Source organism: Bradyrhizobium sp. 62B (assembly GCF_030272265.2).
In the GTDB taxonomy this organism is placed as follows: domain Bacteria; phylum Pseudomonadota; class Alphaproteobacteria; order Rhizobiales; family Xanthobacteraceae; genus Bradyrhizobium.
On sequence record NZ_CP092841.2, the window covers coordinates 5328906 to 5382659 of the forward strand.

A 53754-nucleotide genomic window follows, 5' to 3' on the forward strand; every position below is an offset into this window, starting at 1 on the left:
CGAGCCCGAACTTCTTCATGACCCCGCTTGAGAAATTCTCGACGACCACGTCCGCCTTGCGGATCAGATCCAATGCGATCTCGCGGGCTTCCGGCACGGAAAGGTCGAGCGCGATGCCGCGCTTGTTGCGGTTCAAGCTGAGATAGGCGGCGCTCTCCCCGCCGATCTCGGCGTGCTCATAGGCGCGCGTGTCGTCGCCGCCGTCGGGATTCTCGATCTTGATGACATGCGCACCAAAATCGGCGAGCGTCTGCGTGCAGGCCGGCCCGGCAACGACACGGGTGAAATCGATGACCAGGAGACCATCGAGCGCAGTCGGCCCTCCCGTCCCTCGCGAAGAACGTTGCGGCAATTGAGGCTTAGTGGGCATCGATGGCGCTCCTTACATCGGCTTATGGCCGCCGAATTTCCTGCAACAGCAAACTTAAAGCCCGGCGCCGCCGACTTCGCAAGTGTCTCGCTCCCTTCATCCGGAACGCAAAAAACGACATTTTCGAGCGTGCGAAGGCTGCGCGCTGCCTCGCAGCCATTCTGGTTCGAGAGAGCCACGTTCCGCATGACGGGAAGCCGCTCCAATTGTTCAGCGCAGCCACTTTCGCCAATAAAGCGTATGCGACCCCCCCAGGCGCCTCGGGCACCGGATTGTCCGTCGTATGGGAGACGATACTGTCCCATCCGAGGCGTCGCGCTCGCACTTCGATAGCCCGCATCAGCCTTAGTTGAAGTCCCCGCCCCCAGTGCCGCTGCAAGACTCCGACCCGGCAGAAATACCCGCTATTCCGCGCATGCGTGGACGGTACGACGCCAGCGAAGGCGACTGCATCATCATCGTGGTAGGCGATCCACCACGCCCCGAGTCGAACTGCGGCACGAGGGCCCCATCGAAGAATGTCAGCCGGTGCAAATCGCCGAGGGTTTCGGCAGTCTCGTCATCGTCCGCGTCGACGATCCGAATTTTGTACATGGGGATAGCCTATTGGCAGGGGCCATCGCGAGTGCGCGACCTGCGACTCCATGGCGATCAAGGCTCACTTGCCCAGCACGACCTTGACGCCGAGCCAGACAGCCCCCATCAAACCGGTGGCGATGACCGTGATCACAGCCTTGAAAGTATAGCTTTGCGCCTGTTCGACGCTCTTTCGCCAGCGCCGCAGGTGCTGGAAATCGGCTCTGAGTTCTTTCCGGTCATCGTCTTCGATACCGAATGAGGCCAGGACTGATGCCACCGCTTTCAATACGATCGCGTCGACGCTCTCCTGCTGAACCCTTTGCTGCTCGGCCAGTGTCTGCGCGACAATCGCCCGAATTTCTTCGTCCAGAATCTTCACCGCTTGATGATCCTCGCAACATTCTCGAAGCCGCGCTTGGCGAAGTAGAAGGAGACGACCAGATTGGCCGTGATCGCTGCAAATCCCGCCAGCGCGTCCGTGGAGCCCAAACCGAGGACCTTGTCCCAGACCAGCAGCTTTGCGAAATACAGCGTCACGCAATAGCCCATCAGCTTGCGAGATCAGATAGGCAGTCATCATCCCTCCATGCGAAGAAAATGCGCGGCAGATCGCGCCAGGCGAGGCGCGATCGTTTCGGGCGCGAACCCTATCTCCGTGTCTTCCGGAGACCGCAGCGGCGCGGGCCATCGGCCCCTGCGCCGCGGGCCGGCACGTTCGCCCGTGCGCGGCCGGCAATGGTTCGGACGGCGGCGCGCCGATCGGCGCTCCATGAACGTGACGTCGAGTGCGGGGCCGGATGCGCGGCCACCGTCCGATTCTGAAATCGAAACGAAAAAACCCGCAGCGGATGATGTCCGCGCGGGTCAAACAAACTCGTCTCGATGATGTCATGATGCCGGTGTTTTGCCCGACGTGTCAAACGAACTTACCGGCGCGGCCAAAGTTAGCCCGTCAGGAGGATCAGCCGATGACATCCAAGGCGACATCACAGCAAACCTCGCGCAACATGGCAGGTGCCGGCCCGCGCAGCGATGGCACGCCGCGCAGCGATAAGAAGCCGCGCCTCGACAAGGCGCGCGATCTGCAGGAGGCGATCATCGAAGACGCCGGTGAGCCTGCGGGCAGCGGCCGCGACCTCGTGCACGGCGACGGCGGCACCATCGAGCTTCCCACCAGGCCCGGCGATTTGTCGAAGGACGACTAGGCGAGCAGGAACTTCCCCTGCGACAGATGCGTTGTTCCCCGTCAGAAGGAACGTCTTGTGCGATGACCCACACCGTCCTGGTTGTAGACGACGATCCCGCCGTGCTCGACGTGGTCGTCGACATGCTGGAAGAGCTCGGCTGCGAGGTGGTCAGTGCCCACAGCGGCGCGGATGCGCTCGACCGTCTCAGGCACAACCAGAAAATCTCAATTCTCATCACCGACATCAACATGCCCGGCATGGACGGTCATGAGCTGGCCGAGCTCGCGCGACGGCGCAAGCCGGAGCTGAAGATCCTGCAACTCTCCGGACGCGAGCCTCGGCGCGGCGGCCTGCCGATGATCAGAAAACCGTTCTCGTTCGAGGAACTCGCCGACGTCATGCAGCGAACCACCGGCATCTGCTGAAGCTCGGCCGGCAAAACAAAACCCGCCGCGGATCGCTCCGCGCGGTCTGAACCAAACTCTTCGATGATGGCAATCTGCCGGTGTTTTGCCCGACGTGTCAACGAAGGCATCGCGGAAGAGAAATCCCCTCCTCCCAACTCAATATGTGGTGCGCAACGGGCTTGCTTCAATCCCCCGACCCTGCCGTAGAACCCGCGACCCAACACCAGGTCGAGGGGTCACGACATGCCTTCACAGCTTCCCATCTCCCGTTCGCGCGGCCGCACGCAACCAGGCCGTACCGGGAACCCGGCAACGCCCAAGCACGAAATCGTCATCGCCGGCGGCGGCCCGACCGGGCTGATGCTGGCCGCCGAGCTCGCGCTTGCCGGTGTCGATGTCGCCATCGTCGAGCGGCGCCCCGATCAGGCGATCGTCGAGACGCGCGCCGGCGGCTTGCACGCCCGCACCATCGAGATCCTCGATCAGCGCGGCATCGCGGACCGCTTCCTGCGCGAAGGCGAGATCCTCCAGCTCGCCGGCTTTGCCTGGACCCGGCTCGACATCAGCGATCTCCCCACGCGGCATCCTTACGGGCTCAAGCTGCGGCAGGCCCGCATCGAGCGCATCCTGGCCGATTGGGCCGAAGAGCTCGCCGTCCACTTCTATCGTGAGCGCGAGGTCACGGGCTTCGCGGAAGATGAGGCCGGAATCGACGTGACGCTGTCCGGCGGCGCGCGCTTGCGCGCAAAATATCTGGTCGGCTGCGATGGCGGCCGCAGCGTGGTGCGCAAGGCGGCCGGCATCGACTTCCCCGGCCTCGATCCGACGCTCAGCAACCTCATGGCCGAGGTCGAGATGCGGCAGCCACCGGCGTTCGGCCTGCGTCACGATGCGCTCGGCTTTCACGGCCTCAGCACGGCCGAAAGCGGCCGCGTGCTGGCCGTCGTCACCGAAGCGACGCTCGATCGCACCGGGCAGCCGACCTTGCGCGATCTCAGCGAGGCGCTAATTGCCGTCTACGGCACCGACTTCGGTGTGCACAATGCGGCGTGGATCTCGCGCTTCACCGACGCGGCGCGGCAGGCCGCGTGCTATCGCAAGGGCCGCGTGCTGCTCGCCGGCGATGCCGCGCATATCCATCACTCCGTCGGCGGACAGGGCCTCAACCTCGGTGTGCAGGACGCCGTCAATCTCGGCTGGAAGCTGGCGCAGATGGTCAAGGGCGTCGCGCACGCCGGCCTGCTCGACAGCTACCATGCCGAGCGCCATCCGGTGGCCGCGCGCGTGCTGAAGAACACCATGGCGCAGATCACCCTGCTCCGCCGCGGCGACGACGGCCGCAAGGCCGCGCGCGAGGCGATCACCGAGCTGCTCGCCATGGACGAGCCGCGCCGGCGCTTTGGCGCGATGATGAGCGGGCTCGACATCGCCTACGATCTCGGCGAAGGCCACGAGCTGCTCGGCCGACGCATGCCCGATCTCGATCTCGTGGTCGAAGGACGCAAGCGAAGACTGTTCTCGCTGCTGCACGGCGCGCGCGGCGCGCTGCTCAATTTCGGCAAGTGCGGCGGCGTCGACGCGGCGCGGTGGCGGGAGTGCATCGATGTCGTCGATGCGACTTGCGACGGGATGTGGAAGCTTCCGGTTATCGGGCAGGTGGCAGCGCCGGGCGCCGTGCTGGTGCGGCCCGACGGGCACGTGGCCTGGGTGGGAGACGAGAGCCAACACGGGCTCGAGGAGGCGTTAACGAGCTGGTTCAGGCCAGCGGCGGCTTCGGCCGCTCAATCCTGAATGAAGCGAAAGCCTGGCGGAAGCCTGGGTCAAAAGCTGACCTTCATAACCTGAGCGAGAAGGTCAGCTTAGGGCCAAAAGGAGACGGAAGCGCGCAAGAATTTTTCGGCTTACAGCCGTTGCGAAAGCCGTCTTCTCAGGCGCTGCTCAAGACCGCAAACGTCAACCAAGTGCTCCACGTGCTTGCTCCGCTTTTCGACTTCTACATTCTTGGAGTCGCGCAGGTTGAGATCACGTTCCAAATCCCTGGACAGCGGAATAATGAACCCGATCTGCAGCCTAGTCCCAGTTTTCACCTCGAAGCCGCCGAGCTTCGCGCCGGGGTCGCGGTCTCGGTGATTTTTTGGAAGAGAGAGCCGGTCAGTCCCACATGGACATTCTTGCTTACGAGTTGGCAAGCCGCCCTGTCGACGTGAAAGCGGATACCGTTTTGATGCTGCAGGGATGGATTAGTGGTGCTGTAAGTCAGATCGCCGGCGGCCGACAATTTATGTCCGCTCTTGGGATCTAAGGGAGAACTGTGATCTTCGCCATCATATCGGGAGCACGCGAGACCCGGAACGTGGCGTTGCTGCATTTCAGCGTCCAGACGTCGTGGTCCGGCCGGGACCGTTTGCTGTCTCTTGTCGCACCGAGCGCTTTTCCACAGGTGTAACCCTGCATGCGTACCTGAGCCGACAGCGCATCCTTCGGCATTTCAGACCCAACCGTCTGTGCTCTCGCCCCCGCGTCTAAGAGAGCGGCAACGATGGTCAAACATGGGAGTAATACAGGTAGCTTTGACATGATCGAGCTCCAATGATGCCTCGTCGAGACATGTTGAGCGAGGTCAACCATAGTGATCATATTCGGTGAGGGCAATCCGCACCTCCCGCGCAAAATCCACCAACGACACCATGAAAGCCCCGACGGCAACGACGAAGAGGATTGCCACGCCACGCTCGTGCTGGACCTGGAAGAATGCGCTCACGAACCCAACTACGATGACAACGCTGATGAAGATGCTTCCCATGATGGACCAGAAGATAGCTCGGTTGATCATTGCAGCGCGCCGAACGAGGCGCGGTAAATCCTGCTTGAGACGAGCCCTAGACTGGTCCTGATCGGTAATTTGGTTGAGATAGATCGACCTGTCGATGATCCTGTTCAGGCGAGCCATCAAGACGGCAATGAACGCCGCCAGTGCACCGAGCAGGAAGGCGGGCGCGGCCGCTTGAGAAATGACATGCGCAATCTGGGTGACTGATGGCGTATCCGGGAGCATGGTTTCACCGCATAAGTCGAGCCGACGTGAGGTAGGCAATTGACGGGACAGCGACGCGCAGAGAGCGAATTACCGAATTATAGATAGGCCATCATCGAGCTTACCCAGACCAGGATACCCATGATCAACCCTATGACTCCTGGCTTTTCAGCAAACACCGTGGCCGTCCCTGGCATGCCGAGCCGGAGCCTGTCGCGGCCGATGTCGTCTGGTATGGAGATGACCGCGGGATAGGCTTTGGCGCCGCCGATCGACCCCACTCGCGCGAGGGTCCCCGAAACAGCAATTTGGCCCTGCCCCACACCCCGGGGAATTGCGGTGATCCTGGCATCGTAGATGCGTCCGGGATCGTCGTCGAACACCAGCCTTGCCGCCGCGCCAGGCTTGATCGTCCGGAATCCGTTTGGCGAGAACATGCCAACGATGGTGATGTCGTCGCTGATGATGAAGGACATCACCGCGTTGTGTTGACCCGCCCGGTCGCCAACCGATAGCGCCATGACCGACACATAGCCGTCACCGGGCGCAGTGACCGTCGTCTGCTCGAGCTCCCAGCGCGCCTGGTCGAGCTGAGCCTGTATCTGCGCCACGGTCGTGTTGATCCCACCAATCTCGGCATCCATGGCGAGCCTGGCTCCCTGCTGCGCTGCCTCGGCCGCCTGTAGCTGGAATTGGACCGTCTCCTGCTGCACCTGTGTGTCCTGAAGGCGAAACTGGCTTTGTGCGTCGTCAGCGGTCAACTGTTCGAAATCGGCCAGCCGCTTGTTGTGGTACGCGAGCTGTTTGGCGAGGCCCTCGACGTTGGCGGTGGCTTGATCATAGCTGGACCTGAGCTGAAGGACCTGTTGCTTGGCAGCCGCCAGCGACGCCTCCAGCTGGGCGACTTTATACTGGAAAGGCGCGGGGTCGATGTGGAAGAGTTTTGTTCCAGCCTTGATCGGCACGTTCGGGTGAACAGGTATCGCGATAATCTGTCCGCTGACGTTTGGGGCTACTTCGACCACCCGGGAGACCACGACGAAACTTCCGGCCGGCGTCAGATAATTGAATAGTGCCAGGAAGACCGCCAGGATTAGCGCACCGACGAGAACCACGAGCGTGCCGGACGCCCATCCCCATCTCACTAGCTTGAGCTTCGAGAAGGCAAGCCAGACCAAAACGAGATAGAGGCCCAGGATGATGAACATGACGGATTCCAGATCCCTCTGCCATGTGGTCGAGGTCAGACGATGAGATGAGCGCCTCTATTTGGTGACCATCCGCCGCGCCGGCTGCACCGTGCTCGTCGGGGCCTGCGGAGAGAGCGAGAAGGTCAGCCAGGTATTCCAGCCGGCCGGCCGGTTTTCTGCGGCGAACTCGCCATATCCTTTTAGATTTAGATAGCCTTGCATGTCTCCGACAGGAAAAAGGAAGCCGACCTGCGGACCGACGCCCAGAACGCGAGAGCGGAAGCCACCAAGCACCGGATTCTGGCCGAAGTCATCGGTGATCTGCTGATAGGCGTAGCCGACCAGGCCGACGAAAACCTGCTTGGAGAGAAACTGGGAGGCGCCCCAGTCGACGTGGAAATCGACGCCGTTCTGATATTGGGTGTCCGTGTTCTTGAAGTTGTAGGTGAAGCCCGCCACCGCGGAAAATTCATGACCGGCCTGCGGATTGAAATAGGTGTAGCCGCCGCCGGCATCGAATGCGCCGTGACCAATCCCGAGATTGGCCAGGCGGGTAGAGCTGTAAGCGCCGACCGGGATGTCTCCCGTCACATAGGTCATGAAGTTGTGAACCCCAGCGTTCCATTTCAGGGTGGCCTGTGGGTAGAGATCGCCAACCGAGGTGATCGAGTCGCCGAAGCTGCCCGTGCTCGTCACCGCGAAAGGACCAACGGAAGTTGTCAGCGTGCCTGCAAGATTTGCGCTGGACCGGCCGAATAGTCCGGTCACGCCGATCGCGAGTTGCCCACCCAGAACGGGCGTCGCAAAGGTGTATGTGGGATTGAGAAGGATGAGGTCTGCCTGAGCATTCAGACGTAGATTCAAATCGACGTTGATCGTCGCGGGGATCCTGCCGACGTGAATCTCCCGAGCCGCAGCGGCGCTGCCGAAGGCGCTGACGCTGGTGTGATAATAGACCTCCGCCATCGACCATCCGGGGAGCTGCGGGGTGGCAGCAAGGCTGCCGAAGCGGCCGGGAAGCCAATATGACACGCCGCCTTCGTCGGCGTGGGCATCGCTGTACGCAAGCAATGTCGTCCACATCATCGAGGCGATGACCCAGCATTTCAGCAGGTCAGCGCCGACGGGCCTTGCCCGGCTTGAGTTTTCGCGTTGTTCTGTCGTCGGCGGATTGCGGTTGCTCATCTTTATCCCCCAATTGGCTCATGCCGGCCCCTTAGGACCGGCATGAGCTTCGACGTCTCACTTCAGACTTTTTTCGCGGCAGGAACCGTCCACGTTCCGTTGATGATTGAAGGGTCCGTCTCCTGCGGCCAGTACATACGCAGCATCAGGATAAAATCACCGGGAGGGGCCGGAAGCCAGTTCGATTCCTTGTCTTTCCCAGGCGAGTCCGTCTGGATGTAGAGATCGGTCGAGCCGTCCGGATTTTCCTTCAGATTCTCCCGCGCGCTGATCGAGTAGCGGTTGAGCGGATTTTTCACGAAGAAATAGCCGCTGTCGTACATGGTGAGCGACCAAAAGCCTTCGGCAGGAGGCAGGTGGCCCTTGGGAAACCGCATCACATACTTGTTCGCGCCGCTGTACTTATGGCCCTCCGCATCCTTCTGCGAGGTCGGATAGACCGCGTCCTGCGGACGATTAGCGCCGAGGCCGATCGCGGTCACCAGTGCCCGCATCAGATAGTCGGTGCCGTAGATGCCGGTTTTCGTCGTGAAGGCGAAGCCATTCTCGTCGTGAATGGCCTTGTTGATCTTGAACTGAAGCATAATCCTGTCGAAAGACGTCTCGGGGATGCGCTTGAGGAAGTCGGCCTTGAGCTTGCTCTCGTCAAAATCCTGCCCCGGAACGATGCCAATCCGGGCGAACTTGGCAAGCTGGGGCGCATCTGCGGCGTAAGGCGGATTAGTTTTCATGAGCTCGCAAAGCAGCTTGAAATACGACACCGCATCCAAGCGGTTGACCTGTTCGCGCACCGCCGTCTTCATATCGATTGACGAATCAACCTTGCCTGGAGGTGGCGTGTACGGCTTGCCGTAGGCGCTCAGCGGAACCAGCTTGCACTCGTCTTGCAGCTTGTGCACAGCCGCGTAGTCCTCCGGCGTGCCGGTGCAATAAATTCGGCCCAGCAGCCACACGATGTTAGTGGCCGATTTGTACTCCTTCATGCCGTCCGGAAGCGTGCCCTTCCAGTCGGGTCCGGTGATCGCGTAGGTTTGCGCTCCGGTGCCGGTGGTGCGCTTGCCCGGCACCTGGAAGACCGTCGTCCAGCCATCCAGCATAGGCATGAGGAAATAGCGGCCCTTCATGTCGGGGATACTGAGGACCCACGGTTCCTTCCCGAGGTCGAAAAACGACGTCGTGTAAAGGGTGTCCGCGTTCGGCGCCGTTACATCCCTGAACGAGGCGTCCGGATACTGGCGCAACTTGATGATCTGACCCATCGGCCCGCGCGTGCCCACGGGCTCGGCGACGTTCGTGATAATCCTGCGGGTCATCTCCATCGTCACCAGCGGATAGCCAAAGATGTAGGCGTCGCTGGCGAGCCAGAAATCCTCGAGACCCTGCCCGAGCCCCAGGAACGAGCCGTCCTGGGCGAGCGCCGATGGCGCGATCGCTGCTCCCGTGAGTAGTCCGACCCCACCGAGTGCAAGGTTGCGGCGCGTGATGTCCATGGTTCTCTCCTCTGTCAAAGTCGAATGAAACTGGTGCGGGCGATGTAGTCTTACGGCTCCATCCTGATTCCGAGCTTCGCCCTCATGTCCTTGAAGACAACAGCGATCGCTTCGATGATCAGCTCGTCGGGATGTGCCTCGCAGTAGAGGATGACCTCATGCTCGGCCTCCTTCGATTTCCTGATGTCGAGGAAATGCTTGCGCGCTAGGCCGTTGTACCAGCCGCTGTACCAGGCCGTCAGGCGATCCGCGTCGCCCTGCCAGGTTCCGGCCAATTGCGCGCATGTCAATTTCTGAACGTCCAGATAGCCGTTGGCGTCGGCATACGCGCTCAGATCGGTCTGGGCCCGACTAGGCTGAAATGCCGCAATAAATAGCGATGCCGCGAGGACGACTGCGCGCCTCATGCTGGTCTCCAATACGCTTGTGCTGTGAAATGGTGACGGCGTTGTCTGCCACTGCGGTACTATTCAAAGACGAAGTCGTTCTGACGCATGGGGCGTTGATTAATAGCAAGGCGGGAGAGGATAATAGCCGCAGCGAGGTGCGTAATAAGGATAGGCATAGGCCGCAGCGCCAACAGCGGCCCCGCCGGCATAAGCCGCGCCGCGATAGTAGGCGCCGCGCCAGGCTGTGCGTCGGGCGACGCCAGCAAAGGACAGCGGCGTGAACGGCCGCCCGATGATGTCGATGAAGACCGAGGCCGGTCCATCGGCGCCCGCAAGGTCACCCTCCAGCACGTCCACGTCGAAGGTCAACTTGTCGCCCTCAAGCTTCGGCGATTTGAGCACAACCACGGCATCGGCCACTGACGATCCGTCTTCCTTAAATCCCGACACGGTGGCATTTGGCGGATCCTTCGCGAAGTTGTCACTGCCATTGCCCCAATCCTCGACGATACGAGCCGTGAAATCGTGCCCGGCTGCGCGAACTGGCCGATCCGCGAACACGATCGCATTTGGAGAAATTCCCGCCAGCACGAGCTTCCCATCCTTCAGGCTTGCGCCGCGCGAGTTGAGGACAAAAAGAGAAGGCGCCACTTCCGGCTTCGCCTGGCCGATAGATTTCTCGAGCGGAACGTGGGGCTTAGGTTCGGTTGCTGATTGTGCGAAAAGCGATTGAGGGAAGCTTGCTAGGCCAGCAGCACAAACGACAATCAGAAACGAACGAAATGTCACGGGTTGTTCTCCTTTTCCAGACGCTCTTCTCTTGCGACGGCACGCGGTTTTCGGAATGGTCTCGAAATAATTCGTCGTTGGGATTTTCTTCGCTTAGCATTTCGCGCCAATTCAGATCGCGCGTCTTGCCATTTCGCGCCAATCATCGAAACGATCAGGGATGAATGGGGCCAGTTTTCTGGCATGCCAGCGCATGCTTTCTCGCGCGTTGCTGTTGCCTGTAAATGACGGGTTGAACTTTCATCAAACGCGAGAAATTGCGGCTGAAGCTGCTTGCGTTGGTATATCCAAGCGATTTTGCGATATCCGAAAGGCGCTTGCGTGAGTCCGCGAGCAGACGGCAAGCAATGCTTAAGCGAACTTCAGAAAGCATCTGGTTATAAGTCGTGCCCATGACAGCGAGACGACGCTGCAACGTTCGCGAGCTGACTCGGAGCGTACGGGCCGTACTATCAAGGGTTGCGTCACCATGTCGCAGCGACGCAACAACCGCTGCGCGAATGAACCGGGACGGAGGCGAGCGGACAGGTCTCATCGGCTGCAGCGAGGCGCGAAGCCCTTGCTCCCTCAACGAAAAAACCGACGCGTCGAGCCTAATGACATTTCTGCGACCGGTCTGGCCACCAGGCGCCAAATTGCATTTCAAATGGAATAGTGGGCCGGCGGATACGAGTGCGCCAAAAGCGGGGGGCGAGGCGTCGACGGTCTGATAGTCTGGGACTGCGCGGATCAATCGCGGAGCAAGTAGTATGGCCGTTATTCCGCTGACCCGTTGTCAGTTTATCTTGCCGTTCGCAAATCTTCACTCTAGCGTTGGCGGCCCCACGGCGTCGCTGCTCGCAAAATTTCAGCTACCAACCTCCTTGGAAGAGAAACCGCACCTTTTCGTGCCTTTGCTACCCGCCGTCCGGTTCGCGGTGGCTGCGCAGGACAAGCAGGGGCTGTCCGAACTCGCCTTTCGCGCGGCTCAACTAACGTCATTTGAGCATTTGAGCGAAGTCACGCGGACACGGATCCGCCACGCGCCAACTCTCTTGGTTGCCCTGCAGCACGCGTGCAGGTGGGCGTCGCTTGAAGACACGACGCTCCAACTGTGGATGGAGCCCTGTGGAGCGAGCATCAATGTCTGCAGCAGACTCCTCGGAACGGATGGTGTCCCCCGCCTCGAGATGTCCCAGTGGCTTCAGAACATATTTGCCATACACATCGTCCGTCAGTTCGCTGGAGCAAACTGGGCGCCGCGGGTTATTGCGTTTGAAGCAAACTATGCACCAGGCATTGAAGTGCAGCATTTTTGGCCAAATACGCGCTTTCTGTCGTGTCAGAAAGCCTCATGGATCGAAGTGCCGTTGGAGCTGGTAGGCCTCGCCAATCCCGCAAATGATACTTCGCAGGCGCCGTCTGAGAACGAGCCGCAGCCGATAGCAACAGACGTTATTAGCGTGCTCAAGCTTGCATTGCCCGCCTATCTCGACGAAGGCGGGCTCTCGATCATGCAGGCCGCCGAAATGGTTCGGCTCAGCGTTCGGAGTCTGCAGCGAAAGCTTTCATTGGCTGGAATGACCTACGCCGGCCTGCTCGAGCGAGCCCGCTTCAACAACGCGATAAGACTCCTGGGCGATACTGAAATTAAAATTATCGATATCGCTTTTTCATCGGGGTACGGCGATCCCGCCCACTTTACACGTGCCTTCCGTCGGATCTCCGGCTGTACCCCCCGAGAGTTTCGATTGAGGTCGAGGAGCCAACACGTCGAAATCAACCGCCCCGTATCATCATCAAATGATGATCGCCGCTAGGAAGCTCGCGCCTTGAACGTCGCGCATTACAGCAATGACAAGTCTTCGGCCTTCAGATCGGTCTTAAGAATCGTATCATTGACGATGTTGATGTTAGAGACTGGGGCCGCCTTCGCACAGGATGATGAGACCGCTTTTAAGGCAGTGCCGGCGATCTATCTCGACCTGCGGACAATCTACGCGCAGGTCCCGCCGGGTTCACTTGCATCCGGCTTCGGACGTCCAATGCAATTCAATGCGCTGTTGGCGAGATCGAATGGCCCGGCATTTCCCAGCATCGTTCCAGCAGCGAAATCCCTCAACTTGGATGTCCCACTGACGGTCGATGTCACCGACAGTGTCTCCCTATATGCTGGCGTCTCCGGTAATTCCACTGAGTTCGGTGGCGCCGGGTGGTCGTCCCTTCAAATCACAAGCTGGAACATCGGTTTCCAGGCGGATGTTTATCAGCAGAACGGCGGTCTCCTCCCTACTGTAACGCTACAGTCCACCCTCACACAGTCGATTCCCAATGATTCCCTGGCCACGACCTCTTTCAACAACATCATCGAGCTCGACTATGCGCTCAATTCAGACGAGACCAGAGGTTTCCTGGCCGGTTTTCAATACACAGCCACGGAAGCCAGCAACAAATTGGTTAAGATCAAACCGAACACGATCGCCTATATCGGCGCTTATTATCAATGGCCGGATAGTTGGAAATTCACCGGCCGTGTAGGCGTGCAATCCTTCGAAGGGGCTCAGCTACTGTACCTCGCGTCGATTCAGCCCTTTACACAAGCGATCGTCCGGTTCGATTTCGATCGCATGGACGACAACGACAATCGCTTGTTTGGTGTCACGGCCGAAATTATGTGGACGCCGAAGCCCACTTATCAGTTGACGGTCAGGACACCATTGTACGCAGTTTGCAATTGACCATGTGCCGATAAGATTTTCATCGGCAGGTCTCATTAGCAAATTAAGGCAGCACGCCGCGAGCTATGAGAACGCGTGCATGGGCTCACTTCAAGTTCACTCTCGGCATGACACCATCGCATCGATCCAGATCAGCGCGGCGTTCTTGGCCAAGCCGGATTGAGGGATCGATCGCTAGTTGCGCCCGGTCTAAGAGCTCTAAAGCTGAAGCAAATGTGACCGATACGCACCTAAGCAGCTCAACACGCGGGAGTCCGCTGTGGGTCAAAGGCGGCGGTTGAGCCAAGCAGCACCAACGTCCGCTTTCCGCCCAACAGCCGAAGTCACAACAGCGGTTGCGACCACCCGTATTTTTCCCAGCTGTTTACTGGTCGGGCTTCGGGTAGGCGCTTAGTCGCCATGAACCGAGCCGACAGCAACCCCCCGCCTCCTCTAGCCTGCGAGAACTGCACCCGCGAAATGCTGCCTGTCGGAGCTTTGCGCGCAATCGACGATCGGCAGGCTGTACGGGTCTACAAGTGCCTTCCATGCCAGCGGATCATCACAACGCCTGTGGGGGCCAAGTGAGTCTCGGTGGAGACGAGCAGCCCGGGCCTCATAACCTCAGCAGCCTGACACGTGTTGTTCGGCTACACGTCCAGTCTGTCCGAGATGGGAGGCTCTCACTTTGATGCTGCGCAAAGCCCCATCGGGCCAGCCTGACCCCTTGGGGCTGGAGGGGACAAGAGCGGGGCCAAGCGGTCCGACGGCTGGCGCGTGGGGACGCGCCATGCACCTCGAAACTAGTCCCGGTCAGGACATCGCAGTGTTCACTTGTGATCAGGGACAGGTATTTGTAATGTTCCGGCGCTGGAACATCGGCCGGATGTAGGACAGGCCGTCCGGAGAAGCTAAGGCGAGACGCTGCTGATCCGCCAGCCCCCGAGCCGCAACATGTGGCCGACAACTTGGCTCTAAGCGTCATCTCGCAATCGGGCATCGAATGCCTATTTTTCCCGCATGCGTTCATTTGAGTTTTGCCTGCCGACGAAGAGCACCACGGTCCCGGACGGCCCGGATTGGGTCCACGAAATAAAATATGATGGTTACCGCCTCCGCTTGGAGCGCGATGGAGATCGCGTGCGCCTGGTCACGCGCGGCGGCTACAACTGGAGCAGCCGCTATCCGTGGATCGTCGAGGCGGCGCGCAAGGTCCGTCAGAAGCAGTTCGTGCTCGATGGCGAAGCGGTCGTTCTCGGCGTAGATGGCGCCTCTGATTTCAACGCGCTGCACTCGCGCAAACATGATCAGGAAGTGCAGTTCTGCGCCTTTGATATTCTCGCCGAAGGCGGCGACGATCTCCGCATCCTCCCGTTATCGATGCGGAAGGCGAGCTTGGAGCGCCTGTTGGCGCGGCGTCCTGAAGGTGTCTTTGTCAATCCCTTCGAACGCGGTGAGCTTGGGCCTGATCTGTTTCGAGCGGCCTGCAACATCGGGCTTGAGGGACTGGTGTCCAAGCGGCGGGACCGTCCTTATGAGGGCGGTCGCTGTCGCTATTGGATCAAAGTGAAGAACCGCAAGCATCCAGCAATGGAGCGCGAGCTATGACCAGCAGTTGCCCGCGCTCGCTTCCGCGCTCCTGGAAGATCAGCATCGCCAGTCCACGCCGCCCTAAAGCGTCGGTAAGGGAGACCCGCCCGAGTGCACTAACAGCGGACCTTAACGGCCGATCTGCACTGGACTCGATGACTTCGGCTCTCCTCCCGGCTCCAGACCTGCCGCTGCACTGCGCCAACCGACGCGATGGGCCAGAGGCGGACATTGTGTTACTTTACTCGACCACCTTGTCGGCGCGGGCGAGAAGATGCGCTGGAATTTCAAGCCCCAGTGCTTTGGCTGTCTTGAGGTTGATGTAAATTTCGTATCGATCTGGTTGTTCGACCGGGAGGTCGGCAGGCTTAGCCCCCCGAATTATCCTGTCGACATATACCGCCCCTTGCTTTGCTATCGCAAAGAGATCGGGCCCCAAGCTTATCAACCCACCCGCAACTACCGCTTCCCTAAATCCATGGCAGCTAGGGAGGCGGTAGGCGAGAGAGAGTTCTGCGATGGCTCTTGAGTTGTTCGAAGTGAGCAGGCCCGCGATGACGATTAGACCTTCGATCTTCCTTTGCCGTATCTCCTCAAAAGCGGCGGGCAAATCATCTCCGGCTGTTACATAAGTCGTGGTCATTTCGAGGTGCATGCCAGAGGCAGCTTGCTCCAACGATCTCATGGCAAACGTAACGTTTGGATCGCCCTGTGCCGCTAAAACGGCGATCCTTTTGAGTGCCGGAACGACCTCCTTCAGCATCTGTAGTCGCTTCGCATAGGTGTCGATCGCGGCTTCAAAGGAAACCCCAGTCATGTTACCGCCGGGATGCGGTAGACTTTGGACTAATCCAATGTCAACGGGAGCGCCGACCGACAGAAACACGACGGGGATATTCTGGCTAAGGCGCTTTGCGACAACTCCACCGACCGTCCCCCAAATGACTAGGATATCGATTTCAGGGTGCAGTTTCGTGAGAGCCACTTCAATTGCTTTCGTCTCCGGCGGCACAACTGAGCGGGTTACAATGATATTCTTCCCTGCAACGTAGCCAAGTGCATCCAATTTTTGGGTGAACTCCTCCCACAACTGATTACCTAATCCCCCAGTACCGATATAGCCGAGCCGCCAAATCCTTTCGGATTTCTGAGCCTGCCCCTCAAGCGGCCACATCGTTAGACCACCTGCAAGCGTGATGAATTCTCGCCGTTTCATGCTCGCCTCATGATACCGTCGGAAGCTGATATCCTACACTCTGCGGGCTTCAACTTGCAGCGAAACGACGTCTGCTCTGGGTCGATATTGTTGAAAAAGGCGGCAGTTGCGACTCAAGGATAGCAGTGATTCAGTCTGTCTAATTGGCAGGACTGAAGATCATGATGGGCATCGGCAAGTCGAACAGGCTGCTTTGTTCTATGAGTTCTCGCTCGAGAAGCATATTCCCGCCGACCATCTCTTGAGATCGGTCGACAGGTTTGTCGATCTGCAAGAGATCAGGCAGGACCTGGCACCGTTCTACAGTAGCATCGGCCGACCTTCGATCGATCCTGAACTGATGATCCGGATGCTCCTGATCGGTTACTGCTTCGGCATCCGATCGGAACGGCGCCTGTGCGATGAGGTTCACCTCAATTTGGCCTACCGGTGGTTTTGCCGGCTCGGTCTGGATGGGGTGGTGCCCGATCATTCGACATTCTCCAAGAACAGGCATGGCCGCTTCCGGCAGAGCGATCTCTTCCGTCGCGTGTTCGAGAGCGTGCTGCGGCGCTGCATCGAGGAACGACTGGTCGGCGGTGAAGGATTTGCAGTCGATGCGAGCCTAATCAAGGCCGATGCCAATCGGCAGAAGGGGATCGAAGGCGATAAGGGACTTCCGCCGGAGGCTGCCGGCCGATCAATCGACGAGTATCTGGCTGTCCTCGATGATGCTGCTTTCGGAGCTGCGACCGAGGTTACCCCGAAGTTCGTATCGCCCTCCGACCCGGCGGCGCGCTGGACGGGGGCGCACGGCGGCCAAGCGTTTTTCGCCTATTCGACGAACTACCTGATCGACATCGAGAACGCGATCATCGTCGATGTTGAGGCAACGACCGCAATCCGGCAGGCGGAGGTATTGGCCGCTAAGCGCATGATCGAGCGCTCGCTGGAGCGGTTTGATCTCTATCCGAGCCGGCTCCTCGGTGACAGCGGCTATGGCTCGGCCGAGATGCTCGCCTGGCTGCTCTATGAGCGCGGCATCGAGCCGCACGTTACAGTCTTCGATAAGTCGGCCCGCACAGACGGGATCTTCTCGCGCGACGACTTCACCTATGACCATGCCGGGGACATCTATCGTTGCCCTGGTGGCAAAGTTCTTACCACGACCGGAACGTTGGTGAATGATGGTGCCACCATGCTTTACCTCGCCAGCAAGCGCGATTGTGATCGATGCGCATTGAAGGCTCGGTGTTGCCCCAAGCAGGCTTCACGGAGAGTGCCGCGCTCGATCTACGAGGGCGCTCGCGACATGGCGCGCCAGATCGCGAGATCGTGGGAGGGAGGCACCTCGCGCCGGCTCCGCAAGAAAATCGAGATGTTGTTCGCGCACCTCAAGCGCATTCTCAAGCTCGACCGTTTGCGTTTACGAGGTCCAAACGGCGCGCGTGACGAGTTCATCCTCGCAGCCACCGCCCAAAACCTTCGAAAGATGGCCAAGCTGATCCCGATGCCCAGGCCGAGGCTCGCATAGAGGCGGTTGAGCAGTTCGGCCAAGTCGCGACGGAGCTATTACAACTAAATACTGCCGGCCTTTTTCAACAGAATCGGCCATAAGCAGAAATGGACCCGAGCTATTCGATCACCTCGTCGGCGCCGACAAGAAGCGCGGGAGGAATGGTCACCCCAAGAGCTTTTGCGGTCTTGAGATTCACGGAAATTCTGTAGTGATCGGGCTGTTCAACAGGAATGTTGGCAGGCTGTTCGCCCTTGATGATCTTATCAATGATGCGCGCGCTTTGTTTTGCCAACGCGACTAAGTCGGGCCCAAGACTGATCAACCCGCCTGCAGCGACGGCTTCCCTAAAGCCGTGGCAGGAGGGCAGCGCGTTTTCGAGTGCTAAGTCCGCGATTGTTTGACTGCTATTATAGGTGAGCCCGCCTGAGACGACCAGCAACGCCTCACTGCCCGTTCGCTTCATATCCCCAAAGGCGTTTATCAGGTCATTTTTGTTGTTCAGTCCAATTGGACTAAGGACAACCTTTAGAGCGGGTGCGATTTGGTTCAATGACGTCATCGCAAATCGATAATTTGGATCGTCGTTTGCACCCAAGACAGCCACGTGCCTCAAGTTCGGGAGTATCTCCTTCAGAATTTGCAGCCGCTTCGCGTAGGTTTCCGACGCTGCCTCAAATGCCACGCCTGTCATGTTGCCGCCTGGATGAGAGAGGCTTTCGACTAGCCCAATATCAACCGGAGCACCGACTGATATAAAGACGACAGGAATACTTGTGGTAACCGACTTAGCTGCCACGCCGCTGATAGTGCCTGTGACAACCAGCACATCTACCTGATCCCGTATCTCCAGAATTGCGACTTTCACCGCGGCGACAGTTGGTTCGGCAGCCTGCTTTCTCAACAGGCTGATGTTCTTGCCATTGGTGTAACCCAAGTCGCTTAGACCGCTCAGTAATCCAGCGATCCACGGCGACGGAGTTGGTTGGGCGTCGAGGTAAACGATGCGTGGAAGCCCGGTGGACTTCTGCGCCCGGGCTGCTAGTGACCATGTTGCCATAGTGGCAAGCACACCGATGAGTTCGCGCCGTCTCATGTTCGGCTCACCTGATAAAGATCACTCTACACCGTAAGGTCAAAGCGCGAAAGGACCGTTGTCGGCTGAGAGGTCGAAGCGGGGCTCAACCGAGAGCGCAATGAAGGTCCGCAAGGGGTCAAAACACGAAGAACTCAGGTTGAGCAAATCAGGTTCGCTCTGCCGCGATAAGCGGACCTCCGTGAGACCCAGTGTCACTTCGCAGAGGGGCCAATATCAGCCCTTTCCTTTTCAGTACGGTAGAAGAACTGCAGCTTGATCGATGAGTTCGGTGCGGGGAGCGGGCCTACTCGAGCGTGCGAAAATGATCCGAGACGTAATCGGTACTTCGGCTTCGGTTCTCCCGTCTTGGCCGATTAGGATCAATCCGGCACCGCCATTCGCCACATTTAGAATAACCGGCTCGCCGCTCCACATCTTGATCGGATCCATTCCGATGATGAGAAACTCGCCAATCGGCTGGTCGAAATATTGAAGGCGCAATTGCGGCCCGACTTCGGCTGCTGCAAGTTCAAAGCCCAAGTTTCGAGCGCGCGTGTAAATGTCAGCCAAGGTCACAGTATCGGACGTGAACCCAAGCTGCGCAGGTGATACGAGTGCAAGCTCGATGTTCGTCTTGCGAGTGGCAACGACGAACGTCGGCCGAGCGAAAATTTCTGCGGCTTGCCCACCGACACTGCAGCCTATCCGGTCGAGCTCGTTGCGAAGCTTCAGTGAATCAGCAAAAGTGCCTATTGTAACCCTTCTCCAGGTCACAACATCGCGCTCGGACTTAATGAGCTGTTGAGACGCTTCGGCAGGGTGTGTCTTGAGCTTCAGCTGTCTTTTTAAAACGTCGCGAGCCGCGCACTGAGCTTGCGCCGCACAGATCGCTAAGTGAGTGATGCCAGCTGCAACTATCAAGACAGATAGAAAAAGGCCCGCCTCCGAGTCTGGGGAAGAACGGAGGGAAATGACGTCCAATAAACATTCCCCGGCCGACTTAAATGCGTCCGGAGGCGGGGCCTTATGGCTGAAGTATTCCCATTTTAAAACGCAGGCGGCAGTCCGTAAGCCTGATTACCCGCCCGCCATCAAAACCGAAAAAGGTATGATGCCGCTAGAGCATAGCAGCATGGTTGGGTCGGCTCAATAGCGGACTCTGCAGCGGGTCAGAAGTTGAAATCGCCAGGCCCTCAGAAGATGTCCGTTCTGCCCTCATCAACCGACATCGACCAAAAAGAGCCCGCGGCTTTCTGCCGGTTCTTGGCTTCAAGTGCTTGATACGCGTGTCAATACTCGAATATTGCGTCGCTCGCCGGCTTCCGATGGGGCTCCGGGTCGCGAGCCCATGGCCGCAGCTGGGTTTTCCGGCTTGTACGCAAGGGCCTTCGCGATCCATTGCTGCCATTTGGCGTCCGGCTTTGGCTCGGCACGCGCTTGAAGTAGCTCTCGAACGATATCCTCATGCCTGCTCCTGCGATTGCGGCCAGACATCTTCAGGAGAGACGTCGAAGTCGTTGGTCGCCCCGACGCTTCCGAGAACGCTGAGCGGCACCCGCCGCACGGATTCTTCAATAGTGGCATCGGTCACCGGATCATTCACGGGGTCACTGGGATGGACGATGACCCGCTCGATCCGGTGAAGGAATTCAAGCGGCGTGCCGTCTTCGCTGGCAATACGCTGCAACGACTTGCCCCAGCCCCGGTCGAGAAGCGAATTCGCCGCGCAGACGCGCGCATGCGCCGGGGCCTTTTTGTCTCGCATGATCTGCACGAGCGTGTTCACCGCTTGCAACGTCTGCGTCCGCGCCAGGGACTTGATTTCCGTCATGGTCCGCCCCTTCAAGGTCCTGCGAGCAGCCTCCCTCGCAAATGCCACTTCGGAGCGCTTGTTCTTCGACATCACGATTTCATTCATCTGCAATTTCTCTCTGTGCAATTTCAATTAAATGGATCGAGACGCAAAAAACCCGCGGCGGAAATATCCGTCGCGGGCGCAAAACAAACTCGTCTCGATGATGCTATTCTGCCGGTGTTTTGCCCGACGTGTCAAACGACAATCGTCGCGTTGGCGGAGAGACGGCCCCGGCGTCGCAGGGGATGGGGGGTATGGCCGGGGCCGCTCCGCCAGCTCGGCGGCGAGCCGGCAGTGACTCAATTCCGCCGCAAATGCTGCAGTTCCTGAGTTGCGGAGATTCTTGTTGGCGCAATCAGACCAATCTGAATCTGTCTGATGGAGCTTCGTGGACACGCTCACCATCCGCATCGGTGACTAGCACCTTGTAGCCTTTGCCTCTCAGTTCGGGCCGCACTACTGATAGCTCCTGCGCAAGGCGGTCCGCGACTTCAATGGCCATCGACTCGTCTTCGAGCAATTGTCCGCCATGATCAGCAACGGTTGTGCTATCGATCAAATCGAAATGGTAGCGAGGCATAAGACCGGCCTGAGGCTTCAATCGTCATGGAAAGATAAGCTAGGAAAAACTGTTCAATCTGGTACTTAGGAACCTCGCAACAAGGCGAGGTGATTCGATGCTGGGAATGATCTTGATCATGGCCCTCGTCGGGACGGTGTTGATCGGAGGCACCGTGATTATCTTCGAGTGGCGAGCACTGGTCGGATATTGGCACCTCAAGGCCAAACGCTGACACTCCGCCAGGTCAGCGTCCGCCTGCAAACCTTCAGCCTAAAGGCGAAGCTCAGCGCCCCTTCAGCTTCCGCTCTACTTCCTTCCGGCTGCTGCCGACCTTCTTGACCGCCTTCTTCACGGCGGATGCCGAGCGGCCCGTCTTCTTTGCCTCGTAGCTGACTTCGTATTTCTGGCCGCTCGCCACGCGCGCGCGGTCTTGCTTGCGACCGCGAGCGGTCTGCTTCTTTGCTTTAGCCATAGTGCACCTCCATGCACTGCGAAAACGACAGAGGATTCAGTTGGTTCCTAAAGGCTCTCTGTAGTGGCGGCGAGTCCCGGAACGAATCGGCGCAGAAGGATTCGAATCAAATGAGTTTGTTGCGTGGAGTTGTTAGGTGGCGTCTCAGCGTCAGCGGAAGTCCCCGGCGATCGGCGTCAAGGCGCCGTTGCCGCGCTTTATCGAACCGGCCTTGGCTTCCTCCGTCGAGAGGGTGCCCTCCGGGAAGCGGTGGATTCACGAAATCAAGTTCGACGGTTATCGCGTCCAGCTTCACATGGCCAACGAGGCGGTAACCATCTACACCCGGCGTGGCCACGATTGGACCAGGCGTTTCAAGAAAGTTGCCGATGACGCTTGGCACATCAAGGCGGGCTCGGCCGTCATCGACGGCGAAGTCGTCGTCCCCGCCGCCGATGGCACGACGGATTTCTCGGTCCTCCAAAACGAGCTCAAGGGCAGGTCGTCCAAGATCGTATTGGTCGGTTTTGACCTGCTGTACCTGAACGGCCGCGACATCCGCAGCCTGCCGCTGCTCCAGCGCAAGGCCGAGTTGAAGAAAGTCATAGCCGGCACAGACGTACAGTTCAGCGAGAGCTTTGAGCTGGAAGGGCGCGAGATGTTCGCCCATGCCTGCAAGGTCGGGCTTGAAGGCGTGGTCTCCAAGGTTCGTGACAGTGCCTACGACAGCGGCCGGGGAAACAATTGGGTCAAGACGACCTGCCGGCAGCGCGAGACCCTGACCATCGCGGGCTTCGCGCTCGACGAAGGCAAATGGGACGGCATCTATCTCGGCCGCCGGAAGGGCGATGACCTCGTCTACGCCGGCAAGGTCGACCACGGGTTCGACAAGACGTCAGCCGCCGAATTGCAGAAGCGCCTGGAGCCGCTGCGGCGCAGAACGCAGCCTTACGCAAAGCGTATCGCGCACAAGGGCATCTGGGTCGAACCGAAGCTGTTGGCCGAGGTCGAGTACCGCGCCAAGTCCGCCGAGGGTAAGGTGCGGCATCCCTTCTTCAAGGGATTGCGGGAAGACCTTTGATGCAGCATTGCGCGCAATGCGACGATCAGCGCTGGGTTTGCGAGAATCATCCGGACAGGCCCGCGTTCGGGCCGCGCGCCTGCGAGTGCGGGGCAGGAATGCCTTGCCTCGTCTGCAATCGAGCGGACGCGTCCAACCCGCCAGCCATGCTGCCTGGCTATCGACCCGATCCTTTGGATGAGGACCTTGGAGATGACTGAGAGGCGCGCCGCCCTGGTCGCACGGATGCGGGTTTTCTGCGCCAGTAATTGCGACACCAATGCCGCAGCGGACGTCTGGGATCTCGGATGCGGGGCCGGCGAGATGCGCTGCCTCGAATGCGTGGGCGACGGCAACTGGGGAAAGTTCGCACCAGAGATTGTCGGACCAGATTGCGCTTGCGTTATTGCAAAGGGACAGGTCGACAGTTGGTGAGCATCTGACGATCTTCTTTTCCACAGCCACGATGGGCAGTGGCTGGCCGCCCTGCCCGCCTACCAGGAATCGATAATTTGCCAACGCAGTTGGCTCATGGCCTTGATGATCGGATGTCCACGAAGTCGCGCCAATACCTCTTCGGCACTCAGATCAAGATGTCGGCCGAGCGGGCGAGGGACGCGCGCAAAGAGGCCGATAAGCTCGCCTGCGAGGCGTGGAATTACCGCATGCTCGGCTACAAAGGTCCAGCGCAACCATCGCCGACGATTGGCGATGCGATCAATGGAGGATATCCCTACCTTGAGGTCCGCTGCCTTGGCTGCGACACCAATCAGACTGTCGCGCTGGATATCATTCGACGTGTGAAGACGGCCCCGATCCATGAACTCGAACGCTACATGCGCTGCAAGGACTGTACGCAATTGCGTGGGTACCCATATAAGCGCAGCGCACTGGTGGCGCTGAGACCGACGAAGATTTCTGCCGAAAATCCGGCTTCTTATTGGTGGCCCGGCGAGCGCTAGGATATTCCTCCACATGTGCAATCTCTATTCGATCACGACCAATCAGGCCGCCATCGCCGAACTCTTCCGCGTCGTCCGCCGTTACGAAGGCAACTTGCCGCCAATGCCCGGGGTGTTTCCGGATTACCCTGCCCCAGTCATTCGCGACGCAGGTGGCGAGCGCGAGCTGGTCATGATGCGCTGGGGCATGCCGCCGCCCCCGCGAACCGGCGGCCCGCCGGTGACGAACATCCGCAACACTGCCTCGCCGCACTGGCGTGCCTGGCTCAAGCCGGAGCACCGCTGCCTCGTGCCCGTCAACAGCTTTGCCGAGTACGCACCCGAGCCGAACCCGGAGACGAAGAAGAAGGACGTGGTGTGGTTCGCGCTCGCGGAGGCACGCCCGCTGTTTGCATTCGCCGGCATCTGGACGACGTTCAACGGCGATCGCGGGACGAAGTCGAAGCCCGTGCCGGGGCCGCATCAGGTGTATGGGTTTCTTACGACTGCGCCAAATGCGGTCGTTGAGCCAATTCATCCCAAGGCGATGCCGGTGATCCTGACCACCGCCGAAGAATGGGACGTGTGGATGCGAGCACCGTGGGACGAAGCGAAGGCCCTGCAAAAGCCATTGCCTGACGAGGGGTTGAAGATCGTCAGGCGAGGTTCTGACAAGGAAGATATTCTTACGCTTGCGTAAAGGGTGAGACTGCGAACTCGCAGAATTCAGGCCCTACCTACGTGGCAAGCATATCGTCAATTGAACCGGCTCACGTCCGCCCGACGTGTCAACGAGCACCGACCATAGCAAGATTTCTCCGCGAATGATTCTAAGATCGGCGACCGAAGCGCACGGCGTCAATACTTCGTCGTATCGGTGAATCCAATGCCCCTGACGCCCGCCTCCTTGCACGCATCCTTCAGCACTTGGTCGCATATGACCAGGGGATAGAAGAGAAGCCTGAAGATATGAGCCTCCCCGACACTATCCTCCTTGAAAATGAGGCTGCTTCTTCTTCTCAGATTGTGAACCTTGCGACCGGGCGTCGGATACTCGATCTCAAGAACCGCCTTTTCTTATCGACGGCATCGAGAACCCTGATGACATCACAAAGCCAGTAGGTCGGCGCCGCGCGGCCATCCTGGTACCGGGTCTCGCATCTGACGAAACGAACTCCTTCTGAATCCAATGTCTCGAGAAGGCTCTTCATCCGGTCGGAAACAAGCCGATAGTCGTGAAACAGCTCCCAATCCGCGGGAGCACGGCCGAGAGACCTGTCGATGCAAGCCGCGGAGTTTCAGGGAAAGCCACGAAGCCCCGCTCCCGCGGCGGAATGAGCACCTGGCGTCCGCCTGTGAGAGCTGCGAGATTTTCCATCTCCCACCCCGGCGCCGTGTGGAACCCGCCAATGCCGGCGACATAGAACTTTCGATCCTTTGCCTTGACCCGGCGCTTCTTTGGTGGAGAACCAACCATCAATCTTCTCATTTACGAAAGTCTGTCGTGCGCCGGCGCAGTGTGCCGATGCTGCTCATCTACACGGAAGCATCGGTACAGTAAAACACCGGCAGCCCGCCAAACGCATCGGAATTCCTGTAACGAACCTGGATGCGCTCGCTCGCACTTGCCCCGATCGTGTCGCCGTCCTTCACCACGCTGCCATGCTCGATCAGATACGCGGACAGCCCGGCGACCTTGTCGAACAACCCCGAGAGCGTGAGCTTGGCCGTCACGAACTCGATCTCACGATCGACGAACGCGGACAGGCCGATCGTGACCGCGCCGATCTTCGCTCCTGACCGGAAACGGAAGAATGTCGAGCCACAGCCTGAAGGGATAGTCGGGATAAGGTGCGAATGCATCGCGGGAGGTTTCGAGCCAGAGCTCGGCGGGCCGCGCGACCCGGCCGGCCCATACCACGCCGCAAAGCTTCCGGCATCGCCGCAATCAACGCGCCGATGACCGCCGTCGTGCCGCGCGCGGCAACCAGCGGCTGCTCACCCTTTCCGAGCATCGATACGATCAGATGGCCGCGATGCCGGGCCGCCACCGCCTTGCTCTCCGGCCAGGTCGTGGCCGCGCGCGCCCACAGTACAGGCCCTGGTCGTGCGGAATGGATGCCGGCGTCGACATGACCGCAACAAGCGCGTTGCCGCAGCGAATGAGCGGAGAGTTTGCCTGAGCCTGCGCAGCTCCGTCTCCCAAAGTCTCGGTCGTCAATTCCGGATGTCGGCCGCGAAGGACCTTGGTGACCGCAGACATGTCCGGTGTCGCCGGATTGTCCAACAAGATGAAAGAAAGAAGCGAGCTACTCATTCAACTGCCCCGCAAAAAATCATCTGGATTGCAACCGATACTTCGGCACTTCGCCCAGAGGTTGAAAGCACACGCCTTAGAACAAAAAGGGAACGATGTCAATCGATGCTCGCTCTGGAGCCTTTTGGCGTAGGACCGGGACCAAAGCACACGGGGCCGCCCGGCGCGGGCATCGCCCGGCATCGCCTTCCGACCGTCGAACGGCCTCCTCCCTTGTCCTGCCTGCGCGAAACGTACCGGATGAGGGCAGCTTCAACAGCGCGCGCGCCTCGCGCTCGAACTTGCGCATGTATTTCCATGCTCATTCACGAGCCGACGGCTCACGCGTGGAGAAAGTGATCGCTGGCGGCTTCAAGATGGAACGTCGCTTTAGCGGATGTGATGGGCAGCACATATTTCAGACGTGCGGCACGCCATTGTTTCTGTGCGATTACCCAGGCACAAGGAAATACGCCATGACCGTCTCCCGCGCTGCTCTCTTCGCCATCGTCGGAATCAGTTCGTTCGTTGCCTCCATCCAGATGTCTTACGCTGGCGGCCTCGGACTCGATTGGCTCTCGAACAAACCTTACGTCGAGTGTCTCAAGCAAGCACGGATGCTCGCTGATGTGAGCAGCGTCATGAAAGGACCGGCCTACCGGGAGGCGAGCTATGAGCGAGGCCGTCACCAGTGCAACCGACAATACTACGGTCACGAATAGGCCTGCAGCTGCCAGTACGGGATCTGCCAGCGGCTCGAGCGTTCCTTGAAAACATCATCGAAGTCGTCCCGCTCGTTGCGGCATGACTTCGGTCTGCATCGATGAAGATTGGCGTCAGGGTTGGCGGGTCGCTCCCGGTGCTCCCGGTATCTGGCCGCCGAACTTGGACGAGCCCGTGCCACTCACGCTGGTGGGGCCGGCGGCCGTGCCGTTCGGATCACTGCGGGCGGCCGAGCGTCCGGGTCCGGGCATCATGTTCATCGACTTGGACCAGCCGTGATGATGATGGCGCTTTGGCGTGTGGGCCGAGGCATAGGACGAGGCGGCCAATAAAATCGCTAGACCGAGTGCTGCTGCTTTCATGAACGTATCCTCCTCCGAGGAAAACTTTACCTCCCCGCGCGTGTTCCTTTTCGCCCCAGCTTGCTCCTGAACTTTCTTCCGGCTGCTGCCGACCTTCTCAAGAAGCGTATCGGATGCCGGCTCCGTCGACAGCTCCCGCTTCGCGCTCGAGCCGGCGCATGATTTCCGTGTGCGCATGGCCCGCGAGGCAACGGCCGTTACACCGGAATCCCGCCCCGCACTCAAATTGAGTAAGTCGCTCAACATGCTCATCCTGCACGCGAAAATTTAATCTGCGCACGTATCAAAAGATACAGACTCTCCGCCGCGGCAGGACTAGGCTTAATCCATCACCGCAAGGCCCGTGGCACGAGACCGGTGATGAGAACGCCAATCGCGCTCCCGCCCTTCTGTTTCGCGAGGAGAGTACGCCATGCTGAAACGGCGTCGTTTCAAACAAATCAAGACACTCAACGAACGACTGGCCGACGAGGCCATCCGCTGCCGCGAAGAGGCGCGCGCGCTGTCGCCGGGGCGCCGCCGCGAGATGCTGCTGCGCCGGGCGCGGCAGGACGAGACCGCCATGCAGATCGACGCGTGGCTGCGCTCGCCCGGCCTGAGGGCGCCGACATGAGCCAGCAATATCGCGCTTACCTCGTCGGCGAGAACGGCGTCTTCCGCTCGGCGGAAGCCTTCGAGGCCGCGTCCGACGAGACCGCCCTCGCCTTCGCGCGGCAGTTCACACGGCACGGCAAGGTCGAGGTCTGGCAGCTCGGGCGCAAGATCGCCGTGCTCGAGTCCGGGCAATCCTGGCCGTTGCCGCCGCAACCATCGCGGCCGACGCTGACGCGTCAATGATCGCCGGATGGCGTTCGTGGGTTGAACGTCTCGATCGCGAAGCTGAATGTCACCTGCATGACGGGCCCGCCGGCGTCGCGAACGTCGATCGCCATCCTCCGCCGTCCGCCGGTCGCCGGCGCGGAAATGATGGCGTCGCGCGCCATGTCGCCGACCGACTTGGCGGCCTCGGCCTGGACCGCGCGCATGTTGGACAGCTCCAGCCCCTCTTCGTCGAGCGCGGCTCCGTGCTCGTCGGTCAAGTCGAAGTAATATCGCGCCATATGCGTATTCCTTTGTCCCTAAGAGGCCCGGGAGGGGACAAAGGTTGCTAGCCCACCGAAAAAACTATTGGAGCCAAGAGGTTCCGGGAACTGACTTCACCTCTCGGCGCAGCTCTTACTCTTCAGCGAGCTTGCACGCGATATAGGCGTCCACCGTCTCGGCGAAGGAGCGCTGCACGCCGACCGCGACATCATGCTGGTCGAGCGCGTCGCGCTGGAGCACGCGCAAGCCGCGGCCGCGGCAGCTCACGGGCGCCGTGTTCAGATATTGATCGATGGCGCCCTTGGCGAGCGGGATGGCCTTGGGATCGCCCCTGGCGATCAGGAGCCTGAGCAGGCTCTGGCATTCGGCCAAACCTGGCATGGATCTAAGCCTCTCAGCCTTGCCGCGATTTCGGCTTCGGCCGCTTCACGGGCTGGGTGTGGGTGCCGAACAGCGCCAGCAAGAACGCGACTTCTTCCTTCGAACCGATCTGGATCATGATTGTCTCTCCTGTTCGCTCCGTTGGTCGGGCCGCGGGCGCGCGCAGTTCAGGACAATCGGGTTTCAGCACTGTTTCAGGCGTGTTTCGTCGCGGCCTGACGGCCTGGCCGGCCTGCTTGTGTCCACAATTGAACATGGGAAACGCCCTTGACGCCGCCCTCGTCGCGCTTCGCTATTCCTTAACGCCCGCCCCATAAATTCCCACGCAGATGATGGGCCTGCGGGGAGTTTTGAGAGATGGCCGTGAAGTGCGCCGGATGTGCCGACGGGACGGAGTTGCCGTTCGAATTCAAGATGGCGTTCCAGCCGATCGTGGACGTCAGCGAGAACAGGATCTGGGGCTATGAGGCGCTGGTGCGCGGCCCGAACGGCGAGAGCGCGCACAGCGTGCTCAGCCAGCTCACCGACAATCAGCTCTACCGCTTCGACCAGGCCGCTCGCGTCATGGCGATCGAAACCGCCGGCCGGCTGTTCGCCGATCCGCGCACGCGGCTCTCGATCAACTTCATGCCGAACGCCGTGTACGAGCCGCGCGCCTGCATCCAGAAATCGCTGGAAGCCGCGCGCCGCGCCAATTTTCCGGCTTCCAATCTGATGTTCGAGTTCACCGAGAACGAGCGGATGAGCGATCCGGCGCATGTCGAGAACATCGTGCGCGCCTACAAGGCGCTCGGCTTCTGGACCGCGCTGGACGATTTCGGCGCCGGCTATGCCGGCCTCGGCCTGCTCGCCCGGCTGCAGCCGAACCTGATCAAGATCGACATGGAGCTGCTCCGCGACATCCATCTCAGCCGGCCCAAGCAGGTCATCGTCGCGGGCCTCGCGCAGATCGCGCGCGAGCTCGACATCACGGTCCTGGCCGAGGGCGTCGAGAACGAGGCCGAGCTCACCATCCTGCGCGCCGCCGGCATCGCGCTGTTTCAAGGCTATCATTTCGCGAGGCCCGGCTTCATGTCGCTGCCGACGCTGCGCGGCTTCGAGCGGATCGACGTGTCGCTCGCGGGGTGAGCTGGATCCGGCTTTTCCCGATTGTCCCGGTCAGCGATACGAGACGCCAAAAGCCCGCGCGGATCGCTCCACGCGGGCTTTTGCTTGCTGCTTGCGCAGCAGGTTTGATATCAGTGCATATGGCCGATCAGATAGACGCCGCCGCCCAAACGATGACGGCCGGCACGGCCCAAAGCAGAAGCACGGGCATCGCTCGTCTCCTTAGTTCGAGGTGCAGACCTTGACGGTCTTCATGCCGGCCTCGGCTTCAGACCTGGTCTTGTACACGGTATCGCCGCTGACGACCGTGGTCTCAGTGGTCGTCGGCTTCGACTCCGTGATCGTGCACTTCTTGGTCTTGGCGTCCTGCACCACGTAGAACGCCTGCGCGAACGCGGGCGCGGCAAACGACGTCAGCACGGCAGCGGCAATGATGGTCTTGATGTTCATAATGTCCTCCTCCAGCAGCCCGGTCGTCCGGATCTGTCTTCTTCAAACTTCAAATATTGCCACTTGTTCCCGGTTATCATCCGAACCAACGGCCGGGGCTCGCGTTGACGTGGCGACCCTGGAGGCTGCGATGCTGGATCTGAGACTTGCGACGACCGCGCTGGCGATGCTGATGGCCCTGATGACCGTGGCGCTGGCCGAGCCCGCCAAGGATCAGATGCGGCCCGCGGCTCAAGCCGCCGAGGCGCGTCCGATCCGCGTCATCCTTCCCGCCCCCTGGGAGCCCGCCACGACGCAGGCCGAGGCAACACCTGCGAAGTAAGTCCAACGCAGCTCATGTGCCGCGCTTCGCGGTGACGGTGCGCAGCGCGATGCCGTGCTGCCAGGCCCGCACCCGCACGGCCGCTTCGCTCCGGTTCAGCGCAAGGGCGATCTCGTCGGGCCGCCTTCCCGCTTCAGCCATGGCTTTCAACCGCTCATGCTCTTCCGCTGTCCACCTCTTCAACAATGGATAGCGTGATTGCATGGTTGGAGCTGCCTCGCGTGTCATGACAGCGAAGACAATCGGACGCCAAAGGCGAAGTTCCTACGCGGTGCGCGGCCGACGGCCTGCCGGCCGAAGGCCGAGCGCACAAACGGGATATCGCGGCAATCGTTCCTCGCGTCCTCATCGGGCGCGCGCGATCGCAGCAAGATCATGCTGCGGCACTCGGCAATCTTTGATCGCAGCAACCAATTCGAATCTCATGTGTTGTCGCCGGCACATTCACCACCGGAGAACAAAAAATGAGACGTCTTACCATGCTAGCCGCAACCCTGCTGATGCTCGGAGCCGTGCCCGCAGGCGCGCAATCCCAACCCGCGCAAAGCGGCCCAGGCAACAACGCCGTCAACAGCTCGGACCACAACAACTCGAACAAGCCGGTCGAGGGCCGCAACAGCTTCACCGAGGGACAGGCGAAGTCGCGGATCGAGGGCGCCGGATATTCCAACGTCTCCGGACTGCATAAGGACGACCAGGGCGTCTGGCGCGGCAAGGCCGACAAGGCCGGCAGCAAGACCGACGTCAGCCTGGACTTCCAGGGCAACGTGAACCCCGCCAAGTAAGGCCGACCAAGCAAGGAACAACGCACATGTCAACCACCATTTCCCGCCTTTACGACTCTTATGCCGACGCCGAGCGCGCCGTGACCCGGCTCGAGGGAGCCGGCGTGCCGCACTCCGACATCAGCATCGTCGCCAACAATTCCGACAATTGGTACGGCTCACGCTCCGGCAAGGTCGATCGTGACCGCGACGGCGTGGACGATCGCGCCGAAGGCGCCGGCACGGGTGCCGGCATCGGCGCCGGCCTCGGCGGCGCGGCAGGCCTGCTCGCCGGCCTCGGCCTGCTCGCCATTCCCGGCCTCGGTCCGGTCGTGGCGGCAGGATGGCTCGCCGCGACCGCAGCCGGCGCAGCGGCCGGTGCGGCAACGGGTGGAATCGTCGGCGCCCTGACGGAGGCCGGCGTCTCCAAGGAAGACGCATCGCGCTATGCCGAGGGCGTTCGCCGCGGCGGCACGCTGGTGTCCGCGCGCGTGCCCGACCAGGACCGCGCCCGCCTCGATGCACTGCTCCACGAGAGGTCCGTGAACCTGCAGGACCGCAGCGCGGCCTGGCAGAAGTCCGGCTGGACCGACTTCGACGCGGCGAGCCCGCCGCTCTCTCCGGAGGACATCGGCCGCGAGCGCGAGCTCTACGGCACGGGCGTGCGGCGATAAGCTCCGTCCAATCCTACGACGACAAAGGCCCCGCGGTGCGGGGCCTTTTTTCTTTTCGCGTGAGCACGATCCCTTGCCGCGATCGGGAAAAACAGGCATTTGCCAGTAAATTAACAAAATCCGGCGCATCGGATTTGGCGGAATGAAAGCTGTTCGCGCCATGCTGGAGCATGTCGCTTGCTCTCCTTGCACGGACCCGACCGGGAGAGCTTCGGAGAGATCGCCCATGTACTTCGTCGCCGCTGCATTACTGGTGCTGTCGGGACTGTTCTATTCGGCGAGCCATCACGAGCTCGGACAATTCGGCTCCGACGTTTGCAGATATGGCGGAGCCTTCTGCGACAATCCCGTGCTGCTCTTCACCGGTGCCGCGCTGGCCGCCGCCTGGGGAATGTTCGTCAGCATCAAGTAGGCGAACTCGCGCGCGATCTGGCGCAGCTGCGGCGGGGGAGCCGTCGCGGCCTCTGGCGATCATCGACTTATACCATTGTGTCGCCCGACGGTCAACCGGTTTTCGACCAATCCGAAAATGAATTCGGATTTTTCACATGGGGTCGCCGGCCTCCCCTTGCGGCGGACCGGATCCCTCGCCGCTCGTCGCGAGGGCAGCCGAGATCAGGCAGCGAACGCCGGCGGGCTCGAACTCCAGGCGGAAGCGTCCGGCGAGATCCCGGCTCGCCAGCGCGATGAGGCGGCTGCCGAATCCCCGGCGGCTCGGCGGACGCACGGGCGGGCCGCCGCTCTCACGCCAGCTCAGATCGACCTGGCCGTCCCGCGCGTCCCAGCTGATATCGACCCGGCCTTCGGGACGGGACAGCGCGCCGTATTTCGCGGCGTTGGTGGCAAGCTCGTGCAACGCCAGCGAGAGCGCCAGGGCCTGGGCCGGCAAAACCACCAGCGAAGGACCATCGCGGACGATCTGCCCCGACGGGAACGGCGCGACGGCGCGGGCCACGAGATCGGTGAGATCGGCGCCCGACCAGGCGCGCGCGGTCAGCAGATCATGGGCGCCCGACAGCGCGAGCAAACGCGCATTGACGATGCTGCGCGCCGCCTCGACGTCGCCCGCACTGCGCAGCGTCTGATTGACGATCGACTGCACCGTGGCCAGCGTGTTCTTAACGCGGTGATTGAGCTCGTTGGTGAGCAGCCGTTGCAGCTCTTCGGCCTGCTTCAGCTCATTGAGATCGCGGCTCGCGCCGACGATCGCAACCGGCTTGCGTGCGGCGCCCTCGCCTTCGAACTCGACCAGGCCCCAGGCACTCAGCCAGCGCCAGCTGCCGTCGCGCTGCTTCACCCGGTACTCGACGTCGTAGCGGCCGTCGCCCGCGGGATCGAGCGCCTTGGCGACGCGCGCCCACATCAGCTCCATGTCGTCAGGATGGAATTTGGCCTCGACGCCGTCCTTGTCGTGCGGAAACCGCGCCTCGGTCAGCCCGTAGAGCGCCTGGGCATTGGCATCATAGATGCAGATGTTGTCCGCCAGCGTGTAGCGCCACGTTCCCATTCTGGAGGCGATCATCGCGAGGTCGAAAGTGCGCTGCTGCCGCTCGAGCGCAAGCCGCATGTCGTGCTCGTGGGTGACGTCCAGGAAACAATTGATGCCGCCGACGATCTCGCCGTCCTCGTCGCGCAGAGGCGCGACGTTGACGCGCGCCACCCACCGCCTGCCATCGGGATTGAGAACGACCGCCTCGACGCCTTCGAAGCTTTGGCCGGTCCGCACGACGTGCGCCATCGGCGTCTCCTCGGGCGGGACGAAATCGCCGTCCAGGGTCTCGACGCGGAATGAACCGCAAAACTTCTGCGCGACATCGCCGAGCTTGGGCGCCCGGCCCCAAAGCTGGACGGCGCGGTGATTGACGCGAACGATCCGTCCCTCGACGTCGCAGGCATAGACACCGATCGGGAGCGCATCGAGGATCGCCTGGTCCAGTGTCAGGAATGAAGCGAACAGCGTCGGTGTCGGTGCCGGGAGCTGAAAGTTCAGGAGGGACATAAGGCAAGGTAACGGGAAACCGCACAGGCGGCAACGCGATCGGCCGCTGCTTTATTTCGAATGGAGCGCGGAACCTTCGCACGCTCGCGGCGTTGCGCCCGCCTTCCAGGCCCTGAGCGCGACTTCACCACGTCTTGGATGAGCGGTTAGCTTTATCAGAAGTCCCACCCTACGCACGCGCTTGGAACCATCGTTCCGTCCCTTGCATTTGCTGAAGGTGCCCCCCGATCGAGGTCTCCCCTTCCATGAGCGACGACGCCCTCACCCCGACGAAATCCGCGCCGACGCTGCTGCAACGGCTGGGTCCGGGCCTGATCACGGGAGCCGCCGACGACGATCCGTCGGGCATCGCCACCTATTCGCAGGCCGGCGCGCAATTCGGCTACGGGCTGCTGTGGACCGTGTTTCTCACCACGCCATTCATGATCGCGATCCAGCTCGTCAGCGCGCAGATCGGCCGCGTCACCGGCAAGGGTCTCGCCGCCAACGTCATGAAGGTCGCGCCGCGCTGGGCGGTGCTGGGCCTCGTCGCCATGCTGGTTGTCGCCAACACCTTCAACATCGCCGCCGACATCGCCGCGATGGCCGAAGCGCTCTCGCTCGTCATCGGCGGGCTCAACCACGAGCACGCGCTGATCTTCGCGGCGGGCTCCACCATTCTGCAGGTCTTCCTGCCCTATCGCCGCTATTCGCCGGTGCTGAAATTCCTCACCTTGGCGCTGTTCGCCTATGTCGCCACCGCCTTCACCGTGAAGATCCCGTGGAGCACGGCGCTGCTCGCCGCGGTGTGGCCCAAGGCCAATGTCAGTGCCGATTATCTGATGATGGTCGTAGCCATGCTCGGCACCACCATCAGCCCGTATCTGTTCTTCTGGCAAGCCTCGCAAGAGGTGGAGGAGATGAACCAGGGCAAGCGCGACAAGCCGCTCCGCGAGCTCAAGCGCGGCGGCACGCACGAGCTGGACCGCATCAAGACCGACACCTTCTCGGGCATGCTGCTGTCCAACGGCATCGCTTTCTTCATCATCCTAACCACGGCCTCCGTGCTGCATGCCAACGGCGTCACCAAGATCAACTCGGCGACCGAGGCGGCCGAAGCGCTGCGGCCGCTCGCCGGCGATTTTACTTTCGCGCTGTTTGCGACCGGCATCATCGGCACCGGACTGCTCGCGATCCCGGTGCTGGCGGGCTCGGCGGCTTATGGCGTCGCGGAGATCTTCGGCTGGCGGGCCACACTCGAAGCCAAGCCCGATGAGGCGGCCGGCTTCTACACCATCATCGCAGCGGCAACCATCATCGGCTTCGGCCTCGGCTTCACCGGAATAGATTCCATCCATATGCTGGTGTGGAGCGCGGTGCTCAACGGCATCGTCGCCGTCCCCATCATGGCGATGATGATGCTGATCGTCTCGAACCGTGCCATCATGGGCCGCTTCCGCGGCCGGACCTGGCTGATCTGGCTCGGCTGGGGCGGCACCGCGCTGATGGCGCTGGCCGTCCTCGCTATGTTCGGCTCGTCGCTGCTAGGCTAGACCGGCGACAGCGCCGCCGAGATCTGCGAGGCGATGATGAGGGCCGCGAACACGGCCGGCACGCTCATGAGCCGCAAGAACTGATCGATCGAAAGCATCGCTGTCCCCCCAAGACGAGAAACGTCCTCGCCCGCCGCGCTAATGCTCCCCTTGCGCGACGTGCTGATCGGCCGTCAAAAGCTGATCGGAAATGGCAGCCCCGCTCATGGTGAGCAGCGCCAGAATTGTGATCACGGCCAGAAATTTCATGGCCGGACCGTCGCTCCCGATTGTGGCCAAAAACCGCGGGACTGGTCATGCTTTCCCCACCGGAAACTACGGGGTTTGAGGCAAAAATGGGCGCTTTCGGCGGCCCTCGCCGGGCTTCCCGGCAACGCGCCCTTAGCCTAACATTTGTGGCTGGGGCCGAGCTTGCGAGCGGGCCAACAACAAGAACAATGCCCGCAAGGGGCCGGGGAGCGACATGACAAGATCAAAAGCAACGAACCTCGAAATCCTCGCCTGCGATGCCGGCTGGAGAAACTATCATTTCGTCAAGCTGACGACCGAGGACGGCATCGTGGGCTGGAGCGAGTTCGACGAGGGTTTTGGCTCGCCCGGTGTCGGCGCTGCCATCCAGCGCCTCTCCGCCCGTGTCATCGGGCAGAACGTCTTCCAGCACGAGCGCATCTATGCCGAATTGTTCGCGGCAACCCGCCCCGCAGCCGGCGGCGTGGTGGCGCAAGCGTTGGGGGCGATCGAGAATGCGCTGCTCGATGCCAAGGCGAAGTGTCTCGGCGTGCCCTGTTACGAGCTGCTCGGCGGCAAGCTTCGCGACCGTATCAGGGTCTACTGGTCGCATTGCGCCACATGGCGGATCAATCATCCGTCCTGGTACAAGCCACCGATCGAAAACCTCGACGGCGTCAAGGCGATGGGGCGCGAGGTGCGCGAGAAGAAGTTCACCGCGCTGAAGACCAACATCTTTTCCTATGACGACGGCAAGCCGACCGGCTGGCGTCCCGGCTTCGGCTCACCCTTCGCGCCCGAGATCAACGTCGACCGCAAGATCCTGCGCGACCTGCATATGCATCTGGAAGCGATCCGCGACGGCGCGGGCCCCGACGTCGATATCCTCTTGGATTGCAACTTCAACGCCAAGACCGAAGGATACCTGAAGATCCTGCGCACCATTGCCGACATCGACATGTTCTGGGTCGAGATCGACAGCTTCAGTCCCGCAGCCCTCAGCTATATCCGCAGGCAGAGCCCGCATCCGATCTCATCCTGCGAGACGCTGCTGTCCTTGCGCGAATTCCTGCCCTATTTCCAGGCCCAGGCCATGGACGTCGCGATCATCGACACGCCCTGGAACGGGGTCTGGCAATCGATGAAGATCGCGGCCGCCGCGGAAGCCTTCGAGGTCAACGTCGCCCCGCACAATTTCTACGGCCATCTCTGCTCGATGACGAACGCGCATTTCTGCGCCGCCGTCCCGAATCTGCGCATCATGGAGATCGACATCGATCGTCTGGCGTGGGACCGCGAGCTCTTTACCCATGAGCCGGAGATCGAGAACGGCTGTCTGGTGGTGCCTGATAGGCCCGGCTGGGGCACCGAACCGAACGAGGACGCCTTGCGCGCTCATCCGCCGAAGACGAGCGGCGGGCTTTTGAATTACGGTCGCAAGAGCTGACAAGAGCTGAGGGACGCGCCGACGGGATTACGGCGTCACGGGATTGACGACCGGGGAGGTCTTGGGCCCAGGCCGCGCCGGCTCGATGGGCGATTTCGGGGTGGTCGGGAGTGCCTTGGCGCCCGCGGCCCGCGCTGCTTCGCCCGTGGTCCCATACATCGCAACATGCGCCGGCTGGGTCTTGGCGCGATTCCAGGGACCGTGGTCGACAATCAGCATGGCCGCAATCGTCACCCCCGCCACGATCAGCGCGATCACGCCGGGATGGCGGAGGGCGGTGGACATGGAGTAGGCGAAACGACCATTTGTCATCACGAAATCCGCTGTTGTCCTATCGCGGGTTAATTCAGAGGTGCCCCTCCGGGTTCCAGCCCCCATCAGGCAGGTTCCCACCTGATTGCGCGAATGCAGTCCGTCAGCGCGTCTGCCCGGCAATGAAGAGGGCCCCGCGTCAGATCAGCCAGTCATGGGACGCAGGTCCAACGCCGTGATGCGGACCATTCACGCCGTGATTGGCAGCGTGCTCGTCCAGCGCGACGGGGAAGATTTCGGCGATCATCTGAGGCGCGTCTTTCTCGCCGGGCGTCGCGTGGAGCGCACCAGGTTCTTTCAGTTCGATGGCCGGGGCGAGCGCGGAAGCAGCTGCCCCGCTATCGAAGCGAAACACCAGCTCATGATCCGCGCCGCTGCTCGCGAATCCAGATTTTTCCGGCTGGGCTTCAGGTGCAGGAGATTGCGGAGGCTGGTGCGGATTTCCTCCTGCGGCGTTATCGCCGCTTGCAAGACTTGGTTCGATGATGCCGGGCGCTGCGTTTGGTGAGCCCGGAGGCAAATCGTGCTCCGGCTTGTCGTGCTCGGTGGCAGGCGGTCCTGCCGTTTTCCCTGCCGGCGACGCAGGGTCGGACACCTCGGATGAATGCTCATCGGCATGAGTGGCGCCGCTGCCCGGCTTGGACTTGGCGTCGGTCATCTCCGCGGCTGCCTTCGCGGACCCTGACTCTGCGGCGTGCAGTGAGGGGCCGTGGTCGGTGTTACCAGGAGCTGGGTCGCTGTCCGCTCCTTTGGCTGAAGCCGAGTGAACAGGATGGCTGTGTTCGGCCCCGCCGGACTCTGCCGTCTTTGTCCCTGGCGGCCCGTCCGCAGCCTGCGAACGGTGTTCATTGTCATGGCCGGCATCGCCATCCGGCTCGGGCTTTGTTTCTGCCATCTCGGTGGCTGCCGCCTTCGCGGGGCCCGGCTTCACAGCGTGCTGCTCGTGGCCGTGCTCCGTGCTGCCACCAACTGCGACGCCCTCGCCTGCTTCTGCTCCTTTGCTCGAAGCCGAGTGGCCCGAATTGCTTTGCTCGGCACCGCCGGACTCCGCCGTCTTCGCTGGGCCCGGCGGGCTGTCCGCAGCCTGCGAATGGTGCCCGTTGTCATTCCCGACGCCATTGCCGGGTTTGGCCTCCTCCTGCGTCATCTCGCCGGCATCGCCCTGGGCCTGGCCCTGGTCCAAAGCGTGATCCGAGTTGCCGTGGCCCGTGCTATCGGCCGTCGCGAGGCCAGGTGGAACGATCTCGTTCTGCGTGGTCGATGGAGCGCCGCTGTTCGAATTCGCCGACTCATTCTTCGAGGAGAACTTTTCGACCGTCGGAGATGTCGCGCCCTGATCGGGCGCGGCTGACGAACCGTAGGTCATACCGGACGCACCGGCACTCTCCTCGGTCCTGTCCGCCGTGTCGCGCGTGACGGCGCTGGACTTTGCCGACGTCCCGGAGCCCGTCCGAATGTGTGCGAATTGGAAGCTCAAGCCCTCATCGGCCGAAGCGCTCCAAACGCCGGCGGTCCCCGGCGAACTCTCGCTCGCGCGGCCGCTGCTTGCACTCACATCAGTCTCATCGATTGCGGCCACCGATATCAGCGCGTGTTCGAGCTGCTTCAGGGTGACCGCGACAGCTGCGCCATCCGAGTTGTGAACGGCATCCGCATGCGCGACGGATACAATTCCCTTCAGATGGACTTCCAGCAGGCCGCGATCCCCGACATCGAGCACCCGATCGGTCGGATTCACATAGACGATCGTTTGATTGGTTGCGGGATCGTAGATCCAGGCGAGAGTATGTGGCGGGATCGACTTGACCGCGGCCGTCAGATGCAGACAAGCGAGCGCCCCGAAGGCCGCAAGATTGATCCTGTTCGGCCCTGACGCGGGATCCAGGACGGGATCGGAAGAGCCGGCTTTGGAATCGATCGCGCTGCGATGAACAACGTTCTCGACATTGCCACCTGTCAATTGGTCGAGGCCATCTCCGCGGGCACCGGAAACGGGACCAGGATCCAGCGCGCCGTCAATTTTCGAACCGCTGTGGCTCGCAGCGTCCGGGCCACCCTGCCCGCGAACGTCTTGTTGCGGGACGTCATTGCTTCCGGTCGCAAAGCCGGCAGCCTGGCCCAAATCGTGCGGGAAGATATCCAAAGCCGAGTTCGCTGCGTGCAAGTTCGCTGCGTGATTGGCGTCGACATGCGTGATCGCGGCGAGCTTGGTCGTCGCAGTCTCGCCGATGCCGGCCAGCAAGCTGTCGATCGAAGCCGGATCCAGCTCACGCGCCTGCGCTCCGTGCTGAGAATCGCTCAGTTCGTAGATCAATGCCGCGGCGAGAGCCGCGAAGGTGCCATAGCCTGCGGGCATCGACGCCGGATGGAAGGCAGACCGCGGAAGATGATCTTCTGCGTCGGGATCACTTCCGGCTGGCGTGCTGTTCGCTCCCCGTGGCAAAAGCGCAGCAAGGCCTGGCGTGCCCGATCCGACAGAACCGCCCTCTTTCCACACCTTCGAGCCCAGGAGTTGTTCAACGGCGCGCAGCGCTTCCACTGCCGCCGTCGGCGTCGCGGCCTGGCTTGCCTTGGCCAGCAAGTCCTTTTCGGTGAGAGCAGGCGCCTCCCCGGATTTCGAGATGACGAGATGCGCAAGGATGGCTTTTTTCCAGACCTCATGGCCGGCGTGTTCGTCGCTCTGACCGTGACCCTCGTCATGCGCAAAATCGTCGTTCGCTTCGGACGCCTTGAGCTCGTCCAAAATTGCGAACGCCAGAAAGGCCAGAGCGAGCGCGGCGAAGCCGGAGGTGCGTTGCAACCAAGAGATGGTCGCAAGCACCGTTCGGTTGGTGATCTCGAGCTTCTGGAAGATGTTGTGCAGATGGACTTTGACCGTTCCCTGGGAAACGTCGAGCCGGCGCGCGATCTCCTTGTTCGACATCCCTTCCGAGACCAGCCGGACGATCTGACGTTCCCGGGGCGTCAATAGCTCCAGCATCTTCTCGATTCTGCCGGGGCCATCAGCCTCCTGGCCGGTGGGCGCGAGATCAGCCTGCTCGAGCGACAATCCGCTCTTGGCCATCAGCCGCAGCGACCGCAGCATTGCGCCGGGAGCGGCATATTTCGAAATTGCGCTGCAGGCGCCGGCGGCAATCGCTGCGGTCAGATCTTGATTGTCGGATTCGGTAAAGAACACCAGGCGGGTGGAAAACTTCTCGGCTTTCGCGATCGCGAGGATGTCGGCTGCTGTCAGGTCCGGCAGGGTATCGGCGATCAGGGCCACGTCGGGCGACAAGCTCCTGATGGCTTCGAGGCAGCTTGCCCCGTCGCCGATCGACGCGACGACATCGAAATCCTTCTGTGTCCCGAGGACCGACTTCAGTCCCTGCAGAACGATCGGTTGCCTATCGACGAGCACAAGCCGGATCGGCTTAGAGATCCCTTGCCTTGCGGACGCGTCCAACATCGACTTTGCCTCGGCCCGGTCCTCTATGTCCTTCGGCATATGGCCGTGGCCGGGTCGGATAATAAAATAAGTTCAATCGATTTAGTTCCCAAGACAAATTTTGGATGGCAGCAATGACCCCTTACTCTTTTGACCCCATGGCCGTTGCGGTGGACTGGCTAGACGCCTATCGCGCCGGCGATGTGGATGCGATCCTGGACCTTCATGCCGACGATGCCGTGGTGCATTGCGGCTGCAGCGGCGTCCAGACGGTTACCGGCCGCGCAGCCCTTCGTGCCTATTGGACCGATCATCTCCGAAAATATCCGGCGGGCACGCTGGACGACCTCAATCCGTCCGACGATAGAACCGTGATCTCCTACGCCACCAGTGCGGGTGTCATGAGCGCGGCCTTGGCGTTTGACCCCTCCGGCAGGATCAAGGTCGTGGACTGTCGTCCCTTGCCCTAGCGTGGAGCGCAATCGGACCGGCAATCTGTGCTGCGTCCACTAATTCTCGAAGACGACGCGCAAGGCGCTCACGATCACCGCCGCGATGAGGCAGGAGATCGCGAGCAGCGTCCAGATCGGCCTTGTGCTTCCACCGGCCAGGCGCGCGACGAGCAGTTTCATGCTCGTCAACATTCCTCGCCCGGAAGCCGGTTGAGGTAGGCTATGCCAAGGCTGGCGAGTTCTTCGGCATCGCTCTCGCACTCTTCCTTTCTCCTGAGCAAATGGCGTTCCAGCAGGCATCGTCGGTTGTCGAACAAATCGACATCGGGATGCCGTGCCCGGTACACCATCCAGGCGGTCTCGGTAGCGTTCTTCAAGACGGCGTCGTCCACGGTGCTTGCTCTCCAGGGCAACTGATCCATCGCTGCCAACTCAAGGCGTCCCGGAAGTTTCCAGTTTTTCCCGGTTGTCTTTAGTCGAACGGATCGACATCACCACAGGTCAGCGCTTCGCGCATCCCGGATGCAGCCGCGCTCCATGAGCGCGGCCTTGCTCGATGAAGCGCGGCGTTTCGCTAAGGTCGCGGTGCCGGCTGCGATGGCGCGGCAGGTTGCTGCGACGGCGCGGCGGTCGGCTTGGGCGGCTCCGTCGGCGCAACGGAATCTCCCCCGCCATGCGGCACACAGGTGCCGACATTGCTCAGCAATCTCTTCGCCTCGAGGTCGCGGGCCTTCTTGTAGTCGCTACGTCGGTCTATTCTCGCCGCGGCCAAACGGTCCCAGGCATCGAACGCATCGGAGTAATGCTGTCGCATCTGCGCTTCGGCCGACAGGCAATCGGCAAACTTGTCGAAGACGAGCTCGGTATTGACCGGCGCGACGCCGCCCACCAGGACCACAAGCATCCATTTCATGCTGTCCGCCTATATCGCGCCTGCGCTCCGGAACGATGACGCGTCGGCAAGGTCCGGCCGCGTCGCCGCCCGGTCTCGGGAAAAAGAGGCCCCAGCTCGCTGGAATGTGGGGGCATCGGAGCTGGGGCCATTCGGGGTCGCCCTTGGGGAAGGGCACCGGGAAAACTTGGCAATTGCAGGAAGGTTCCAGTCCGATTTTGGGCGCGAGAACTCACTGCTCCATCCAAGGCACACAGAGGGGCGAGAACACTTATCTCAAGCCACCAAGGTTTCGCCGCGTCGTGCGCGCTTTGCTGCCCGCCCTCTGTTGATGAATTGGACGCCGACAAACTCGCCGTTGACCCAGGAGAGTTCGCAGTGTCGGTAGGCGAGCCCGGTTGCTGACAGCACCAGGAAGAATTCTTTTTGACCGATGTCCGTAATCGAGCCGTCGATCACGAGCTTCGCGCTGGTTTCGGATACGTCGTGGATCTTGCAAGGACGCTGCCACGTGCCGTCGATGGCCATGAGGCGAGCCTCTATGGGGCGCTCGAAGGTAACGCGCTTCCCGTCCTGTTCTTGTGCTTCACTCATGAACGACCTGTAGACCGCAGGAGCAAACCAGAAGCTAAGCGCAGGACCTTGACGGTTGGTGAAAGGTCCAAGCTGATGCTGCAAATCAGAAGTTGCTGTGCAGCGCACACTGCACCTTCAAGCTGACGGAATGGGTTCGATCGTGGGTTGGTCCGCCAGACACACCTCACCTCGGCGCATTACTCTTGGGACGGAGGCACCTGGTTGAGCAGGTTCGATATGGCCGTAACAACCTGCGCTGGCGCAAATGGCTTGTTCAGGAGAATGCTGTTCGGCACGCCATGAGAGGGCCACTCGTTGGCTGCGGCGCCTGTCATGTAGACCACGGGCATCTCCGGATTGAGCTCTCGGGAGGTCTTTGCGACGTCCCAGCCCGTCAGCTTGCCCTTCAAATGGATGTCGGTCAGCAGCGCTCGGTATTTTGCAGGGTCCTCTTTGAGGAGCGTGATAGCTTCCTCACCTGAGGCGACAACCTCGGCCTCAAATCCACCTTCCTGAAGGGCACCGGCAACCAGGTCCTGGATCAGGAGATCGTCCTCGACAACCAGAGTAAGCAATGAAGCGTTCTGCACTTTCCCCACTCCGGCTGCATTACGGCAGCGAGTGCTAAGTTCACAAGTGGACAAAAGTTCCGCTGGAAGAAGATGCGGCGTGACCTGTCATTGGCGTGGAGGAGGATCAAACCGATCAATCTTACGGTCGCGATGCCACAGTTCCACCCTGTGACCATCAACAAGTTGCTGGGCACGATGACGCGCAGTCTTCTCGTCTTCGCAAACCAGGTCGATACGGCCAGTCACGTGGCCCTCTTCATCGATGATGTAAGCTCTGAATTCCAACATCCGCCGGAACGGCCCTGCCACTTTTTCCCGACGCATTGTAGGGCGGTTCAAAGTTGCGAGTCCAGTCTCCCGGTCTGACAGGCATTGCCGAGGGAACTAAACGCTGCTCATTCAGTCCGATGGCCTTGCGTTCTCCTAACGCTGCCACCCACCGCTTCACTCGCCCGGCGCGATCGCGTTGCTCGGCGTCGTTCGGTCGACGATCTGCTGGCCGAACAGGCTGCCGATCAGCTCGACGGCCGTGCGCGCCGTCCGGCCGCGTTCATCCAGGAAGGGATTGAGCTCGACGATGTCGACCGACCCGACCACGCCGGAATCGTGCAGCAGCTCCATGATCAGGTGGGCCTCGCGATAGGTCGCGCCACCCGGCACCGTGGTGCCGACGCCCGGCGCCACGCACGGATCGAGGAAGTCAACGTCGAAGCTGACATGCAGCACGCCGTTGCTCGCCTTGACCCGTTCGATGACGCGCCGGATCAACACGGCGACGCCGAACTCGTCGATCTGGCGCATGTCGACCACCCTGATCCGGCGCGCGCGCATCAACTCCTTTTCGAGCTTGTCGATCGAACGTGCGCCGAACAGATCGAGCCTGTCCGGCTGGATCGAGGCGCGCGGATCGTCGCCGAGCAGGCCGTCGAGGCCGGGTTCGCCGCACAGGAACGCGGCCGACATGCCGTGCATGTTCGCGGTGATCGTCGTCTCCGGCGTGTTGTAATCGGCATGGGCATCGAGCCAGAGCACGAACAGCTCCCGCCCACGCTCCTGCCAATGACGCGCCATGGCGTTGACCGATCCCATGGACAGCGTGTGATCGCCGCCGAGAAAGATCGGAAGCGCGCCCGTCTTCGCGATCTCATGGCCCTTGCGACTGAGGGCGCGTGTCCAGCGCTGGATCTCGCGGTAGTGATTGGCTCTTTCCGGAGGCCTGTCGGCGAAGTCCCGGATCTCGCCTGCAGAAACATCGCCGTAATCGACGACCTCGAAATCCAGGCTTTCGAGCAGTGTCGCAAGGCCTGCGGTCCGCAGCGCCGCGGGGCCCATCAAGGTGCCACGCTGCGATGCCCCCATGTCGATGGGGGCGCCCAGCAAAGCGATGCGCCCGGCTCGATCCGTCATGGTCCGGTCGGTCACGGCGGCCTCCTCAAGTCACAAGATCGAGCGAGCCTAACAGAGATTCGCACCCGTCGTTTCACGGGGGCGCTTCGCTTCGGGGAGGAACAAAAGCCCCCGCGCTGCATTGCTCATCCAAGGCCGGCACCCGCCGTTACATGACGGCGCCTGTCGCGGATAGCCAAAGGTCGCCAGACCCGCTGTTCAAAACAAGCGCTCGCGCGGATAGCCAAAGGTGCCGGCCTCCGCCATCAAGGTTTGGAGGTCGCGCAGGTGAGCACGCAGATACCGCAGTCCACGTCCCAACCCGGCATGGCCGAGCGCGCCATCGATACGGCGGCGGACGTCTCCCGCACGATCGGTGAAGTCGCGGGAGGCCTGCATGCGACCGTCGATCGCCTCACCTCTACGATCGAGGAATCGCGCAAGCCGGGCGGAGCGCTTGCGACGGTCGCAGCGGTCACGCGCGAGGCGCCGCTCGCCAGCCTGTTCGTCGCATTCTTGTTTGGCGTCGCGGTCGCGCGGCGACGATAGGAGCCAGTGACGTTGCTCAGGCAGCGCTCACAGCCTCAAGCTCAGCGGCTAGGAACTGCTTTTCGAACGCCTCGGCGGGCATCGGGCGTCCGAAGAAATAGCCCTGCCCTTCCTCACATCCCATGCTGACCAGGAAGTCGGCGGTTGCCCGGTCTTCGATGCCTTCAGCCACGACCGTGAGGCCGAGCTGCTTGCTGAGGCCGATGGTCGAGCCGACGATCGCGGCATCGTCGGAATTCGCCAGCAGGCCGAACACGAACGACCGGTCGATCTTGAGGCCGTCGAGCGGAAACTTCTTCAGATAGCTCAGGCTCGCATAGCCGGTGCCGAAATCGTCGAACAGGACGCGGACACCCAATTGCTGGATCCGCTTGAACATGTCGAGCACGCGACTTTCGTCATTAAGCAGAATGTCTTCGGTGACCTCGATCTCGAGCAATGACGGCGTCAGCCCCGTGGCCTCGAGCAAGGCCTGAACCGAATGAGCCAGATCGCCGGACTGAAGCTGCGAGGGCGAGAGGTTGATCGCGACGCGCACGCCGTTACCCGACAGCTCCCAGTCACGCGCCTGACGGCACGCGGTCACCATCACCCAGTTCGCGATCCGCTCTGAGAGTGCCGAGGTGTTGACCACCGGCATGAACTCTCCAGGAGAGACATAGCCGCGCACCGGATGCCGCCAACGGATGAGCGCTTCGGCGCCGACAAGGCTGCCGTCGATCAGGCGAACCTGGGGCTGGTAGAACAGCTCGAACTCACCGCGATCCGCGGCAAGCGCCAGCTCGCTCTCCAGCGTCAGCCGGTTCTCCAGCTCCTGCCTGATCGCAGCCTCGAACAGCACATGGCCGCCCCGCCGCGTCGCCTTGGCACGGCTGAGCGCGAGATGGCCGTTGCTCAGGAGATCGTCGGCCTTGTGTCCGCCTTCAGGATAGACGGCAACTCCGATGCTGATCCTGACGCGGTGCTGCCGCGTGCCCGTCGCAAGCGGCGTTTCGAACGCGTGTGCAATCCGCTCGGCGAACGCCGCGATCGGCTCACCAGCCTCCGCGCAATCGAGCGCGATGGCGAATTCGTCGCCGCCGAGCCGGGCAACGACCGCCTTGCCATCGACTTCGATCCGGAGACGCTCGGCGACGGCCCGCAACACGAGGTCACCGGCCGAATGCCCAAGCATGTCGTTGATTCGCTGGAAGCCGTCGAGCCCGATCACGAGCAAGGCAACCTCATGAGGCTCTCGCTCCGCATCCGCAATCATGCCGGCCAGTCCGGCATGCAGCGTGTTGCGGTTGGCAAGACCGGTCAGCGCGTCATATTCGGCGAGATATTTGACGCGTTCGGCCTCGCGCTTGCGGACCGAGATATCGCGCAGGATCGCGCCGTATTGAAAGCCGTCCGTTCCCTGCCAGCCCGAGAAGCTGGCCTCGACGGGGAAGGTTTCGCCGTTCTTGCGCCGGCCCTCGAACTCGACGACGACCGCTCCGCCCGGAACGAGCAGCGCCTGGCGCGCGGCGTCGTGCATGGAGGGTCCCGTGTTGCCGTCCGCCGGCACGGCGCACAGCGTTTCGAACGGGCGGCCGATCATCTCGGCCGGCGTGTAGCCAAAGATCGCGCTCGCGCCGGGATTCCAGACCGTGATCCGGTGATCCTCGTCGGTGCAGACGAGACCGTCGCCGAGCGACATCGCGATGCGGTGAAAGCGGCTCTCGGCGATGCGGCCCAGCAGACCGCGGAAATCGATTTCGTCCAGCGCAATTGCAGTCAGGTAGGCGACGATCGCGATGTTGAACAGCGATGTGTCGATGACGAGGGGCCATCTTGCCTGGACGAGAACTGCGGCCGATCCCATGGCTGCCCCGGAAGCGACGAGCGCTGCAACGCGAATTCCCGGCCCGAAGCGGCGCCACGAATACATCATCAGCAGGGAGATCAATCCCAGCGCGATTATCATCCCGATATCGGACGTCCAGCGCAGCATCCGGCCCTGCAGGATCGATTCCGCGGCCAGCGCCTGGAGCACCGGCCCCGAGACGATCTTGCCGTTGGGAACGCTGAAGCGGTCACCGAGCTCGAGCGCGGTGGCGCCGACGATGACCTTCTTGCCTTTCAGCCTATCGAGAGCCACGGGATCGCCGCGCAGCACGTCGACGTAAGAGATGGTTGGAATGGAGGCTGCACGGATGCTGAAATCGATCAGGAAGGGCGGCCGCCGGTTGGCATCCTGCCCGGCCAGCACGACGGCCATCGAGGGCATCAGGGTATCGCCGATCTTCTCGCCGACCGGATAGCGGCGCACCAGTCCGTCGGATTCGACTGCGACGTTCACCATCGCGGGCCAGGACTGGTTGCTGAACGGCTTCAGGGGGCGATTGACGTGGGCCGGGCCACCGTTCGGCGTCGGCTGCTTGAAGGACGGCAGAATGGTCGAGCCGCCGGCATCGCGAAGCGCCTTGACGAAAGCCTCGTCGGACGACGGGTCCGATGGCGAACTGAAGTCGACATCGAAGGCGATGTCGCTCGCGCCCGCAGCTTCGAGCCGGCGCAGCAGGTCTGCGTGAAGCCGGCGCGGCCAGGGCCACACGCCGATCTGATCGATGGAGGGGGCGTCGATAGCGACCACCACGACCTTGCCGCTCGCCTCACGTGATTGCCAGGCGAACCGTAGATCGGTCAGCGCGTTGCGAAGCGCACCATGCCATCCCGTGGACAGCACGATCGCAAGCGCGATCATGACGAGAATGTGCGGCCGATAGCGTTTCACCCGATCCACCCCACGCCCCGCTTCTGCAGGTGCGCCCCTCATCCCCTACTAAATGTCCTCAATGTCGGCCGTGGGCGACGCCATGGCCATTGCTGCCGTTGCCGCCGCCATTGCCGTTGCCATTGCCGTTGTTGCCCCTGCCGTTGCCGGTGGCGCCATTGTTGCCATTGCCGTTATTGCCGTTGCCATTCCCGTTGTTGCCATTGCCGGAATTGCCGTTGCCGCCGGCATTGCCGTTATTGGCCGCAGCTGCGGCGATCGCAGCGCCTGGGTTCGACGCGCTGTTGCTGACAGAAGCTGCCGGATTGCCGGTCGTCACCGTCGTTAGGGCGCCGCTGTAGGACGCGCTCGTGCTGGCCTTACTGTCGTTCCAGACTGTCTCGGTCCCGGCGTTGGCGTTCGCCCGGCGCAGCTGACCGGGAGCATCGACGCCATGGGCGAGCCCGCGCGTCACCTTGTGGACGTTCAGCTTGACCTCGCCGAGCGAGCTCGAAATCCGCACGACGCCGGCTTTGGTACCATGATGTCCCGCCGCCTGATGCGTCTGCTTCGAAGCAGCGGCTGCCTTGGTCCCCTTGTCGATCGGACCGAGCGCATGGATTGCATGGCCGTTCGCGGCATTGCGCGGCGCCGTCAGGCCTGATTTCGGCACGGGAATGCGCTCGATCGAAGGAGCGCGCGGCTTGCCGTGCTCGATCGGGTTGAACGTTCCTGCACCGCTCAGGCTGATCCCGGCCTTACCATGCTCGAAAACCGTGGCCGCCTGATCTGGCATGACCTGGGCGATCTGCCCCGTCCTGAAGTCGGCGACCTCGACCTGGCCGCGGAGCACGCCGACCTTGGTGCTGCCGGCACCCACGGTGACGCTGAACTTCGTTCCCTTGACCACGGCGGCGAGATAGGGCGTCTCGACCTCGAAGTGCTTGACGTTGCGCTTCTCGACTTCGAGCAGGATCTGCCCCGCCTGCTGGATGATGGTGGTCGAGAGCCCCTCCTTCTTCTCGGCCGGCAAGCCGACCACCGAGTTGGGAGAGATCAGGATCGTTTCCTCGCCGCGGACGAGCAGCACCCGGCCATTGCGGCCGGTGCGGATGGTATTGCCAGGCTTGAGCGTCTCGTCCTGGTTCAGCGAGACCTGTTGCGCGCCGTCGGCAGCGACCCATACCTCACCACTGGCCTTGCTGATCGACCAGACGCCATCCTCCGCAGCGAACGCGCCGGAAGCCGTTCCAAGCGCCAGCGCCGCCACGAAGGCACACCGCATTCCAACTCTGCCGAGCATGACGATCCTCAGTCCGCGTTACAGCCAAGCCTGAGGGGTATCCGAAATCACTCAAGATAGAATTAGCGGGAAGCGACCAGCGAAGCGGCCGGATTAACCAATCATTGACCATAAAAAACTATGAAAAATCATGCGCCTAATGATCCCTTACCGTCGCAAGGCAATATCTCCGTCGAACTACGGGGAAAGCTTCGCTGGGTGCATTGGGAAGCGGCATCTGGCTACCGCGCTGACCCTGTTGATGCCAATCCTCGCCGGAATTTCGCCGGCGTTCGCACAACAGGCGAACCAGCCGGGCTTCGATCCGCGCCAGCCCGAGAAATACTTTGAAAACCAAACCGAACGGGAAACGCTGAACCGCCCGCCGGTCAGCCTGCCGACGGTTGGCCAGCCCAACACCGGCGGCGATACCAGGCCGCAATTCGTCCTGCACGGCGTGCACGTCGGCGGTGCCCACGCCGTCTCCCACGATCGCATTGCCGCAGTCTATCAACCCTATCTCGGCAAGAATGTCTCGCAGGCGGATCTCGCCGGGATCGCCGGCGCGATCAGCGATCTCTACCGCGCCGACGGCTTCCATCTGAGCCGGGCGATCGTGCCGCCGCAGGACATTGCCGACGGCCGGGTCCGGATCCAGGTGATCGAAGGTGCCATCGTGCAGGTCGAGCTGAAAGGAGACGGCGCCGAGCAGTTCGGCGTCAGGCCGATGCTCGGGCCGGTTCTCGCCGAGCAGCCGTCGCGCCTCCCGACACTCGAGCGCCAGCTCTTCCTCATCAATGGCAGGCCGGGCGTTCGGATCACCGACAGCGCGCTGGAAGAGATCGGCAGCGGGTCCGGCCGCTTCCGTCTCACCGTCTATTTGAAGACCTGGCACGTCTTCTCCTCGTTCGGCCTGGACAATCTCGGATCGTCCTCTGTGGGCCCGTGGCAGACCTACGCCACCGGCGCGTTCAACTCCTACCTCACGCCCGGAGACACGCTGGCCGTCAACCTGTCGACGATTGCCAACGATCCTCGCGAACTCGGCTTTGCGCGGCTGTCCTATGACGCGCCTGTCGGCGTCGACGGCATACGCCTCGGCGCTTCCGCTCTGTACAGCGCGGTCCGACCGGGCGATGCCCGTCGCCTCGACAGCGACATCACGACGACCGAGGCCTTCGAGCTGCGGGCCAGCATCGTTCCGCTGCAATCACAATCCTCTACGCTCACGCTGACTGCGGCGACGACCTTCAGCAATGTGTCCGAGCACGACCTTTATGGCTCCTGGTACAACGACCACATCAGGACCGCGAGCCTGACTGCCGACTACAGGCTGCAGGATCACTTCGGCGGCGCCAATTTCGCGACGCTGACCTACCGTCAGGGCCTCGACGTCTTCGGTGCCTCGCATTTCGGCGACGATCTGTTGTCGCGCGACGGCGCCTCCTCGAACTTCTCGGTGCTGAATCTCTGGTTCACGCGCTACCAGACACTCAACGACGCCTGGTCGCTCAAGCTGGCGGCGGCTAGCCAGACAGCGTCGCGGCCGCTGTTCACCTCGCAGCAATTCTATCTCGGCGGCGCGGCCTTCGGCCGGGGTTATGGCGCAGCCGAAATCAGCGGCGACAACGGCCTTGCCGGCTCGCTCGAACTGCGCTTCGACCAGAAGCTCAATTTCCGCTACTGGACCGGTTATCAGCTCTATGCCTTTGGCGACGCCGGGGCCGTCTGGAACGACGGCTACCGTTTGAGCGACGGCCTGTCGCTGACATCGGCCGGAGCCGGTGTACGCTTCTTCCTGCCAGACGATCTCCAGGCCGATCTCGGCGTGGCCGTGCCGTTGAGCTATCGGGCGCCGGACAACGAGCGCCGCAGCGCCCGGTTCCTGTTCACACTGTCGAGCGCATTCCGGCTCTGCCCCGAACGCGGCAGGTCGGGCTGTCTCTAGCCGGCCGGTCGTTTGCGCACGTCGCCCCGGCATACGGCTAGTGCAGCCTTGCTCACAGAGTTGCCTAAATTTAATCCCGTAACCTGATCACGGTCGCTCGATCCGGGAGTTCCCAATGACCATGTTCAGCGGAACGTGATTTGAGACCAAGCCATGAAGAAGGTGTTTGCAATCCTGGCATTTCTCTGCGTCCTCGGCGTCGGCGAATATCTCCTCGTCAGCCGGTTCGCGATCCGCCATGAGACTTTGGCGCTGTTCGACGCCTCGCGGCAGCGGCCGATCTCGGTCGACCTGGCGGTACGGCGGGATTACGAGACCAAGGCCAATCTCGGCCTCTGGAAACTCCCGCTCGCCGTCATCAGTAACGGCAATACCGTCAAGGCCACCGAATATTCCTTCCTCGCCAATGTGCTTGCCGCGCGCGGCTATCTGGTCGCCAGCATCCAGCAGGACCTGCCGAGCGACCCGCCGCTGACGACCCATGTCGGCCAGCAATATGTCGGCCGGCGCGACGTCTATATCCGCTGCGAGGCCAACATTCTCTTCGTGCTGGATAAGCTGAAGAGGCAGCAGGAGAACGTCGATTACGACCACATCACCCTCGTCGGCCACTCCAACGGCGGGGATGTCTCCATGTATGTCGCCCATCAGCACCCGGAGCTGGTGTCGAAAGTGATCACGCTCGACAATCTCAGGGTGCCTTTCGTGGTCAGTGACGGCATGAAGATCCTGTCGTTCCGGTCGAAGGACCCGCATTTCGTGACCGATCCAGGCGTGCTGCCGACGCCGGAGGAGGCCAAGGCGCGCGGCATCGACATCGTCCACACCGGCGCGCAGCACACGGAAATGAGCGATCGCGGCCCGAACTCGGTCAAGGAGAAGATCCAGGAGACGCTCGATCGCTTCCTGCGCGACAGCGCCAGCAGCGCGCTCGCGCCGGCTGATACGAAAAGCCCGATGATCATGAATCCGGGCGACTATTAGCCGGGAACGCTTTGCGGCAGATCAAGGCGGCTCCGAGGCGACGGGATAGAAGAACCCTATGGCCTCGGAGAGACACGTGTCGCATTCTATCGAAAGTCTTGAGACGAAAGGCCTCGATGCAAGAAGCCTAGGCCTGCCCGCGGCGAGAATGCCGGCATTCGTACGGCATCTCTATCGCTCGGTCCGCAAGCTGCTCCGGTCGATCATCGCCCGCATTGATCTCTCACAATTTCCGGGATCGTGCTGCGGATAGGCACGGCGGACGCCAACGAATGCATGAAGGTTACCCTATGCACCAGCATTTGAGACGAATCTTCCTGCTGCTTGCCGTAACCTTCAGCGTCGGCATATCGTCTGCGCTCGCAGCCGATGCCAATCACGGTGCCGACCTCGCCAAGCGCTGGTGCGCAAGCTGCCATGTCGTCGCGAACGGCCAAACCCAGGCGAGCGCCGACGTCCCCTCCTTTGTCTCTGTCGCGCGCAAGGCAGACTTCAGCCCGGAGAGGCTTGCCTTCTTCCTGCTCGATCCGCACCCGAAGATGCCGAATTTCCCCCTGAGCCGCACCGAAGCGGGCGACATCGCGGCCTACATCGCATCGCTGCGCTAGCACGACATCGGCCGCACATAAAAATCCCTGCCGGAGGACCGACAGGGACCAATAGAAGGAACGCCGGACGGCGAACAAGGCCATCCGGTAGCCCGCATGGACCTGCCCCAGCATCGCAAATGCGGATCGCGGCCACGCAAATTCGATTTGCGGGTACGCCGTGGACAGGCGCGAGAATCAGGACTTGCCCTTGCCCGGTTGCATGAGACTGCCGGTCATCTGGCGCATGTGATCTCCAGCACTGGTGAACTGGCTGCGCAGGAAATCGGACTGTATTCGCATCGCCTCCTGAAGGTCGGTGGCATGAACCAGCTTGCGCGCATGCTCAAAAGCCGACTTCATGTTCTGCTCGGTGAAAACCAGGGCCTGCTTCGACACCTCCGTCCCCGCGCCTGGAACGGACGACATCGACTTGGTGGCCGCTTCGAAAAACATGCCGAATGCTTTTTCCGCCTGGTCAATCGTCTTCTCGGCCAGGTCGCGCAGTTCGGCCGGAACTTCGAGCTTCGGTTCGATCATGGTCGCACTCCTCCCGCTTTCCCTACTGAATACCACACTTGCTGGACCGCCTTCCAGCGGTCAGCCGCGGGGGAAAACCTCGCCGGCGGTCCGGCTACGGCGGGAGGCGAAGAGACAGCATCAGGCCGGCGCGCGGCCGGGCTCAGGACAAGGGGTGTTCGGGAAGGGCTTCTTCGGTGGCGAGGTCTTCGACCAGCTTGATGACCTCGAAACGCTGTCGCGGGGCGAGCTTCAGGAACGCGCGGAGCAGGCGCAGACTTTCGACCGTGCCGCTTGTGGGCGCGCCGAGCTTGAGCTGCAATTCAGCCGCGAAACCGAGGTTCTTCATCTCGCACCTATGACAAGCATCGGCTTTTGCAATCCGCCCAAGAACCGAACGCCGCAACAAGACGCCACAACAGGACCTATGGCGACGAACTCTCGGCCGGGTGGCCCCGGCCGGCTGGCACGCTGAACGACATGTCCAACAACCGGCTCAACCATCTGGTTGCAACTATGCCAAGGAACAACCCGTCCGGCAAGTCCAACAATGGGTGTAGTGATGCTTCGTCTGCATCGCACCACGGCAATTCCGGATA

The 53754-nt window shown here is 61.6% G+C and carries 61 protein-coding genes and 2 pseudogenes (1 of these 63 cut by a window edge); 25 read left to right on the top strand and 38 right to left on the bottom strand.

The window, feature by feature from the left end; genetic code table 11:
* From ML401_RS25495 to ML401_RS25510, 4 genes and pseudogenes are all read right to left on the bottom strand, one after another.
* Positions 1-370, bottom strand: the 5' portion of a protein-coding gene (locus ML401_RS25495; RefSeq protein WP_285807366.1) for a CaiB/BaiF CoA-transferase family protein. 896 nt of this gene lie to the left of the window's left edge; only the first 370 of its 1266 coding nucleotides appear in the window; it begins with the start codon at positions 368-370; its stop codon lies off the left edge, out of view.
* A gap of 210 nt (positions 371-580) precedes the next feature.
* A pseudogene (locus ML401_RS25500) lies at positions 581-964 on the bottom strand (GNAT family N-acetyltransferase).
* A 64-nt stretch (positions 965-1028) separates the two neighbouring features.
* Positions 1029-1328 carry a hypothetical protein gene (locus ML401_RS25505; protein ID WP_259214771.1) on the bottom strand — a complete coding sequence of 100 codons (300 nt, stop codon included), beginning with the start codon at positions 1326-1328 and terminating at the stop codon, positions 1029-1031.
* Positions 1325-1504 (bottom strand): annotated as a pseudogene (locus tag ML401_RS25510) (hypothetical protein); the annotation flags it as partial. The gene ML401_RS25505 and the pseudogene ML401_RS25510, both read right to left, overlap by 4 nt.
* A 242-nt stretch (positions 1505-1746) precedes the next feature.
* On the opposite strand from ML401_RS25510, the gene ML401_RS25515 reads away from it, so the two are divergent.
* From ML401_RS25515 to ML401_RS25525, 3 genes are all read left to right on the top strand, one after another.
* Positions 1747-2154 carry a hypothetical protein gene (locus tag ML401_RS25515; protein ID WP_285807368.1) on the top strand — a complete coding sequence of 136 codons (408 nt, stop codon included), beginning with the start codon at positions 1747-1749 and terminating at the stop codon, positions 2152-2154.
* 62 nt (positions 2155-2216) lie between these two features.
* Positions 2217-2561, top strand: a complete 345-nt coding sequence (locus ML401_RS25520; RefSeq protein WP_211419906.1) for a response regulator — start codon at positions 2217-2219, stop codon at positions 2559-2561.
* 225 nt (positions 2562-2786) lie between these two features.
* Positions 2787-4334: an FAD-dependent monooxygenase gene (locus tag ML401_RS25525; protein ID WP_285807369.1), complete on the top strand. Its 1548-nt coding sequence runs from the start codon at positions 2787-2789 to the stop codon at positions 4332-4334.
* 829 nt (positions 4335-5163) lie between these two features.
* Here ML401_RS25525 and ML401_RS25530 read toward each other — a convergent pair.
* The 7 genes from ML401_RS25530 to ML401_RS25560 form a co-directional block, all read right to left on the bottom strand.
* Complete coding sequence (locus ML401_RS25530) at positions 5164-5598, bottom strand: DUF2721 domain-containing protein (RefSeq protein WP_285807370.1); 435 nt, start codon at positions 5596-5598, stop codon at positions 5164-5166.
* Between the two features lie 77 nt (positions 5599-5675).
* Positions 5676-6785, bottom strand: a complete 1110-nt coding sequence (locus ML401_RS25535; protein WP_285807371.1) for an HlyD family secretion protein — start codon at positions 6783-6785, stop codon at positions 5676-5678.
* A gap of 57 nt (positions 6786-6842) precedes the next feature.
* A complete protein-coding gene (locus ML401_RS25540) occupies positions 6843-7853 on the bottom strand; it encodes a transporter (protein ID WP_376717385.1) in 1011 nt (336 codons plus the stop codon).
* A 161-nt stretch (positions 7854-8014) separates the two neighbouring features.
* Positions 8015-9442: a DUF1254 domain-containing protein gene (locus ML401_RS25545; RefSeq protein WP_285807372.1), complete on the bottom strand. Its 1428-nt coding sequence runs from the start codon at positions 9440-9442 to the stop codon at positions 8015-8017.
* A gap of 50 nt (positions 9443-9492) precedes the next feature.
* Entirely contained in the window at positions 9493-9849 is a 357-nt protein-coding gene (locus ML401_RS25550; protein WP_285812743.1) for an HdeA/HdeB family chaperone, read from the bottom strand.
* Between the two features lie 99 nt (positions 9850-9948).
* The gene (locus tag ML401_RS25555; protein WP_285807373.1) at positions 9949-10620 is read right to left on the bottom strand and encodes a hypothetical protein; all 672 of its coding nucleotides are present in this window, start codon (positions 10618-10620) and stop codon (positions 9949-9951) included.
* 154 nt (positions 10621-10774) lie between these two features.
* Positions 10775-11155: an AraC family transcriptional regulator gene (locus ML401_RS25560; RefSeq protein ID WP_285807374.1), complete on the bottom strand. Its 381-nt coding sequence runs from the start codon at positions 11153-11155 to the stop codon at positions 10775-10777.
* A 214-nt stretch (positions 11156-11369) separates the two neighbouring features.
* Here ML401_RS25560 and ML401_RS25565 point away from each other — a divergent pair, with 214 nt between their 5' ends.
* From ML401_RS25565 to ML401_RS25575, 3 genes are all read left to right on the top strand, one after another.
* Complete coding sequence (locus ML401_RS25565) at positions 11370-12419, top strand: AraC family transcriptional regulator (RefSeq protein ID WP_285807375.1); 1050 nt, start codon at positions 11370-11372, stop codon at positions 12417-12419.
* 84 nt (positions 12420-12503) lie between these two features.
* Positions 12504-13337 (top strand): hypothetical protein, encoded by an 834-nt coding sequence (locus tag ML401_RS25570; RefSeq protein WP_285812744.1) that lies wholly within the window; start codon positions 12504-12506, stop codon positions 13335-13337.
* A gap of 999 nt (positions 13338-14336) precedes the next feature.
* Positions 14337-14924, top strand: coding sequence for an RNA ligase family protein (locus ML401_RS25575; RefSeq protein WP_285807376.1), 588 nt, complete (start codon positions 14337-14339; stop codon positions 14922-14924).
* Positions 14925-15147: 223 nt separating this feature from the next.
* Here ML401_RS25575 and ML401_RS25580 read toward each other — a convergent pair whose 3' ends face one another.
* Positions 15148-16122, bottom strand: coding sequence for an ABC transporter substrate-binding protein (locus ML401_RS25580; protein ID WP_285807377.1), 975 nt, complete (start codon positions 16120-16122; stop codon positions 15148-15150).
* 142 nt (positions 16123-16264) lie between these two features.
* Between ML401_RS25580 and ML401_RS25585 the strand changes: the two genes are divergently transcribed.
* Complete coding sequence (locus ML401_RS25585; protein ID WP_285812745.1) at positions 16265-17635, top strand: IS1182 family transposase; 1371 nt, start codon at positions 16265-16267, stop codon at positions 17633-17635.
* 100 nt (positions 17636-17735) lie between these two features.
* Here ML401_RS25585 and ML401_RS25590 read toward each other — a convergent pair whose 3' ends face one another.
* The 5 genes from ML401_RS25590 to ML401_RS25610 all read right to left on the bottom strand — a co-directional run bounded on the left by ML401_RS25590 (position 17736) and on the right by ML401_RS25610 (position 21584).
* Positions 17736-18713: an ABC transporter substrate-binding protein gene (locus ML401_RS25590; protein ID WP_285807378.1), complete on the bottom strand. Its 978-nt coding sequence runs from the start codon at positions 18711-18713 to the stop codon at positions 17736-17738.
* 231 nt (positions 18714-18944) lie between these two features.
* Positions 18945-19676, bottom strand: a complete 732-nt coding sequence (locus ML401_RS25595) for a hypothetical protein (protein WP_285807379.1) — start codon at positions 19674-19676, stop codon at positions 18945-18947.
* 481 nt (positions 19677-20157) lie between these two features.
* Positions 20158-20613 (bottom strand): hypothetical protein, encoded by a 456-nt coding sequence (locus ML401_RS25600; protein WP_376717308.1) that lies wholly within the window; start codon positions 20611-20613, stop codon positions 20158-20160.
* Positions 20614-20905: 292 nt separating this feature from the next.
* A complete protein-coding gene (locus ML401_RS25605) occupies positions 20906-21130 on the bottom strand; it encodes a DUF6894 family protein (RefSeq protein ID WP_376717309.1) in 225 nt (74 codons plus the stop codon).
* 265 nt (positions 21131-21395) lie between these two features.
* Positions 21396-21584, bottom strand: a complete 189-nt coding sequence (locus ML401_RS25610) for a DUF3606 domain-containing protein (RefSeq protein ID WP_285807380.1) — start codon at positions 21582-21584, stop codon at positions 21396-21398.
* Between the two features lie 136 nt (positions 21585-21720).
* On the opposite strand from ML401_RS25610, the gene ligD reads away from it, so the two are divergent.
* The 3 genes from ligD to ML401_RS25625 all read left to right on the top strand — a co-directional run bounded on the left by ligD (position 21721) and on the right by ML401_RS25625 (position 24264).
* On the top strand, positions 21721-22644 hold the full coding sequence (ligD, locus tag ML401_RS25615; RefSeq protein WP_285807381.1) for a non-homologous end-joining DNA ligase: 924 nt from the start codon (positions 21721-21723) through the stop codon (positions 22642-22644).
* A gap of 527 nt (positions 22645-23171) precedes the next feature.
* Positions 23172-23585 carry a hypothetical protein gene (locus tag ML401_RS25620; protein ID WP_285807382.1) on the top strand — a complete coding sequence of 138 codons (414 nt, stop codon included), beginning with the start codon at positions 23172-23174 and terminating at the stop codon, positions 23583-23585.
* 13 nt (positions 23586-23598) lie between these two features.
* Positions 23599-24264: an SOS response-associated peptidase gene (locus ML401_RS25625; RefSeq protein WP_285807383.1), complete on the top strand. Its 666-nt coding sequence runs from the start codon at positions 23599-23601 to the stop codon at positions 24262-24264.
* A 158-nt stretch (positions 24265-24422) separates the two neighbouring features.
* Here the strand turns inward: ML401_RS25625 and ML401_RS25630 are convergent, their stop codons facing one another.
* The 3 genes from ML401_RS25630 to ML401_RS25640 all read right to left on the bottom strand — a co-directional run bounded on the left by ML401_RS25630 (position 24423) and on the right by ML401_RS25640 (position 25427).
* Positions 24423-24623, bottom strand: a complete 201-nt coding sequence (locus ML401_RS25630) for an imm11 family protein (RefSeq protein ID WP_376717386.1) — start codon at positions 24621-24623, stop codon at positions 24423-24425.
* Complete coding sequence (locus tag ML401_RS25635) at positions 24584-24847, bottom strand: imm11 family protein (RefSeq protein ID WP_376717387.1); 264 nt, start codon at positions 24845-24847, stop codon at positions 24584-24586. Before ML401_RS25635 ends, ML401_RS25630 begins: the two co-directional genes overlap by 40 nt.
* 253 nt (positions 24848-25100) lie before the next feature.
* The gene (locus ML401_RS25640) at positions 25101-25427 is read right to left on the bottom strand and encodes a DUF4261 domain-containing protein (RefSeq protein ID WP_285807384.1); all 327 of its coding nucleotides are present in this window, start codon (positions 25425-25427) and stop codon (positions 25101-25103) included.
* 909 nt (positions 25428-26336) lie between these two features.
* On the opposite strand from ML401_RS25640, the gene ML401_RS25645 reads away from it, so the two are divergent.
* Positions 26337-26582: a hypothetical protein gene (locus ML401_RS25645; RefSeq protein WP_285807385.1), complete on the top strand. Its 246-nt coding sequence runs from the start codon at positions 26337-26339 to the stop codon at positions 26580-26582.
* Positions 26583-26696: 114 nt separating this feature from the next.
* Here ML401_RS25645 and ML401_RS25650 read toward each other — a convergent pair whose 3' ends face one another.
* Positions 26697-26945 carry a hypothetical protein gene (locus ML401_RS25650; protein WP_211419919.1) on the bottom strand — a complete coding sequence of 83 codons (249 nt, stop codon included), beginning with the start codon at positions 26943-26945 and terminating at the stop codon, positions 26697-26699.
* A 412-nt stretch (positions 26946-27357) separates the two neighbouring features.
* Here ML401_RS25650 and ML401_RS25655 point away from each other — a divergent pair, with 412 nt between their 5' ends.
* Both ML401_RS25655 and ML401_RS25660 read left to right on the top strand, forming a co-directional pair.
* Positions 27358-27558 carry a hypothetical protein gene (locus ML401_RS25655; RefSeq protein WP_212067439.1) on the top strand — a complete coding sequence of 67 codons (201 nt, stop codon included), beginning with the start codon at positions 27358-27360 and terminating at the stop codon, positions 27556-27558.
* The gene (locus ML401_RS25660) at positions 27522-27782 is read left to right on the top strand and encodes a hypothetical protein (RefSeq protein WP_285807386.1); all 261 of its coding nucleotides are present in this window, start codon (positions 27522-27524) and stop codon (positions 27780-27782) included. The genes ML401_RS25655 and ML401_RS25660 overlap by 37 nt, the downstream gene beginning before the upstream one ends.
* Here the strand turns inward: ML401_RS25660 and ML401_RS25665 are convergent.
* Positions 27776-28045 carry a DUF6894 family protein gene (locus ML401_RS25665; protein WP_212067440.1) on the bottom strand — a complete coding sequence of 90 codons (270 nt, stop codon included), beginning with the start codon at positions 28043-28045 and terminating at the stop codon, positions 27776-27778. The two genes, ML401_RS25660 and ML401_RS25665, sit on opposite strands and share 7 nt — an antisense overlap.
* Before the next feature lie 115 nt (positions 28046-28160).
* Positions 28161-28409, bottom strand: a complete 249-nt coding sequence (locus ML401_RS25670) for a hypothetical protein (protein WP_063202881.1) — start codon at positions 28407-28409, stop codon at positions 28161-28163.
* Positions 28410-28766: 357 nt separating this feature from the next.
* Here ML401_RS25670 and ML401_RS25675 point away from each other — a divergent pair, with 357 nt between their 5' ends.
* Positions 28767-29537, top strand: coding sequence for an EAL domain-containing protein (locus ML401_RS25675; protein WP_285807387.1), 771 nt, complete (start codon positions 28767-28769; stop codon positions 29535-29537).
* Between the two features lie 201 nt (positions 29538-29738).
* Here ML401_RS25675 and ML401_RS25680 read toward each other — a convergent pair whose 3' ends face one another.
* The gene (locus ML401_RS25680) at positions 29739-29966 is read right to left on the bottom strand and encodes a hypothetical protein (RefSeq protein WP_211419921.1); all 228 of its coding nucleotides are present in this window, start codon (positions 29964-29966) and stop codon (positions 29739-29741) included.
* Positions 29967-30096: 130 nt separating this feature from the next.
* On the opposite strand from ML401_RS25680, the gene ML401_RS25685 reads away from it, so the two are divergent.
* Positions 30097-30288 (top strand): hypothetical protein, encoded by a 192-nt coding sequence (locus ML401_RS25685; protein ID WP_211419922.1) that lies wholly within the window; start codon positions 30097-30099, stop codon positions 30286-30288.
* A 12-nt stretch (positions 30289-30300) separates the two neighbouring features.
* Here ML401_RS25685 and ML401_RS25690 read toward each other — a convergent pair whose 3' ends face one another.
* Entirely contained in the window at positions 30301-30429 is a 129-nt protein-coding gene (locus tag ML401_RS25690; RefSeq protein WP_283818896.1) for a hypothetical protein, read from the bottom strand.
* A 323-nt stretch (positions 30430-30752) separates the two neighbouring features.
* On the opposite strand from ML401_RS25690, the gene ML401_RS25695 reads away from it, so the two are divergent.
* From ML401_RS25695 to ML401_RS25705, 3 genes are all read left to right on the top strand, one after another.
* Positions 30753-31073: a hypothetical protein gene (locus ML401_RS25695; RefSeq protein ID WP_285807388.1), complete on the top strand. Its 321-nt coding sequence runs from the start codon at positions 30753-30755 to the stop codon at positions 31071-31073.
* A 26-nt stretch (positions 31074-31099) separates the two neighbouring features.
* Positions 31100-31726, top strand: a complete 627-nt coding sequence (locus tag ML401_RS25700) for a hypothetical protein (protein ID WP_285807389.1) — start codon at positions 31100-31102, stop codon at positions 31724-31726.
* Positions 31727-31952: 226 nt separating this feature from the next.
* Entirely contained in the window at positions 31953-32138 is a 186-nt protein-coding gene (locus ML401_RS25705) for a hypothetical protein (protein WP_194403499.1), read from the top strand.
* 132 nt (positions 32139-32270) lie between these two features.
* Here ML401_RS25705 and ML401_RS25710 read toward each other — a convergent pair whose 3' ends face one another.
* Positions 32271-33725, bottom strand: coding sequence for an HWE histidine kinase domain-containing protein (locus ML401_RS25710; protein ID WP_285807390.1), 1455 nt, complete (start codon positions 33723-33725; stop codon positions 32271-32273).
* Between the two features lie 245 nt (positions 33726-33970).
* Between ML401_RS25710 and ML401_RS25715 the strand changes: the two genes are divergently transcribed.
* Together ML401_RS25715 and ML401_RS25720 are read left to right on the top strand one after the other, a co-directional pair.
* A complete protein-coding gene (locus ML401_RS25715; protein WP_285807391.1) occupies positions 33971-35257 on the top strand; it encodes an NRAMP family divalent metal transporter in 1287 nt (428 codons plus the stop codon).
* A 463-nt stretch (positions 35258-35720) separates the two neighbouring features.
* Complete coding sequence (locus ML401_RS25720) at positions 35721-36932, top strand: mandelate racemase/muconate lactonizing enzyme family protein (protein ID WP_285807392.1); 1212 nt, start codon at positions 35721-35723, stop codon at positions 36930-36932.
* A 27-nt stretch (positions 36933-36959) separates the two neighbouring features.
* On the opposite strand, the gene ML401_RS25725 is transcribed toward ML401_RS25720, so the two are convergent.
* Both ML401_RS25725 and ML401_RS25730 read right to left on the bottom strand, forming a co-directional pair.
* Entirely contained in the window at positions 36960-37244 is a 285-nt protein-coding gene (locus tag ML401_RS25725) for a hypothetical protein (RefSeq protein WP_285807393.1), read from the bottom strand.
* A gap of 139 nt (positions 37245-37383) precedes the next feature.
* Entirely contained in the window at positions 37384-40692 is a 3309-nt protein-coding gene (locus ML401_RS25730; protein ID WP_285807394.1) for a LuxR C-terminal-related transcriptional regulator, read from the bottom strand.
* A gap of 113 nt (positions 40693-40805) precedes the next feature.
* Between ML401_RS25730 and ML401_RS25735 the strand changes: the two genes are divergently transcribed.
* A complete protein-coding gene (locus ML401_RS25735) occupies positions 40806-41141 on the top strand; it encodes a nuclear transport factor 2 family protein (protein ID WP_285807395.1) in 336 nt (111 codons plus the stop codon).
* A 39-nt stretch (positions 41142-41180) separates the two neighbouring features.
* On the opposite strand, the gene ML401_RS25740 is transcribed toward ML401_RS25735, so the two are convergent.
* From ML401_RS25740 to rocF, 6 genes are all read right to left on the bottom strand, one after another.
* On the bottom strand, positions 41181-41303 hold the full coding sequence (locus tag ML401_RS25740) for a hypothetical protein (protein ID WP_259217439.1): 123 nt from the start codon (positions 41301-41303) through the stop codon (positions 41181-41183).
* 5 nt (positions 41304-41308) lie between these two features.
* Positions 41309-41515 carry a hypothetical protein gene (locus tag ML401_RS25745; RefSeq protein WP_285807396.1) on the bottom strand — a complete coding sequence of 69 codons (207 nt, stop codon included), beginning with the start codon at positions 41513-41515 and terminating at the stop codon, positions 41309-41311.
* 182 nt (positions 41516-41697) lie between these two features.
* A complete protein-coding gene (locus ML401_RS25750; RefSeq protein WP_285807397.1) occupies positions 41698-42036 on the bottom strand; it encodes a hypothetical protein in 339 nt (112 codons plus the stop codon).
* 255 nt (positions 42037-42291) lie between these two features.
* Complete coding sequence (locus ML401_RS25755) at positions 42292-42609, bottom strand: PilZ domain-containing protein (RefSeq protein ID WP_194403505.1); 318 nt, start codon at positions 42607-42609, stop codon at positions 42292-42294.
* 179 nt (positions 42610-42788) lie between these two features.
* Positions 42789-43181, bottom strand: a complete 393-nt coding sequence (locus tag ML401_RS25760; protein WP_285807398.1) for a response regulator — start codon at positions 43179-43181, stop codon at positions 42789-42791.
* Between the two features lie 426 nt (positions 43182-43607).
* Positions 43608-44585: an arginase gene (rocF, locus tag ML401_RS25765; RefSeq protein WP_285807399.1), complete on the bottom strand. Its 978-nt coding sequence runs from the start codon at positions 44583-44585 to the stop codon at positions 43608-43610.
* Positions 44586-44837: 252 nt separating this feature from the next.
* Between rocF and ML401_RS25770 the strand changes: the two genes are divergently transcribed.
* Positions 44838-45098: a hypothetical protein gene (locus ML401_RS25770; protein ID WP_285807400.1), complete on the top strand. Its 261-nt coding sequence runs from the start codon at positions 44838-44840 to the stop codon at positions 45096-45098.
* 16 nt (positions 45099-45114) lie between these two features.
* Here ML401_RS25770 and ML401_RS25775 read toward each other — a convergent pair whose 3' ends face one another.
* Positions 45115-47856, bottom strand: coding sequence for an EAL domain-containing protein (locus tag ML401_RS25775; RefSeq protein ID WP_285807401.1), 2742 nt, complete (start codon positions 47854-47856; stop codon positions 45115-45117).
* 58 nt (positions 47857-47914) lie between these two features.
* Positions 47915-49138 (bottom strand): FecR family protein, encoded by a 1224-nt coding sequence (locus tag ML401_RS25780; protein ID WP_285807402.1) that lies wholly within the window; start codon positions 49136-49138, stop codon positions 47915-47917.
* 130 nt (positions 49139-49268) lie between these two features.
* Between ML401_RS25780 and ML401_RS25785 the strand changes: the two genes are divergently transcribed.
* The 3 genes from ML401_RS25785 (at position 49269) to ML401_RS25795 (ending at position 52657) form a co-directional block, all read left to right on the top strand.
* Complete coding sequence (locus ML401_RS25785) at positions 49269-51065, top strand: ShlB/FhaC/HecB family hemolysin secretion/activation protein (protein ID WP_285807403.1); 1797 nt, start codon at positions 49269-49271, stop codon at positions 51063-51065.
* Between the two features lie 153 nt (positions 51066-51218).
* A complete protein-coding gene (locus ML401_RS25790; protein WP_194403521.1) occupies positions 51219-52049 on the top strand; it encodes an alpha/beta fold hydrolase in 831 nt (276 codons plus the stop codon).
* 290 nt (positions 52050-52339) lie between these two features.
* Positions 52340-52657 (top strand): cytochrome c, encoded by a 318-nt coding sequence (locus ML401_RS25795; protein WP_285807404.1) that lies wholly within the window; start codon positions 52340-52342, stop codon positions 52655-52657.
* A gap of 177 nt (positions 52658-52834) precedes the next feature.
* On the opposite strand, the gene ML401_RS25800 is transcribed toward ML401_RS25795, so the two are convergent.
* Both ML401_RS25800 and ML401_RS25805 read right to left on the bottom strand, forming a co-directional pair.
* Positions 52835-53176 carry a phasin gene (locus ML401_RS25800; RefSeq protein ID WP_094972645.1) on the bottom strand — a complete coding sequence of 114 codons (342 nt, stop codon included), beginning with the start codon at positions 53174-53176 and terminating at the stop codon, positions 52835-52837.
* 142 nt (positions 53177-53318) lie between these two features.
* Positions 53319-53504 carry a hypothetical protein gene (locus ML401_RS25805; RefSeq protein WP_194403523.1) on the bottom strand — a complete coding sequence of 62 codons (186 nt, stop codon included), beginning with the start codon at positions 53502-53504 and terminating at the stop codon, positions 53319-53321.
* Positions 53505-53754: the final 250 nt, after the last annotated feature.

What these genes read in the sequence shown, in the direction of transcription:
- ML401_RS25515 (WP_285807368.1), top strand. Translation starts at nt 1,747, where the DNA reads ATGCGCGGCCACCGTCCGATTCTGAAATCGAAACGAAAAAACCCGCAG.
- ML401_RS25520 (WP_211419906.1), top strand. Translation starts at nt 2,217, where the DNA reads ATGACCCACACCGTCCTGGTTGTAGACGACGATCCCGCCGTGCTCGAC.
- ML401_RS25525 (WP_285807369.1), top strand. Translation starts at nt 2,787, where the DNA reads ATGCCTTCACAGCTTCCCATCTCCCGTTCGCGCGGCCGCACGCAACCA.
- ML401_RS25530 (WP_285807370.1), bottom strand. Translation starts at nt 5,598, where the DNA reads ATGCTCCCGGATACGCCATCAGTCACCCAGATTGCGCATGTCATTTCT.
- ML401_RS25535 (WP_285807371.1), bottom strand. Translation starts at nt 6,785, where the DNA reads ATGTTCATCATCCTGGGCCTCTATCTCGTTTTGGTCTGGCTTGCCTTC.
- ML401_RS25540 (WP_376717385.1), bottom strand. Translation starts at nt 7,853, where the DNA reads ATGATGTGGACGACATTGCTTGCGTACAGCGATGCCCACGCCGACGAA.
- ML401_RS25545 (WP_285807372.1), bottom strand. Translation starts at nt 9,442, where the DNA reads ATGGACATCACGCGCCGCAACCTTGCACTCGGTGGGGTCGGACTACTC.
- ML401_RS25550 (WP_285812743.1), bottom strand. Translation starts at nt 9,849, where the DNA reads ATGAGGCGCGCAGTCGTCCTCGCGGCATCGCTATTTATTGCGGCATTT.
- ML401_RS25560 (WP_285807374.1), bottom strand. Translation starts at nt 11,155, where the DNA reads ATGAGACCTGTCCGCTCGCCTCCGTCCCGGTTCATTCGCGCAGCGGTT.
- ML401_RS25565 (WP_285807375.1), top strand. Translation starts at nt 11,370, where the DNA reads ATGGCCGTTATTCCGCTGACCCGTTGTCAGTTTATCTTGCCGTTCGCA.
- ML401_RS25570 (WP_285812744.1), top strand. Translation starts at nt 12,504, where the DNA reads ATGTTGATGTTAGAGACTGGGGCCGCCTTCGCACAGGATGATGAGACC.
- ML401_RS25575 (WP_285807376.1), top strand. Translation starts at nt 14,337, where the DNA reads ATGCGTTCATTTGAGTTTTGCCTGCCGACGAAGAGCACCACGGTCCCG.
- ML401_RS25580 (WP_285807377.1), bottom strand. Translation starts at nt 16,122, where the DNA reads ATGAAACGGCGAGAATTCATCACGCTTGCAGGTGGTCTAACGATGTGG.
- ML401_RS25590 (WP_285807378.1), bottom strand. Translation starts at nt 18,713, where the DNA reads ATGAGACGGCGCGAACTCATCGGTGTGCTTGCCACTATGGCAACATGG.
- ML401_RS25600 (WP_376717308.1), bottom strand. Translation starts at nt 20,613, where the DNA reads ATGAATGAAATCGTGATGTCGAAGAACAAGCGCTCCGAAGTGGCATTT.
- ML401_RS25605 (WP_376717309.1), bottom strand. Translation starts at nt 21,130, where the DNA reads ATGCCTCGCTACCATTTCGATTTGATCGATAGCACAACCGTTGCTGAT.
- ML401_RS25610 (WP_285807380.1), bottom strand. Translation starts at nt 21,584, where the DNA reads ATGGCTAAAGCAAAGAAGCAGACCGCTCGCGGTCGCAAGCAAGACCGC.
- ML401_RS25620 (WP_285807382.1), top strand. Translation starts at nt 23,172, where the DNA reads ATGTCCACGAAGTCGCGCCAATACCTCTTCGGCACTCAGATCAAGATG.
- ML401_RS25625 (WP_285807383.1), top strand. Translation starts at nt 23,599, where the DNA reads ATGTGCAATCTCTATTCGATCACGACCAATCAGGCCGCCATCGCCGAA.
- ML401_RS25640 (WP_285807384.1), bottom strand. Translation starts at nt 25,427, where the DNA reads ATGCATTCGCACCTTATCCCGACTATCCCTTCAGGCTGTGGCTCGACA.
- ML401_RS25645 (WP_285807385.1), top strand. Translation starts at nt 26,337, where the DNA reads ATGACCGTCTCCCGCGCTGCTCTCTTCGCCATCGTCGGAATCAGTTCG.
- ML401_RS25650 (WP_211419919.1), bottom strand. Translation starts at nt 26,945, where the DNA reads ATGAAAGCAGCAGCACTCGGTCTAGCGATTTTATTGGCCGCCTCGTCC.
- ML401_RS25655 (WP_212067439.1), top strand. Translation starts at nt 27,358, where the DNA reads ATGCTGAAACGGCGTCGTTTCAAACAAATCAAGACACTCAACGAACGA.
- ML401_RS25665 (WP_212067440.1), bottom strand. Translation starts at nt 28,045, where the DNA reads ATGGCGCGATATTACTTCGACTTGACCGACGAGCACGGAGCCGCGCTC.
- ML401_RS25670 (WP_063202881.1), bottom strand. Translation starts at nt 28,409, where the DNA reads ATGCCAGGTTTGGCCGAATGCCAGAGCCTGCTCAGGCTCCTGATCGCC.
- ML401_RS25675 (WP_285807387.1), top strand. Translation starts at nt 28,767, where the DNA reads ATGGCCGTGAAGTGCGCCGGATGTGCCGACGGGACGGAGTTGCCGTTC.
- ML401_RS25680 (WP_211419921.1), bottom strand. Translation starts at nt 29,966, where the DNA reads ATGAACATCAAGACCATCATTGCCGCTGCCGTGCTGACGTCGTTTGCC.
- ML401_RS25685 (WP_211419922.1), top strand. Translation starts at nt 30,097, where the DNA reads ATGCTGGATCTGAGACTTGCGACGACCGCGCTGGCGATGCTGATGGCC.
- ML401_RS25690 (WP_283818896.1), bottom strand. Translation starts at nt 30,429, where the DNA reads ATGGCTGAAGCGGGAAGGCGGCCCGACGAGATCGCCCTTGCGCTGAAC.
- ML401_RS25695 (WP_285807388.1), top strand. Translation starts at nt 30,753, where the DNA reads ATGAGACGTCTTACCATGCTAGCCGCAACCCTGCTGATGCTCGGAGCC.
- ML401_RS25700 (WP_285807389.1), top strand. Translation starts at nt 31,100, where the DNA reads ATGTCAACCACCATTTCCCGCCTTTACGACTCTTATGCCGACGCCGAG.
- ML401_RS25705 (WP_194403499.1), top strand. Translation starts at nt 31,953, where the DNA reads ATGTACTTCGTCGCCGCTGCATTACTGGTGCTGTCGGGACTGTTCTAT.
- ML401_RS25710 (WP_285807390.1), bottom strand. Translation starts at nt 33,725, where the DNA reads ATGTCCCTCCTGAACTTTCAGCTCCCGGCACCGACACCGACGCTGTTC.
- ML401_RS25715 (WP_285807391.1), top strand. Translation starts at nt 33,971, where the DNA reads ATGAGCGACGACGCCCTCACCCCGACGAAATCCGCGCCGACGCTGCTG.
- ML401_RS25720 (WP_285807392.1), top strand. Translation starts at nt 35,721, where the DNA reads ATGACAAGATCAAAAGCAACGAACCTCGAAATCCTCGCCTGCGATGCC.
- ML401_RS25725 (WP_285807393.1), bottom strand. Translation starts at nt 37,244, where the DNA reads ATGACAAATGGTCGTTTCGCCTACTCCATGTCCACCGCCCTCCGCCAT.
- ML401_RS25730 (WP_285807394.1), bottom strand. Translation starts at nt 40,692, where the DNA reads ATGTTGGACGCGTCCGCAAGGCAAGGGATCTCTAAGCCGATCCGGCTT.
- ML401_RS25735 (WP_285807395.1), top strand. Translation starts at nt 40,806, where the DNA reads ATGACCCCTTACTCTTTTGACCCCATGGCCGTTGCGGTGGACTGGCTA.
- ML401_RS25740 (WP_259217439.1), bottom strand. Translation starts at nt 41,303, where the DNA reads ATGAAACTGCTCGTCGCGCGCCTGGCCGGTGGAAGCACAAGGCCGATC.
- ML401_RS25750 (WP_285807397.1), bottom strand. Translation starts at nt 42,036, where the DNA reads ATGAAATGGATGCTTGTGGTCCTGGTGGGCGGCGTCGCGCCGGTCAAT.
- ML401_RS25755 (WP_194403505.1), bottom strand. Translation starts at nt 42,609, where the DNA reads ATGAGTGAAGCACAAGAACAGGACGGGAAGCGCGTTACCTTCGAGCGC.
- ML401_RS25780 (WP_285807402.1), bottom strand. Translation starts at nt 49,138, where the DNA reads ATGCTCGGCAGAGTTGGAATGCGGTGTGCCTTCGTGGCGGCGCTGGCG.
- ML401_RS25785 (WP_285807403.1), top strand. Translation starts at nt 49,269, where the DNA reads ATGCGCCTAATGATCCCTTACCGTCGCAAGGCAATATCTCCGTCGAAC.
- ML401_RS25790 (WP_194403521.1), top strand. Translation starts at nt 51,219, where the DNA reads ATGAAGAAGGTGTTTGCAATCCTGGCATTTCTCTGCGTCCTCGGCGTC.
- ML401_RS25795 (WP_285807404.1), top strand. Translation starts at nt 52,340, where the DNA reads ATGCACCAGCATTTGAGACGAATCTTCCTGCTGCTTGCCGTAACCTTC.
- ML401_RS25800 (WP_094972645.1), bottom strand. Translation starts at nt 53,176, where the DNA reads ATGATCGAACCGAAGCTCGAAGTTCCGGCCGAACTGCGCGACCTGGCC.
- ML401_RS25805 (WP_194403523.1), bottom strand. Translation starts at nt 53,504, where the DNA reads ATGAAGAACCTCGGTTTCGCGGCTGAATTGCAGCTCAAGCTCGGCGCG.